The organism is Nodularia sp. UHCC 0506 (assembly GCF_034931045.1).
In the GTDB taxonomy this organism is placed as follows: domain Bacteria; phylum Cyanobacteriota; class Cyanobacteriia; order Cyanobacteriales; family Nostocaceae; genus Nodularia.
In genome coordinates, this window is record NZ_JAYGHH010000016.1 from 11,013 (window position 1) to 52,808 (window position 41,796).

Sequence of the window (41,796 nt, forward strand, 5' to 3'; positions counted from 1 at the left end):
CAGCACCACCCCAAGTTGATTCTCCTTCGGAAACATTGGCGGAGAATACAGCAGAACTGATCTGGGAATATTCAGTTGAACAAACTGCAATCACCGCATCATCCCTCGTCACGCCACCTGATGAAGATGTCATTAGCAATTTAAGCGAACTGTTATGGGATTTGGAATCACAAACATCTGAGGACATTCAATCAGAATCTGGTGCAGCAATCATATCTTCTCCTGAAAATGGGGAGCAGTCTTTGGGGAATATGGATACCTCTGATGAGTTAGTGAAATTGGATCAAAGGACTACTTTAGTGCAGCAGCTGGCCGCTAATCTGTCACTAACTAATCGGATACCAGCTATTACTGTTAATCAACCGAATGTTCAAGCGCAGGACTGGTTTTATCAAGGTCTTCAGCAAGCTAGAACAGGTGATTTGGTAGGAGCGATCGCTTCTTATAACCAAGCTATTGAAATGAACCCTCATTCCCATGAATATTGGTTTAACAGGGGTTTGACTTTATTTCATTTAAACTATTTTGCCGAAGCGATCGCCTCTTATGACGAAGCCATAGCCATTAAACCCAATCACTACAAATCTTGGTATAACCGGGGGGGAATTTTAGGCGAATTAGGACAATTTGAAGAAGCGATCGCCTCTTTAAATCAAGCCATAGAAATTCAGCCCCAAAATCCTGAAGCTTTTTCTCGGAAGGGTTTAGCACTATTAAAATTAGGTCAACTTGGCGAGGCAATTTCCAGTTATGACCAAGCCTTATATCTGGAACCACAAGACCCAGAAAACTGGTATTACCGAGGCATAGCCTTCGCTGTCAGTGAGCAATATACAGACGCGATCGCCTCTTATGACAAAGCCATTGAGATTCAACCAGATTTCCACGAAGTTTGGATTGACCGGGGTGTAGTCTTATTTAGCTTAGGAAATTGGCCAGAAGCGATCGCCTCCTGGGATCAGGCCTTGGCAACACAACCAGATTTATACTTAGCTTGGTATAACCGGGGGATAGCCTTAGATAACTTAGGACAAAAAGAAGAAGCGATCGCCTCTTACCACAACGCCATAGCTATTAAACCCGACTTTCACTTAGCTTGGTACAACCAAGCAGTAGCCCTGTTGAATTTAGGCAGATTTGCGGAAGCGATCGTGACCTACGACAACGCCTTACAAATTAAACTTGACTATTGGGAAGCTTGGATTGGTCGAGGCACAGCTGCTGGTCATTTAACTAACCAAACACCCTTAAATTCTTTAACTAGCACCACCACACAACAAAATCCTTCCTTACAACAGGGCGGCTATGAGGGTAAAATAGCCAGCCTAGAAGAAGGATTAAAACATATTCGTCCAGATACTCACCCAGAAGGTTGGGGAAGACTGCACATAGCAAAGGGTAATACTTATTACGACCAAGGTCGGAAATCTGCAACAGCTCGTAATTATTGGTGTCAAGCCATAGCAGCATACGATCAAGCCCTGTTAACCCTGTCAACCGGAGACTTTACCGAGTTGCATTTAGAAGTTTTACAATCTCTGATTAAAACACTTTTGGGTATAGGTCAAACAGCACAAGCACAAGAATTACAGCAATTAGCCGCAGATTTATTAGCTCAACTACTAACAGAATCAACTCGTTCTGATGACAGTAAAAAACAGCTGGCTCTCAAATTTGCCGGAATTGGTCAATTAGAAGTTGATTTAGCCGTAGAGTACGGCGACTTGGTTGAAGCCTGGGAAATGGCAGAACAAGGCAAAAATTCTTGCTTAACTTGGCTACTATCTGATTGGCATGAACAAATTTATTCACACTACTACAGTTCAGTTCAACAACTCCTCAATCCCCACACAGCAATTATTTACTGGCATATTAGCCCAGTCGCTTTACATACCTTCATTATTAAAGACCAGGCTCCATCACCCATTTTAGTTTTTACTCCCATACAAAATATAGGCACAATAGACTTACAAGAAAACGACCAGAATGTTCATGAATTTCCTCTACCAGAAGCTGTGAGGCGTTTAATTGACTTTGAAGATTGGCTGGAAAACTGGCAGCAGGAATACACAGAATATATTAGTCAAGCCCAAGACCAACACAGCAAAAATAACCATCCTTGGCGAGTGGATATGGCAGAAAAGCTATTGGAATTAAAAGACATCCTCCAAATTTCCACAATTACACAAGAACTGGAAGACATCACCCAACTGATTTTAATTCCTCACCGCGACTTACATTTATTGCCTCTCCACACTCTTTTTAATATTTCTTCGCCCTCCCAGTCAGAACCAGCAAATAATTTTACTATTAGCTATTTACCCAGTGTACAAAAAGGTTTATCTGTAAAAGCTGAAAGTGTATGGCAATTATCATACCAAATGTTACTGAGTATTGAGTACCCCAACAGCACAAATGCTTCGCCATTAAAATTTGCCAAATTGGAATCTGAAATTATTAGTCAGATGTTCACAAATCCCCAACGCATTCAGGGATCTAACGCTACCAAAAATCAAGTATTAAATGCCTTATTTGATCATAATAATATTTTTCATTTTGCTGGTCGAGTAATTAACAACTACAGTGAACCAAAAAAATCAGCCTTAATATTAGTAAATGAAGATAAAATAAACTTAGAACAAATCTGCAAACAGAATCTCAGTAGTTACAAATTGGTGACACTTTCGGCTTGTGAAACAGCCAGAAATAAAACCGAGAACATTACTACCGAATATATGGATTTCGCCCGTGGCTTTATCTCTGGGGGAGTACCCCATGTGGTAAGTACCCTATGGACTGTAGAATCATCTACCAATACTTTAGTAATGATTGAGTTTTATAGAAGATTACAGCTAAATAATTCGCCAGTTATGGCCTTAGCTGAAGCAACATTATGGCTGAAAGAATTAACTGCACTTGAACTAACAAAATGGTATGAAGACTTACTAAATAATTTAAACCCCGATGATTTCAAAAATAAAGCTTATTTAGCCACATATTTATATAGAAGTAGTAAGATGGTTCCTGATAAGAAACTTTATACTCATCCTTACTACTGGGCAGCATACACAATTATCGGGATATAGCAAAGTGCTGAGTGCTGAGTGCTGAGTGCTGAGTGCTGAGTTTTGAGTTCTGAGTTCTAAGTAGAAAACAATTAGGGGCGGGTATGGCTACGCCACGCAAGCTATGACAGATTTATCTTGCTTACGAGTTAAAAATACCCTCAAACGAGCGCCCATATCTCAATCACCTTGGTAGATGTTTTCTCCGTATTTACTTATTTTTACATAGTTTGGTTTTTTCACGCCGACTTACTTACCAATAATAATTTCAATCAACCCGCTCCTACATTAAGGCTTTCAGCAATCAAAAATGTCCTAACCTCTTTGGGCGTTGCTATAATTCCTGAAAGCTTTAGATCCCTGAATTCTTGCAGAAATCGGGGATCTTCTATTTTTAGCTATTTAAACTGAGAATAAATTTTTTCTGGCAAAGGCGCAGAGAACAAGAATTAAAGAAATGTTATTTTGGCATTTCAGATTCCAATTCAGTAACGCCTAATTTTTGAATATCCTGAAGCGGGGCAAATTATTACCCAAAAGCCAACCATAAATATTTAGGTGCAGATTTTAAGCGTTTTGAGTCTGACTATTATGCCGAACTTGGTACTTATGCCAAAGGATGGCTACAAAATTAGTCAACAAACAGCTGATGGCTAGAGACAACAATATATAAGTAGGCAACATGACCACGCCAATTATAAACCAAGTAAATACGTGCATTACCATCACTAAAGCGAAGATAGTAGCAAATCCTACAGACTTCCACACTTGATGTATTGGACGACCCATTACTGTGAGGATAATTGTCAACGATGTGGCAATTATGTTTGCTGGGACAAGAAATGCACAAATACCTGTGCAATTGGTACGGGAGAACTCAGCTAAGGCGTTGAAATCAAGCATCAATTTGGTATGATTAATGTCAATATCTTAAAAATAAGAAATAAACATATTTTCAGACATTTGAATTTACCTTAACACATTGCTAAAGTGATGACTCTACTTATGTAACATAATTTAAACTCGTAAAAAAAATCTCATCATGTTTATAGTAATCATCAGCAAATTTTCCATTGAGTTGGCAAAATTTCATCAAATGGGAGTATTTTTTATTTACCAATTATTAAATTATTGTGTAATAGCTTAAAATATTATTACAAAAAGTAAACTGTAGATAGGGAGTTCAGACATCGCTTTATGATCATTCTCAGAGAATCCTGTATATAAGAAATGTACGATTCCTTCGGACTACTCCGCGATCGCAAGTACGCCATCCTCGGAACTGGTGCATTAGGTGGGTTTTATGGCGCTAAATTGCAAAAATCTGGTTTAGATGTTCACTTTTTCCTCAAGAGTGATTACGAACACGTCAGTCAATCTGGTTTATTTGTCGAATCAAAAGATGGTAATTTCACCCTTCCGCAAGTTAATGCCTATAAAGATGTTAACCAGATGCCAAAATGTGATGTAGTCATCGTGGCACTGAAGACGACTCAAAATCATTTACTACCAAAATTATTACCACCCGTGGTTAAAAATAGTGGGATAGTCTTAGTATTACAAAATGGTTTGGGTATAGAAGAGGATATTGCCCGAATTGTCAGCAATATTCAAGTTATCGGTGGGTTATGTTTTCTGTGTTCCAATAAAGTGGGAGCAGGGCATATTCATCACTTAGATTATGGAAAAATTACCTTGGGTGAATATACCCATGAATATAGACCTCATCCAATTACAGCTAGGACGCAGCAAATTGCTGATGATTTTCAAAATGCTGGTATTCCCATCGAATTAGCCGCAGATTTATTGCTGGCGCGTTGGCAAAAACTGGTGTGGAATATACCCTACAATGGGCTGTCTGTAATTCTCAATGCGACAACAGACGAATTAATGGCTGATGCTGACACTCGGAAATTAGTTGAAAAATTGATGAACGAAGTAGCAGCTGGCGCGAAAACTTCCGGCCGAATTATTCCTGATAGCTTCATTCAAACCATGCTGAATTACACTCTCAAAATGAAACCTTACCGTACCAGCATGAAAATTGACTATGATGAACGCCGACCCTTAGAAGTAGAAGCAATTTTGGGAAATCCCTTAAAAAAAGCCCAAGCAACAGGTGTAAATTTACCGCAAATTAGCTGTATATATCATCAACTAAAATTTCTGAATAAAAGAAATATCCTGGCTTATAGCAAAGTGCTGAGTGCTGAGTGCTGAGTATAAAGCCAGTTACTTCAAGGCTTTGAGCTATCGACACTGTTCGCACTTTTATGAAAACCGCTATAATCTCATTGCTTAACTCTTTCTCTTTCTTTGCGCCTCTGCGTGAAACTACCATGTCCAATACACTCACCCCAGCAATTCAACCAAAAACCGAAGATAGTTTTGCCATCACCTTTGCACCATTATCCCTAGAAGAAATCTACGCCAAAGCCAACGACGCAGCCAATGGTGCGGTAGTCGTAATGAGTGGAATGGTTCGCAATCAAACTGATGGACAACCTGTAATTGCTTTAGAATATCAAGCTTATGAACCAATGGCATTAAGAGTTTTTTATCAAATTGCGGCTGATCTTCGTTCCACTTGGTCTGATGTGAAGCGGGTAGTAATTTATCATCGCGTCGGGCGTTTGCAAGTAGGAGAAATCAGCGTCTTAGTAGCAGTTGGTTGTCCGCATCGTAGCGAAGCCTTTGAAGCTTGTCGTTATGCTATTGATACTCTTAAACATAATGCACCTATTTGGAAAAAAGAACATTGGGCTGATGGTTCTAGCACCTGGGTAAGTATTGCTGCTTGTGAGCATTAGTGATATTTATTAGGTGAATTCAATCTTAGCTAACTACGTGAAAACTCATCCTGTTTTCAATTACTGTTTCTCCTATTTAGGAGAATCTCAATATGAAAATTCAATCCCTACAACTAAAATATTTTAAGAAATTCCGGTCTTCTCCAATATTCGATTTCACAGATCAAGAAACTGGGTTGGCGCAAGATATTATTGTTCTCATTGGTATGAACGGTGCTGGAAAAACAAGTCTTTTACAAGCGATCGCTTCTACTCTCGGCACAGCAACTGGACGCTTAAAAGCACCTTCCGATTTAGAATGGGCAGGATTTAACTATGAACTGCTTGGAAGTAACTGGAGAGGATTTGAGCCAGAGGTAAATGTACAAGTGCAATTCTCATCTGGTGAACTCCAAGCTGTGCAAGAATTTCAACAGAAATTACAAGATATGGGTCGTGATTATTTGCAGCTTCCTGCTGACAAGCATATTGTTACCCTAAAATGGCGAGATGGACGTGTTCAAGCAGATAGTGCTGCTGAATTATTTCAATTTAAAGGAAGAGAATACGCTAAACAATTACTGCGTGCTGAAGGATTTTCAGTATTTGAACGAGTGGGTACAATTCTTTGGTACACAGAACAGAGAACTTCAACTAGCCTGACTACAGAAGATCCAGATCGTAAAGTTGAAATCACAGAAGACCTTTTGCGCGATCGCCTTTCTAAATGGCGACAATTCCATCAAGATGTAGAAACGCGTAAAATTCGCAATCTACGTCCAGGACAAAAGGATTTATACGCCCAAATTGAACGCACTTACAAAGCAGTCTTTCCAGAACGAAGTTTTGAAGGACCAGTTCCGCGAGAGAATGTGGACGATATCTTCAGTGAACTCTGGTTTTATTTATATGACGGTAAAAACCAGTATGAAATTTCTGAAATGTCCGGGGGTGAACGTGCTATTTTTCCAATGCTAGTGGACTTTGCTAGTTGGAATATTCATAACTCTATCATTCTTATTGATGAGATTGAGTTGCATCTACATCCACCAATGCAACAGGCATTGCTGAGAGCTTTACCCAAGTTAGGCACAAATAATCAGTTTATCATTACAACCCACTCTGATTACATAGAGCAATTAGTGCCTGAAGCATATATTAAAAGGTTAGAGGTGTAATTGTGAGTGTTGTTAGAGGCAAAATTATTTTCTGTGAGGGCAAGCAAACTAGCTTAGATTTTAGACTCCTGAATAGAGTTGTCGAAAACGTTTTAACAAATAAGCCTACAATTGTTCCCTCTGGTAGTAAGTTTACATTTTCGGTTTTTGTTCAGGGTTATTTTTCTAAAGAGGGAGCGACAAATCAACAATATATCATTTTTCGCGATCGTGATTTTGACGCTAAACCTACTTGTAATACTGCATTAATACCACTCAATTCCATGATGCTTACCCATCGTGCTTGTATCGAAAATTATTTATTAAACGCCGATTTAATTCATAACTATTGGCACACAAAATATATAGAAAAACGAGACAATCCCACTTCCAAATGGGGACATGGAGATTCACCAGGATTGGAAGGAATTTCAGCTTGGATGGAAGAAGCTGCAATCAGCTTGCAAGATTATCAAACAGTAAGATGGGCATTAGCTGATTTATTACAATCAAGTACAACTCGACATCAACTCAAAACAACATGGACAGGTGGAAGTGGTAAACTCCCTTCCTCACTTGCTCTTCAAGACTGTCAACGTCAAGCTGTAGAATTAATTAACCGCTTTCAAAAGGCTGTTGGAACTGTCACTCCAGATAGATTTGAACAAAGCCTTGCTGTATATCAGCAGCAGTTTTGCCAAGAGGAATTTTGGACACAGAAGCAGTATTTGATCTGGTTTCATGGTAAGGATATTCAAAAAGCGATGCAGCGACAAAAATCTCAATATATTGCTCTAGACAAGTTTTTTGATTGGGCTTTGAATCAAATTGATGTTAATCAATATCCCGATTTGATTGAGTTACAAGACCGAATTAGCTCTCTTCAATAAAACTAAACTTTAACGGGCGTAGACTTGCTTTACAAAAGTATTTAATTTAAATTAAAAATTATTGAAATTAGTGAACTTAATTTAACTCAAACTTTCGTTGCATTACTTAAACTTAATTCCAGTGATCTATTGCAGTTTGTAAATATATTTTGGGTATCGTGAGAATATTCCTTTAGACTGAATCTCAACGGGAAAGTATTGGATCAACGCAAATGCATTCAATGAATTTAATGTGCCACGAATTTGTAGTTGCTGTATCCTTTGTTGCTTGTATTGCTGGTCTGCTATTACTTTGGGATCGCAAACAGCCAAAAGATAATCTAGAAGAAACAGAGAAAATTCTCTTTAGAATGAGCTTCTCTTACTGGCTGGTTTACTGTTGTGCTTTTGGGCTAGAAAAATTGATTTTGCCGGACTGGGAAACTTTGCTCATGTCTGTAAAAATGACTATCGCTTTGTCATATTTCTTAACTTTTTCTTGTGTCCTCAGTTTGCCATTACACAAATTTTCAGTGCGCCAAGTGGAAGAATAGCCAATAGTCAACAATCGATGCACAATGGACAATGGACTATGAGGCTGATTTAATTCTCATGGCGATCGCGATCGTATCTTTAAATTTATCCTGATCTAAAGTGGTCAGGATAAAAACCTCTTGTACAGTCTTACCCTGACGCGCTATAACTTTATACCCACCTCGAATCGGTACAGATACACGCAGTTGCATTTTTGGACAATGGCCTTTAGCCCGCCCTAAAACACCTGGGGTGACAGTTTGAATACCATCCTGCTGACAGAGACGTTCTAAAATTGGGATCAGGCCAGAAAGATGAGTTGAGTGATTCCAGACTAATCTGCCATCTTTGCCAGAAGCGTCTTTTGCGGGTTTGCCCATGATAAATAATTAAGCCGCTTCTAAAGGAGCCATTGTTAAACCAGCTCGACGCAGCTGTTGATGATACAGTTCCGCCATTTCTTGGGGGCCAACCCAGACAATAGCTTGCCCTTCATAATGTATCTGATTGGTCAAATCCCAAGCCAGATCACCAGTCATCCCCGGAATATACTTCATCAAACACTCAGACACGTGTTGAAAAGTATTGAAGTCATCGTTTAAAACAATCACCTTGTAATTTGGATAAGTCTTGCGGACAACTTGAGTAGTCTTTCCAGGAGCTACAGTTGGTGCTGTACCCGCTCCATATACAGCTGCTGAAAGTCTTGTAACCATAAAACAGTGAGCCAACAGAATTTTACAAAACTACACTATAAATAACTAGTCTAGTCTATTGTCTGGAGAGTAGGGAATGGGGAGCATGAGCAATTACTAGCCCTGGCGATTAGAAATCACGGCTATACAAACTAAGTTCGCCTGCGCGGACTAGGAATCAAAATATTTTAACCCACGTAGGCGGCCTTTCATCTGGGAAGACGCTATTTTCAATCCCTTGGTGCTGTAACAATTTTGCTAACCCTAACGCCAATTCTCCCAGTCTTCGTTAAAAATCGAAGTATCAGGGAAAGCGGTCGGGTTGCCATTTTGCTGCAACAGACGTTTGAGAGCTTGTAATTGTGCTGCTGGTCTTGGTAAATTCTCTACCAGTTGATAAGGTGCAACTTGATTTTTTAAAGAGAAAGCCGCAGTAGTTCCCGCCGCAGCACCAGCAGACCATTCAAATGAGTGTACCCGATAGGCTGCCGCCGCAATATGACTGGTAGCAATACTTTTACCCCCCACAATCAAATTATCGATTTTCTGGGGAATCATGGCTCTGAGGGCAATTTGGAAGGGATAAGCTTGACCAGCACCGCGCCTTTCTCCAGGACGCTCTCTGTTACCAGCCGCTTCTGGAGGGCTTTTTTCCATGCAAGGATGGAAGTCTATGGCATAGTGACCAATACCGACAGCATCGGGGAAAATAGTCGAACGAGTCCGCCGCATTACTTGTTCAGGTGGCTTTTTACCTATAATTACGGATACTGCTTCTAAGCCTGCAAGGGTTCCTTGTAATCGCCGGTACATATCGGCTGGAAGTGTCTGGCGATAATATTCATCGTTGTAGTCGCGGCGAGAAATATCAGTTTCCCAAATCGTAAACCCTCCTGGTTGTCCCCAACTGGGACGGCCAATAATCCGCCGTCCTTCGCGCATATAGGGATATTTCGATAAGCCGTGCGCTGTTCCCATAGGGGAATTTAAGCCGGAGATAAAACGATGATTTGGGTGTTGCTGCTTTACACCTTTTCCTAGTTGAGAATCTGTAGTCCCAGCTACTAGCCAGTAATAATACGAAAGTGAAATTTCCTCACCTTTGCGGAGGCTTTCTGTCCGCAGTCCTCCCATCCAGCCACCTGGCTGCAACTGTTGAGTAGCTTGTAACTGTTGGCGCGTGTAAACTAGGTTATCTTGGGCAGTTCCTGGGCGATAGTCGTTACCCCAAGTCCAGTTTTGCATAGAAATGTCCCCTGGTGTGGGTGTTGAAAATCTTACACCTCCAAATGTTGCTGGTTCTCCCTGTTGCGGACTCCAAATGCGGCGATAGGTGAAAACTAAGTCAAAGTTTGCCAGTCGCTGTAATTCATAACTAAAATATGGAGAATACTGTAAATAAAATGGTGGCATTTTCTGGGGTTGCGGTTCCTTGGTAGCCTCCATTGCAAAAGTGTAAGTAAAGCCTTGGGTACAATAAGGATCATTTTGGACGCTGGAAGAAGAAGGTTCCAAATGAGAACGAGGGTCAATACCCAAGCGGTAGGGAACATCAGCAAGGGCGATGATTTCCCCTGTTTCGCTGGCATCAACAACGTACCATTTTGGGGCGTTTCCTTGGCTTTTTGGGGGAACTAAGCGAATAATATTTTTTGTGAACCTAGATGAGTTTTGGTAGCTATAAGCATCTTCTATAGTTTGAGATAAAGTGAAGGTGTTATGAGGTGGTGCGCCTTTTGCTGGTTGATGTTGAATTGCAATAGCATTACTAATTAATTGTCCACCACCCTCAACTGTAGAAGATGTAATTTCTAAATCCTTAATTACCGTATTTGGGAACCATTCTAACTTGCCTCTACCCTTTTTCTGTGCATCTTTGAGCATCTGAGTCATGATGGTATGAGCATCACGAGGCAAAAAGCAAGAGTCACTTACCCAGCAGTCCCCAGGATTAAGTTTACCGTATTTGCGTTCAATGCGATTTCGCAATTCCAAGTAGCCACGAGAATAAAATTGGCGACTGCGCTGGGTGGGGCGTTCATCTAATGCAGATGTCCCTTGGGAAGAAATTTGTCCTCCTAACCAATCGGTAATTTCTGTGAGGCAAACTTTGCGCCCCGCTAGTAAACCTTCGTAAGCTGTAGCGACACCAGAAAGTCCACCACCCACAACTAATATCTCACAAATTACGGTTTTGTCTGGGTTTCTGGGTGGTGCGGCAACAATGGTAGAATCAGGTGCCATCAATTGAGATATTAAGCTGACACTGATTAGTGATGTCAGGCTGTATGCTAATTTATGTCTACGCTTCATAGTGAGAGAAAGTCCTTAACTCCTATCATTGATGTGTAGACGGTAGCATCTGACAAATGTTAATCACAAGTTCACCCCATAGTTACGCAAAAAAAGCCAGATTTAAAACCTGACTTTTTTACACGTTAAGGAAATTCCCACTAACAAAATAACTAGCTTGTAGGCTCAGATATTGCACCGGGCGACGGTCAGTCGCGACTACACAGGCAAAACCCTGAGACTCAATGCCGTAAAACACCCTAATGGCATGACAAGCTTAAAGTATTGCATTATGTTTCTCTTGTGGAACAGGAATCTTGCCTGTTTTGGGCAGACTAGAGAGCTTACCCCACAATATTTATGGTTATGCACAACATTAGCTGTGTCAGTCCACTACAAATACTGGCTAATTGATATTTAGTAATTCCCTAAATGAATTTTTTAGTTATGAAGTTTAGTAGCGGTTACGACCACCACCTCCACCACCATATCCTCCTCCTCTGTTACCACCACCAAAGGAACCTCTGTCTTCCTTGGGTTTAGCCTTATTCACTTTTAGTCCGCGACCCATCCATTCAGCACCATCTAGGGCTTCAATGGCAGCTGTTTCTTCTGCTTCACTTTCCATTTCCACAAAAGCAAAACCACGCATCCGGCCTGTTTCACGGTCAGTAGGTACTTGAACCCGCTTAACAGTGCCATATTCAGCGAATACTCCACTGAGATCCGCTTCTGTAACCTCGTAAGAAAGGTTGCCTACGTAAATCGACATCGGATTGTCTCCAAAATTATTACTGTGTATAGATTTAAATTTCGGAGAATTAAATTTGTAGATACCAAAAGGGAATACCTGTCAATACTCAAAACAAATACTGTCACCGAATAAATCCTAATATTCTTAAGATTACACACAAGCTAACTATCTGTATATAGTAGATAGTTAAAATATGATTAACTTCTTAAGTTGTGTCTGCCTTTGGTACTTCGCATAAGCGTTATGTTACTTAGCAGTTCACTTTTCACAAGTTCTCACCAAACCAATGTAATATACAGATAAGTTTATAAAAATTAACAATGGTAGAACGCCCAATCAAGAAATCGGAACGTCAATCCCAAGCAATTACAGACAACAGTTCCGAAAATTCCGATTCTATGGTTCCTGTAGAATCTCAGTCTAAAAGCTTGAAACCAGTTGTTAATCGCTCGTCTAACACGGGTAAAAAATCATCTTTAAAAGATGATACTAGGCAAAAAGTTAATCCTGCCTTGGCACGTGGTCCAAAACCCGTTAAACCGCCAGTTAGTGTCAAAACCGAACCTGAAAGCGAATCTGAATCCATCTCTGATGAGTCTGTTGAGTCCTGATTGCTGATTCTGGAATATAAACCTAGTTATTTCAAGGTTGTAAGTTGGAGCCTTTATTTCTTCTGGGAAATTCCTAAACTACCCCTACAGATATGGCAAGTGAATCATCTGCTTCCTGGCTGACTCGAACCAAGCAACAGCATTTGATTTCACTTGCGCCTTCTCCGATTGACTACTTTTTCTTTATACAAGCTGCGACCAATAAGGATTTTGGTGATTTAACCTCGTTCCTTATGTACAGCTTTTGTTTTCTGTAGTTAAAAGATATCCCTGAAAGCTTATTTTAAGCAGGAACGACTTGAACAATCAGTGAGCGTTTATCCAGTGACTGGACTTTACCTACTTCACTCAAAGCAGCGACAATGCGGTCTAGCATTTCTCCAGCTTGCTCGCGATGTTGATGTTCTCGACCTCGCAAACGTATAGCAAACTTGACGGAATCGCCTTTACTCAACCATTGCGTCGCTTGCTCAATACGTAAATTATAGTCAGCTATACCCACGTTTGGACGGAATCGAACTTCCTTGACTGTGGGTCTAGCACTCTGGGTTTGACGTTTTTTCTTTTGATACTGAAGCTTACCATAGTTGATAATCTTCGCAACTGGTGTGTCTTTGCTTTCGGAGACTACAACCAGGTCAAGGTCTACACTTTCTGCTAGCTGTAGAGCTTCGGAAGTGTCAACCAGACCACGGTTATTATTCTCATGATCAATCAAGTAGACTTGATTTGACTTGATTTGCGAGTTGATTAGTTGTTTTTTGACTACGATAATGATTGCCTCTTAATTTACTAGTTTTCTGTGCCAGCAATACTATACTAAGGTAACACAATCATCACTGTCCTTCTTCTGTCATTTGCTATGAAATATTAAGTTTTTTGGGGCTGAAATGCCGAAAGACAAAAATCTGCTAGGGTGCGTTTCTATATTTTTGCAGACTTGCACGCCATAAAGTATTCGGACAGAATTAAATTCTGGTATAGATTGGAGATAGGCAAGCCACTTCAAAAACTGACCCAAGAATCAGGATGGTTCTTATGAAGCGCAAAAATCAAGTTGTCCTCTCTTTAGTATTGAAAAGCGCTATTGTCTTTTCGCCCTTGCTACTGTCTGCTGGTATTGCTAGTGGAGAAACTAGGCCATCCGTTTCCACTGAACTAAATACTACTCAGATATTATTTCATCAGCAGCCGGGAAGATTGGCTCAGTTGCAAGCACAACAGCCGACTCAAGAGCAAGTCCCACCGGTTGGGGCGCAACCTTTGAATAGTACGATTGTTTTATTCAATGTGTGGTTGGTGATATTGAGTCTGTTTCCTGTGGCGGTAATTGCTTTATTCTGGTTGTTGCGAAAAGTGGCAATTCGTGAAATTGTTCATCGAGCCATGAAGCAACTACAGGGAGTGGAAAATTTACAAAACCAGCTAACTATTGTGAAGCAAGATGCTGAAAATCTAATTCAAGAATCGAAAAAGGTAAATCGGGAATTAGAAAAAGAAGTTGCGACTTTGCAAGCAAATATTAAAAAAGAACAAGACAATTTAGCTAATTTGACTTCTGAATTGTTGGAGTCTAGAGATAATATTTTGGCAGGATTGAAAACAGAAATTCAAAATATTCAAGAAAATTTAGAGTCCGAATTTGTTATAAAATTATCTCAATTAGAATTGTCAGCACAACAAACAAGAGATAAAACAATAGAAACTTTAGAAAAGTTAAACTCTGATTTTAACCATAAACTAGATGAATTGCTGTTTGAAGCTGCACAACAAAAGAATATAACTCTGGAAGATTTAGAAAAATCTAGGCTTGAATTTATTGCCCAGCTTTCTAGCTTACAGTCTGAAACTCAGCAAAATCAGGATAAGACTGGGGAAATGTTCAAAAATTTACAGGTGGATGCTCAACAAGAAAAGAATGAGATTATAGAAAATGTCAGAGCATTAGAGAATTTATTTAAATCAGAAATATCAGAATTAGAATCGGAAACTCAGCAACACAAAGATAGTATTTTCGAGAGTTTAGGAAGTTTGCGGGGAGATGCACAAGAGGAGAAAGATAAAACCTTGGCAACTTTAGGAGAATTAGAGAATTTATTTAAATGTAAAGTAGCGGAATTACAGTCTGAGATTCAGCAAGAAAAAGATATTATTTTGGAAAATTTAACAAAATTACAGTTAGATTTTGCTTCTCAATTATCGGAATTACAGGTTGATGCTCAAAAACATAAAGAGCTTATTATTGCCAATTTAGAAGCATCAGGTTCTGAGTTTACTGACCAATTTTCGGAATTACAATTAAATGCTCAAGAACAAAAGTTGTTAATTCTGGAAAAGTTAGAAAAATTAGAGACGGATTTTGTGGCTCAACTTTCTGAGTTGCAGTTAGATGCTCAAGAACGCAAGAATATAATTTTGCAGGAGTTGATGAATGCTGAACTGTCATCTGTTGCAGAAAAGGTAGAAATTCCAGAACAGTTGGTAAATACTCAGTCGCTATCTATTGTGGAAAAGGCCGAAATTCCAGAAATTCAGCCACCACCGTCAGAGTTAGTTAATGATTATCTCCAAGAGGGAGACGAGTTATTTGCTCAAAGAAAATATGAAGAGGCGATCGCACTCTATGATAAGTTAGTAGAAGCTGAACCTGATAATCATGTTGCTTGGTTAAAACACGGTTTAACTCTAGGAAGACTGCAACGCTACAAAGATGCGATCGCTGACTATGAAAAGGCTATTGAAATTCAACCAGATTATCATCAGGCTTGGTGCGATCGCGGTGTGGCTTTTGGTAAACTAGGACAACAGCAAAAAGCTTTCGATTCTTTTGATAAAGCTACCCAAGTGAAACCTGATGATCCGGTGGCTTGGTTGAATCGTGGTCTGGCTTTGATAGAATTAGAAAGATATGAGGATGCGATCGCTAGTTTTGATCAAGCTATAGACATTAATCCCAACTCTGCCAAAGTCTGGGATAAACGCGGTTATGCTCTGGTAAGATTAGGAGAAGATGATGAGGCGATCGCTAGTTTTGACAAAGCATTAGAAATTAATCCCAACTATGCAAGTGCGTATTATGATAAAGCCGCTTGTTACGCACTGCAAAGACAACTTAAATTAGCCTTGGCAAATCTGCAACAAGCAATTGAACTGAATCCCAGATATCAAGAAGATGCAGCATTTGATATTGATTTTGATGAAATTGCTGATGATAAAAGTTTTAAGGAACTGATATCGAAATAGAATATAGAACCTCACCCCCCAGTCCCTCTTCTTCTCCTCAAGGGAGACGCTACGCGAAGATAAGGAGAGGGGAGTAGAGGCGAAACCGAAATTCCAGCTTTCCCCTTAGTTTTGGACGGTTAACTTTTTCTATCCACTTTCCTCCAAAACTTAATCTTAAGGGTTTTCAAGCTGCCTTCATATAATCAATACTATATTTATTCAGCAATTAAACTGCCTTTAAACTCTAACCTAATTTGGTAAACACCTTTAAGGTCTATTCCGGCGTTTTTTGCTTGGGGTAATGAAATTATCCAGGTAGTAAAGGGAGTTGGCTGATAATAGTCATGCTTATTTTCTTCAGCATCTTCACCGTCAATCATTATATTATTTGTGCTTGTGTATTTGAACTGGCGTTGGAGTGGTGTCGCCATAAATTCGTATTTTTGACCTTTATAACGGTCATAAAAAATACCAGAAGTCGAAAGTGAGACAGTAATGGGAGCAAATTTTGAGGGAGCTAATGCTTGAGAAATTGCACCATCAATCCAGGCTCTTACTGTCCTAATGCGAACACGATTACAGCCTTCAAATTCCGGTTGAGCTAGTGAGATATTCCAAGTTATTTTTCCAGTTTTTTTAAATATCTCTAGCATTTCCGGGTCTGATAGCACGCAGGTTATTTCCTCCATGTCCTGGGGTCGGGGATCGAAACGCTTTAATGCTGATACTAAATCATTCTGAATAGTTGCCAAATCTTTTTTAAGTTCGGAAACTCTCTTCATAATTGATGGGACGAAACTTGGCTGCCGTAAAGCCCAGTATTTGTAAGCAGCGTTATGATTTTCGATTGCCACAAACAGCCATCTTTTAACATTCAAATATCTTTGATACAACAACTGCATCATTTCCTCATTTGGCTGCTTGCCTGCCTCCAATTCTTTGACATAACTTTGAATGCGGCTAACTTGCTTTTCACTAACTTCTTTTTCTAATTTTAGCCGCACAAGTTGTTGCGTTAATTCTATAAATGTGCGTTGACTTGTGTTGATTGCTTTACCATAAATTGCTAAAACGTGGAGTTCTTTGAGATACTCAATAGCACCGTTAACTTTTTCGTCTACAGGCATTTTTAGTGCTACTTTGACTTCTTGCTCAAAGACAGACCAAGAGATATCATCAGACTTTTCTAAATTCGGGTTTGATAAATCTGTGAGTTGGTCAATCTGCTTGAGTAAATCACTTTTATCAATGGCTTTCTCAATAGTTTCTACTACTTCGAGAATTTTGGCTATCGCTTCGATAGCTTTATCCAAAACTTCAACAACTTTTATAATTATTTCTAGTGCTTTTGCTACTTTGGCGATCGCACTTGCACCTTGAGCTGCCTTTGCAACAGTTACACCAATAGCAGCTATACTTCCGGTTGCACCTGCAACTCCCGCAGCCGCAACGGGAACACCTGCACCACCAGCTGCTACTCCTACAACACCAACTACTACTATTGTGACACTACCTACTAATCCAATCACCGCAGCAGCAATTTCGACGGATGCTTTAATACTCTCAAAAGTAACTTCCCGTTGTTTTTTAGCTTTCCATTCTTCTAACCCTTTTTCAAACACCTTTTTGGACTTTTCCAGCTTGTCTTTTTGGACAGATATCCGGTTAATATTGGCACTAAAACTCTGCTTGGCATTAACTAAATTATCGTGAGCCTGGTCTATCAACTTTTGAGAGAAATTTTCTGTATCTGTAAAGTAGCCAAGCATCAAAGATGCTGATTTATGACGCTGGATAAGATCCAAGTTGGCATTGCGAAAGTTATCATATTCCAGTTCAAAACTTTCTGCGGCATCAGTAAAAGCTTTACTCAATTCCTGATACTGAGAACGACTGAGGTAAGGAACAAAAGGTACATTACCAGATGCAGCTTTTAAATCTAATAACAGAGCCGAACTTTGCAAGAATATTTCTTGCATTTCTAGCCAGGTCGAGGTGCTTTTTTTTATCCATGCGAGGATAGCACAAGCAATATCCTTTTTGGATTCAGCTAAGATTGTCGCATATTGAAAACTTATAATCAGCTGCTTGTATAATTCAGATTGAATTGTCCGCATATTGGCAGGAAAAGAATTTAGATCCGTTTTAGAAACTTTTCCTTCTCGATATGCAACTCTAAATCCCAGAGAAGTAACTTGATTAATTTCCTCAGTCCATAACGGATTAGTTTCTTGGTTGAGTAATGCCCTGATTTTGAGAGAACCACCCACTTCATTCGTGTAAATAACTAATGATGCTGCTTGTTTATCTGGAAATTTTAAAACAATTTCGGCTTTGTCAATTACTTCTATGCGTCTGGCAATAATGATGATGGAATTTCCTTCTAGTTGCAAACGGTAGTCTTGGGGAATTTTGACAACATCGGCATAAATAGTCAGTACCTTCCAATCAATATTTTTTGCCTTAATGTCAACAATCGCTTGGGGAAGATTCACAAACATTTGACGCATAACAGGCTGTGGCTCTGTTATGATCTCAGTAATTCCAGGAATATGAAAGTGATCCTCTAAATCCTGATAGAGCGATGCCCATTGTGTGACTACATTTCCTGGTAAAGATGATAATTCTGACATGGGTTTTTCTACTTCTATTTAACTTATTTTTGGCATGGAAATTATTAACTATATCAGTAATGATCTGATATAGCAAAAAATATGAGATTGGCATATATGTAGCAATCAATCCCACATTTATCACTTGGTTTTATTTATGCAGTTTTTGGCAAGAAGTTTGCGTAAGCTTTCATGCGATAAGTATCAGCTTTCTCTGCTAAATTCTTCCATTTAAGAATAGCGTCATCAATATAAATGTCAGCAACAATCAAATTATTATGATGGGCTATGACATCTGCTACCAATACTTTCAATTTTGTTAAATCAGCTGCGATCGCACTCCAGGCAGATTGAATTTTACCAAGAGCTTCTAATGCAGTTTCTAGCTGTTTATCAATATCGTGTACACCTTTTTTAGCTTTTTCTATCTCAGAAACCACCCTTACTTCATCACTGAGTTTTTGAATTAAATCAACAATCTGTCTAGCAGCATCTTCAGCATCGTTTTTAGCTTTGACAGCTCTATCTATATAAATTCCTAACACTACACCACCAGCAATCCAGCCAACTAAAGGGATCCACATATAAGTAGGTGTTGTTGCCGCAACTACAACATAATGATGATAATCAGCATTAGCTTTTGCTAATCTGTCTTCTTGTACTTTCTTTTGATTCTGTAGCTCTTTTATTTTTTGATTATTGCCAATAAATTTAGCTTCATACACTACATATAATTTGTCTAAATTTCTATCATGATCGTGACAATAATTACTAAATCTTGTGACATCATCGGAAACCTTAATCGCTCTTTGTTCATAATCTGTAGCTTTAGCTATCAAATTATCCACCAGCCTGTAAAATTTTTTCACTTCTGGAGAACTTAGTGACATATCATCACTTTCTGATATTTGAGTTGCCAGTTTTCCAATTGCACCATATATAGTTTGAGCAGAAGTACCGTAGTCATAAATATCAGTTGCTAAACTGACAATACTTGGGTAAATATCGCTTTGCCATTCGCTACAATGCTTGTGAATTAAACTGTAAGCTTCACGAATGTCATCAAATTGCATTTTGTCTTTGGTAATGGGTAATTCCAAGGCATTCGCAACAAATAACTGCACTTGAAACAACTGTTCACTGTCAATTACAAACCCTTCTGGTGCCGATGTAGTATTTTCTGCTAGTTGCTTTGGTCCAATATCTACTGTTGTAACGGTCATTGTTTTTACCTTCAACGTCAATTTGATTTAATTGTATAAAATAAGACTACATGATGAATCTACATACTTTCCCGAAAATATTGAATTTTGTCATATAACTTGACATACTTTCCCCGCTACTATGTACACACAAGTTGGTAAATTCGGTTCTTGCGTCTCTTTTCTGGAGAATTAATAGTAAAGTGCCATTTTAATAAACAGTACCACTGGTAGTTTTGCCATCAAAATAACCGACTATTTCCCCAAACCATCTAATCATTGTCCCGATAGTCTTGGTTTCCAAAAGAACCGGAAATTCTTTTTTGTCTCCTAAAACCCCACCCCTAACCCTGGAAGCGACAGACGGCTAAACTAATAATTAGCCTAAATAGCAATAATAGTATGACTGCTGCTACGACTGTAAAAACTGAGTACGAAGCGATTATTGGTCTAGAAACTCATTGTCAACTGAGTACCAATACCAAGATTTTCTCTAATAGCTCTACGGCTTTCGGTGCTGACCCTAATACTAATATCGACCCTGTGTGTATGGGTTTACCTGGGGTTTTACCTGTACTGAATGAAAAAGTCCTGGAATATGCTGTAAAAACCGGCTTGGCTTTGAATTGCCAAATCGCTAAATATAGCAAATTTGACCGTAAACAGTATTTTTATCCTGACCTGCCTAAAAATTACCAAATTTCTCAATATGACCTCCCCATTGCTGAACATGGTTGGTTAGAAATTGAAATGGTAGATGCTGAGGGGAACCCGATTCGTAAACGCATTGGTGTAACTCGTCTGCACATGGAGGAAGATGCAGGAAAACTTGTACACGCGGGCAGTGACCGCCTATCTGGTTCTAGCTATTCTCTGGTAGACTACAATCGCGCAGGTGTGCCATTAGTGGAAATTGTCTCGGAACCTGACTTGCGTTCTGGTGAAGAAGCTGCTGAATACGCTCAAGAAATCCGCAGAATTGTGCGTTATCTCGGTGTCAGTGATGGCAATATGCAAGAAGGTTCTCTACGCTGTGATGTCAATATCTCGGTGCGTCCAGTGGGGCGAAAAGAGTTTGGCGTGAAGGTAGAAATTAAAAATATGAACTCGTTCAACGCCATTCAACGGGCGATTGATTACGAAATTGAACGCCAAATTGCGGCTATAGAAGCGGGTGAACCGATTATCCAAGAAACTCGGTTGTGGGAAGAAGGCGCTCAACGTACAAGTAGTATGCGGGTGAAGGAAGGTTCCAGCGATTACCGCTACTTCCCAGAACCAGATTTATCACCTATTGAGGTATCTAACACGCAATTAGAAGCATGGCGCGGCGAACTTCCCGAACTACCCGCCTACAAACGTCATCATTATGAAAGTGATTTGGGGCTTTCGGTTTATGATGCACGAGTGTTGACAGAAGACCGCACCGTGGCTGATTATTTTGAAACTGCGATCGCCTCTGGTGCAAACCCTAAAGCTGCTGCTAACTGGATTACTCAAGATATCGCCGCCTACTTGAACAAGCAAAAACTCAGTATTACTGAGATTGCTTTAACTCCGGCTAATTTAGCTGAAGTAATTACACTGATTGAATCAGGGAAAATCAGCAACGCCCAAGCTAAACAAAAGCTACCCGATTTACTTGTTGGTGTTTCCCCGGAGAAAGCCTTTGCAGGTCAAGAATTAATCACTGATCCTAGTGTACTAGAACCGATCATTGATGAAGCGATCGCCGCTAACCCCAAGGAACTAGAAAAGTATCGCAACGGCAATACAAAGCTCAAAGGCTTCTTTGTGGGGCAAGTTTTGAAGAAAACCGACAAGCGAGCCGACCCTCAGTTAACTAATGAATTAGTGGAGAAAAAACTGAATACGTAAGTATTCATCATTTCTTTACAGAATTTATTCATCATATCTTTACAAAGATGACAGAAAAAGAGGTTACACCCCTCACACCTAAAGAGGTATTCTGTGTGAAGTAGATGAACCCTAATGATCTGGAGAGCCGCATCAGTAGCTCTCCTGATTTTTTGCTATAGCGAAGTGCTGTTAGCGGTAGCGGGGCGTTTAGCCCGTGCTGAGTAGGGCTTGCTGAATAAAGCCAAAAGCTAGAGAAATCAAAGATTTGAGGCTGATAAACCCGAACTCAGGTTATTTTTAATTCCTGGTCATCAATCCCCTAGATTGCTCCACTAAACGCAGAAACTCACCCCGATAGCCCTCTTCATCTTCGCCTCTAGCTTGAGTTGCCAATTTCATCACTAAATCCAAATCTGCATTCCCCTTGTATTCAGAGTCACGCAGTACCATGCCAAAACTCGCCACCGCAGCAGCAAATCTCAGATTAGTGGAGGGTATTTGGTTAGCTTTAAAATCACTATCTAGGATAGTTTGGGTAATCAATTGACTGGTGTTGTCCTGGGGTAATTTATAGCGGAGTTTTACCAACATCATTTCATTATCGGCAATATCTGGGGTCGTGACACCAGAACGCTGATACCGCAACGGATCTATCTCCGGCAGTTTCACATCACTGGCCGCGCCGGTGGGAATGATCTCGTATAGTGCTGTGAGAGAATGGCCAGCCCCGATTTCCCCAGCATCTTTTCGATCATCATTGAAATCTTGGTTTTGCAACAGGCGATTTTCGTAGCCAATCAAGCGGTATGCTTGAACTTTGGCAGGATTAAACTCTACTTGAATTTTGACATCCTTGGCAATCGTAAACAGAGTTCCCCGAATGTCATTAACTAGAACTTTTTTCGCTTCCAATAAGGTATCAATGTAGGCGTAGTTACCGTTACCTTTATTAGCTAGTTGCTCCATTTTTCCGTCTTTATAGTTGCCAGTCCCAAATCCCAGAACTGTGAGAAAAATTCCCTGATCTCGCTTTTGTTCAATTAATCGGGTCAATTCAGCATCACTAGAAACCCCGACATTAAAATCTCCATCAGTAGCTAAAATTACTCTATTGTTACCAGACTTGAGAAAATTTTGTTTAGCTATGTTGTAAGCCAATTCAATCCCCTGACCACCAGCCGTAGAGCCTCCAGCCTCTAAGCGGTCAATGGCCGCCAGAATTTCTGCTTTCTCACTACCAGGGGTAGCAGGTAATACTAATCCAGCATTTCCTGAATAAACTACCAAACTTACCCGGTCTTGAGGGCGCAGTTCATTCACCAGCAATTTCAGGGACTGTTGCACCAACGGTAATTTGTCCGGTTGATTCATCGAACCAGAAACGTCAATCAGAAATACTAGATTGCTGGGTGGTAAACTTTCACTTTCTAAGCGTTTACCTTGCAAACCCACCTTTACTAGCTTGTGTTGAGGATTCCAGGGAGCAGCAGTAACTTCAGTATTGACAGAAAAAGGGCGATCGCCTTTTGGTTGAGGATAATTATAAGTAAAATAGTTAATCAATTCCTCTATCCGCACAGCATCTTTAGGTGGTAATTGCCCTTGAGTAATAAATCGGCGCATATTACTGTAAGATGCCGTATCTACATCTATGGAAAAGGTGGAAAGAGGCTGATTACTAACACGATGAAAGGGATTATCATCAATCCGATTGTAGTTCTCTGTGTTGAATTGACCACCTGTTTGGGGTTCAGGGGCGATCATTCCCTCAATATTCCTCCCACCTGGAAATCTAGGACTACTCTGACGGTAAACACCTGGACCTAGCACAGATGGCAACGGCATACTCAGAGGTGGGGCGATCTTTGCAGAGGTGGATCGAGGATTTGGGATAGACTGAGTTTCGTTCGTTTGTCTAGTAGCTTCTGTGGGACGGATGCTACTAACTTCTAACTCACCTATGGCATTGTCTAAAGCTACTAAATCTGCGGCAAATTCTTTTTGTAAGCGTTGCAGGGATTGGAGGTCTGTTTGAGCAACTGTTGTAGAGTCGGTTGCTATTAGCACATTAATTCGCTCTATACAAGTATTCAAAACTGTAGCAAATTCTGTGCGGGTTACAGCAGAAGTACCAAAATTTTGGACAGAGACGACACAACTATAATTTTTTACTAATGCCTGGAGTGCTTGGTAGTCTGGGTGACTGGGTAGAATAGAGTTGGTTGGAGTAGTTTTATTGACTGGAATGGCAATTGTCCAAGACGGATGTAAAACGGCAATTCCTACTGATGGTATTAAAAACATTAGTGTTAAAATACTCACTCGCTGCCACATTTTGGACGGAATCGGGTAAGACATTGCTAAATCCTCACACTCAATTTATTTGGTGATGTTTGCTCTGTTGTGCTTACCTAGAATAGTCCTGACTAGCCTGAGATTTCATCACTGTTACAGTTTTAGTAACTGTAGCTTTTTTAACTTCCATCAAAAGTAGCCCTCTTCTGAGCAAGGCTACCGTGTATACCCAATTAAATTGTAGGACTTACGCATAAGTTACAAAAGAATGCACTACGAAGGAATCAGGATTTGAGAGAGTTTTTGCGTAAGTCCTGATTTGATTAAATTGCACTTTGGAAAAATTACTCACCCACAATTTCTTGTTGCAATAATCTAATTTTTTGGCTTAATTCTTGGCGAGTTTCAGATTTAGTAAAATAACGCAAACTAAACCAAGTAAAATAACCAATACCAATCAACTCAAAGGTTGGTGATAGTAGCGGAATATCATTGATTGCTCCTAAGATGGCAATGACTACCTTCATAGTCATAATTGCTGTTAAAATTAAAGTAAGATTGACCAAAGGGCGCTGATTTTTTTGAAAAAAGCTACTTACATATTCAGGAAGTTGTTCTAAAAAGTGAGTTATGCTTCTAGCAACTCGTCGCCATTGAGCTTCTGGTTCATAAGCTGGGGGTAGCTGAGATAAATGTGCCATATCTCCCCCGCTTGGTGGTAAAATTCCAGTAGGTGCGATCGCCTCTGGCGCAGCTTTGCCGATCCCATCGACTGTTTCTAGTTGCTTTTGCTCGGTTTCCATAATTTTTTATTTTGGTAGCTACATAATTTATTCTAAAATACTAGCTATCTATAAAGATAACAATTAGGTTGTCATCTGAATTAAAATTTTTGAGCAAATTGGGTAAATCTAAAATTATTTGGATCTAGTCGTAATGAGGGAATCTATCCCTCACTACGCTGTAATTAACTAATTTAACCTTGTGGTGGAGCAACAACTGCGTTAACAATCACATCATTAACGCCATTAATCTCTTGTGCTAATGGTTCAATCTTGGATAACTCATCCTGATTATTTACAGTGCCTGATACAGTGACTGTACCTTCTTCTGTCGCATCAACTGTTAATACACCATCAGGGATGTTAGCCTCTAACTTAGAACGCACTTCACTTGCTAAGTCTTCCGCAGTTCTATCAGTGATATCGCCACCAGCAGCCAAATTTCTCTCTTCACGAGCGCGAATATCAGCATCTAGTTGTTCTCTACGTACTGCGCTCTGAGCATCTTCTCTAGCAGCTTCTCTTTCTGGCGCGGCCGGTACTTCTCCCACTTCACCAGGCGCAGGCGCAGTCCGGGTTGTTCTAGCAGTATCATCACAAGCAGCAGCACCAAACAATAAAACGCAACCAATTAAGAAAGGAGTTAGTTTTTTCATGTTTGTAAGTCTTCCTCACAAATTAAAATTCTGATTTAGGAGTAGCAAGGCTCAAGTTTTTCATGCTTTTCCACTCCTAATAAAATGAAGGTTTTGTTAAGTGATAACCAAATTGAATTAAACTTTTTCATCACGATGATCAATAATTACTACCGTCGGCTCATCGCTGGTGGCTGAGTAATTGGTACGACCTGTTTCTGCAATTGGTGTAGTCTCACGTCTAATTGAATCATGCTCTGGGTGATGTTCTATTGGTTCATTTGGGTAATCATAAACACCAAATTCTTCAATACCATAGCGGTGGAAAATTGCTTCGGCTTGGGCAATTTCTGCGTCTGTACCATCTACTATGACTAAATAATGTCCTTGTTCAACTCGCTGGTGATAAACTCTGGCTCGCTCTTCGGGAATTCCTAAGCCGATTAATGCACCAATTAACCCCCCTGCAACTGCACCAATACCAGCACCAGCTAGAGTTGTAGCCAAAGTTGTTGCTGTTGCACCTGCTAACATAATTGGCCCTATTCCGGGAATTGCTAAAGTTCCCAGACCAACTAATAAGCCAGTTATACCGCCCAAAGCACCTCCAGAAAGCGCTCCGGTTGCTGCACCTTCATCGGCTTTATTACCTACTCGTTCTCTGGTTTGGGTTCCGGCTATATCACCTCTTTGCTCTGCATCTTTGGCGATAACAGAAACTCTATCCATTGAAAAGCCAGAATTTTTCAATTCATGCAGTGCTTGTTCAATGTCTCTACGATTAGAAAAAGTACCTACAGCTCGTCTACGCACGTTAGCAACCATTTTAAATCTCCTATGTCAATTTTCTGTAAATTTGCACTTTAATTTACTAGCAGTAACAAGCACCGCCAAGTAAACTAAATTAATTATTCAAGTGCATTCTTATAGAACAATCTGATCAACATCTCTATTCACACATTTTTAGAAATATTTTCCATCAATCCCTTGACATAATTGCACTCTCTATCATTAGACATAAGTATGTTTATATATAAATAAATTTAGTCTAGGGAAATTTCATCTAATTTGTAAATATCGCTAGATTTAAATCCCCGATTTTTTGTAGACATCCGAAAGGTAGCTGATTGAAGGTAGAAATTAGTGCGCTTTATGTTTGTAGCTGAGAGGCAATTAATCATGTCTCTATAGATGGAAATAATATGCTAACTACAGATAAATCTATGACTTGTGGATAAGGTTTTTATTTCTTAAGAAAGTGTAGGTCTAGATAAGTGACAATTTAAACTGTTAAGTAAGCCTTTTTAGCAAGAAATGGCTACTAAATTGAGCGCTATTAGGAAAATACTATTATGTTTCAAGGTGTAGAACCCATTTTGAATGGTGTTTGGCTGTCTATGGAAATAGCACCCATGAATGGAACGTCAGAAATTTTAACTCCTGAACAAGTATCATTAATGTTTTCTGGCCCCAAGTTGATAGTTTCGCTATTAGCTGGAACTTTAATGGCCTTGGCTTTCCAATTTTTATTGACAAACTTTTCCTTGGCTGTAGGAATTTTATCTTTAGGAACTGATTCTGCTCCTTGGTTTGAGTCGAGGACTTGGGGTGGTACAATTCGCAAAATTGAAAAAAAAAGTTGGATTTTGGGCATTAATAACTGCCAGTCTTGCATTATTTATCGCTTGTTTTCTCGCAGTAAAATTGAGCTTAATTGAAAGTATACTCTTAGGCGCAATTATGGGTGTAGTTATCTGGTCTAGCTATTTTGCATTAGTAGTTTGGCTAGGTTCATCAACTCTGGGTTCTTTAGTTGGTTCTTTTATCAATACGACAAATGCAGGATTACAGGCTATATTGGGAACTGCAACTGCGACAATTGGCGCAAATACGGCGAAAAAACAGGCGGTTGCAACTGCTGAAGAAATTACAGATGCAGTCCGGCGGGAATTAACTTCGGGTTTAGATACTGAAGGGATTAAAAATACTCTCCAAAGTTCTTTAAAATCCCTGCAATTACCACAACTGAATTTAGGAGAAATTCGCCAACAATTTGATAAGATTTTGAGTGATGTAGATTTATCATCTATTGCTGATCGTGATTTACTAGAAAACATCAATCGCCAAACGTTTATTGATTTGATTAGCAATCAAACAAATTTATCAAAACAACAGATTAATCAAATTGCTGATCAATTAGAAGATGCTTGGAAACAAGTTGTGGCTAGTCAAAGTCCCACTGAGCAAGTGATTAATTTACTTAAATCTGCTACACCCGAAGAATTGAAGTCAGAAAAATTAGGTGAACGACTTCAGGAATTGGTGGGAGTTAAACAAAATGGCAATGGTCGCAATGCTTTGATTAAAAAAGGGATGCAATATGGTTTAAATGCTGCTTTACCAGCAGTATTAGATCGGGTAGATTTTTCTGATATCGATATCGAAAAAATTACAACTCAAATCCAAAAGCTGAGGGACAAGGTTCAAGATATAGATGTGGATAAAATCACACATCAGTTAGAAGATATTAGAGATAAAACAACTGGACAAATAGCTACAAGATTACCAAAGCCACCCTATAATACTATCAAGGCGGATGTAGAAGATTATATTTTGAATTCTTTACCTTGGCATTTAAACCGCACTAAAATTAGAGAGGAATTTCAAGAAGTTATTTATGACCCACAAGCAAATCCGACAACGACGCGCCGGGAATTAGGGGAAATTAATCAAGAAGATTTTAGAAATTTGTTGCAGCAGCGAGGTGATATCAGCGAGGCGAGAGTAACAGAAATTACTCACCAAATGGAAAAGGTTCGTGAGGAAGTTTTAGAAATTGTTCAACAGGCGGAAGTACGGGAAAAAGGCGAAGGATTGCGCTTGCGAATAGAAAATTATCTGCGTTCTACAAGTAAATCTGAATTGAATTCAGATGCTATTGAGGGAGATTTCACCAGTTTATTGCAAGATTTTACTGATTTAGAAATTCGCTTACAAGCCTTTGAAAATGATGCTTTTGTTCAGTTACTTTTGCATCGTCAAGACTTGAGTGAGGAAGAAGCTAATAATATTGTGAGTCAATTGGAAAGTATTTGCGATCGCGTATTGAATCAAGAACGAAAACGCCAAGCACAAGCCAATCAATTATGGCAAAGAATTGAAGATTATTTGCGGAATACTAACAAAGAGGAATTAAATCCTGAAGGTATTAAACGTGAATTTGGTACTTTACTAGAACAGCCAGAAGTCGGAATTTATTTAATCCGCGATCGCCTCTCTCATTTTAACCGTGATACAGTGGTAAAATTGCTCAGTCAAAGGCAAGATTTGAGCGAAGAAGAGGTAAACCAAATCTTTGATCAAATTCAAACAGTACGCGATCGCATTTTACAATTACCTCAAACCACAGTCGATAAATTAGCTGAATATCTCCGCAATACTAACTTAGAAGAACTTAACCCAGAAGGTATTAGAGGAGATTTGGAAACATTATTAGCTGACCCGCGAGAGGGTGCTTTAGCATTTCGCCATCGCTTATCCCAAATTGACCGTGATACATTGGTAAAACTCCTCAGTCAAAGTCAAGATTTAAGCGAAGAGCAAGTAAATCAGAGAATTGATCAGGTACAAAAGGCGATTAACAGTATTCTCAAAGCCCCAAGACGTTACGCTAGTCGTGCTGCTGAAAGAGTGACGGATTTTGAAACTCATCTGGAAAACTATCTGCGTCACACAGATAAAGAAGAACTCAACCCCGAAAGCATCAAACGTGATATCCAATTGTTGCTGCGAGATCCGCAAGTGGGAGTGGGTAATTTAGGCGAACGCCTGGCTAAATTTGACCGTTCCACAATTGTGGCTTTACTATCACAAAGGGAAGATATTTCGGAAGAAGAAGCCAACCGGATTGTGGATCAAATTGAGTCGGTGCGTGATTCAGTTGTTAGTCAAATCCAGCAGGTTCAGGAACGGGTGCAATCGGTAATTGATGGCATTTTTGCCCAAATCCGCGATTACCTCAACTCCTTGGAGCGTCCAGAACTGAATTATGAGGGAATTCAGCAAGACTTTGCCAAATTATTTGATGACCCCCAAGCGGGATTTGAGGCTTTGCGCGATCGCCTGAGTCAATTTGATCGTGATACCCTAGTTGCTATCCTCAGTTCTCGTGAAGATATTACCCCAGAGGATGCTAACCGAATTATCAACCAAATCGAAGCGGCGCGGGATAGTGTATTGCAAAGAAGTGAACGCATCCAACAAGAAGTCCAAAAACGCCTAAAAGCAGTTCAAGAACAAGCCAAAATCCAAGCTGAGGAAACTAAAAGAATTGTGGCGAATGCAGCTTGGTGGCTATTTGGGACAGCTGTAACTTCTTTATTTGCAAGTGCGATCGCGGGAGCTTTAGCGACTCAACTGCGGTATATGATATACATTCCCCCAATGTAGAGAGCAATGAGAGTGATTCCATCCCAAGTTACATAAATTTGGGTGCGACTAAAAGCATGATATATCAATCCTGCGATCGCCACTGAAGTCATAATCATGGCAATAATCGTAGTAAACAGATGCACCTCACTAATTTGCAACCACAAATTACCTTTGAGGTATACCACATCGTAAATTCCCAGAATCGCTAAATTCCAGAGATTTGAGCCAAAAAGATTCGACACAGCCATTTCTACTGCATTCATGCGAATTGCTTCCACAGATACCACCACTTCCGGTAATGATGTCGCCCCAGCTAATAGCAGCGCCCCCACAAAGCTTTGTCCCAGTCCCGTGACTGCGGAAACTTGGTCGCCCAAAAACGCCAGCCACACACCCAGAAGTACAGTAGCTAAAGAAAGCAAAGCGAAATTCACATAAGCTTTTCCGGGCTTAATGTGTTGGTATTGCAAAGCTTCCGGTTCAGCTTCTAAAATAGCGGCGGCGCGTCGTCTGATTTCAAACTGCGTCATCATTTTGGCGCTGACGATATAAAGCAAAATCAATAACAAACTGGGAACACCAACCCATCCCAGAGTTAGAGAAATTCCCTGCTGAGTGAAAAGCATTCCCGCAGCAGTTACGCCTAACATCGCACAACCCAGACTAGCAGATAATCCCAGACCTACTGGCGCGCGTTTGAGTAATGGTTCACGTCCACTGAAAATATCCAGCAGTCCCAGAATCATTAAATTGAATAAACAACTACCTAAAATTGCTCCTGCTGCTAAATCTGGGGCGTTTAATACAACTACCGCACTGACACCTGTAGCCAATTCTGGTAAAGAGGTGACACCAGATAATAGTAGCCCACCAACCCAGGTACGCCCCAGCCCAGTTTTTTCTGCGACAACATCAGCACTTTGGGAAAGCTTCATTCCCACAGCAATTACGCCGAGGAAACATACTATAACTTGAATAAAAAGGAACATAGGAACTGAGGAATAGGGAGATTGGATGCACTATTAAAATACAACAATTACGAATTACGTTCGCGCAGCGTTTCCGCAGGAAATATTACGAACTACGAATTACGAATTACGAATTACGAACTACTTTTAAAGTTTTCAGACTTGTATCTGCACAACCAGAAATAAAACCACCCATTGATTGAATTTGTTGTAAATATTCTAAAGCCCCTTGAATAATTACTTCCCCAGGCATTAAAACGGGGATTCCTGGAGGATAAGGACAGACAATTTCAGTACAGATGCGATCGCTTGTTTGAGTCAACGGTAAAATTTCACTAACAGCAAAAAAAGCTTCACGGGGAGAAATACTTCCTAAATTATCCCATAAAACGAACCCCGTCTGACTTGGGGGAGTACAAATTGGGTGCATCTGCGCCAAAGAAGTAAAACCTTGTACTAATTGCTCAATATCAGATAAAGTATTGCCCAAACTAATAATAAACGTCAGATGTTGCAATGATGCCAACTCAGCCGTCACACCCAGCTTTTCATCTAAAATTTCTTCGGCTGCAAATCCGGTTAAACCTAAGCCAGAAACAGTCACAGTTAACCGTGTTTTATCTAAATTTGGCATCTGCAAAACCGATAATCCCGGAATTTCGCTAATTTTCCTGATTGCTACCTCTGCAAGTTCTAAAGTGCGAGACATCAGCGCTTTTCCATATAATGCCATTTGCTGACGTGCTGCATCAAGGGAAGCTAAAAGTATATAACTCGGACTAGTAGACTGGACAAGTTGCAAAGCTTTATTTACACGGTCAATATCTATTCTATCCCCTTGGACGTGTAACATTGATGCCTGTGTCATTGCACCCAGTACCTTATGCGTAGACTGTACAGTTAAATCTGCACCTGCGGCTAAAGCTGAGGGAGGTAAATCAGGATGAAAAGCAAAGTGTGCGCCGTGTGCCTCATCTACAAGTAAGGGGATATGATATTGGTGCGTAATTTGAGCGATCGCTTGTAAATCGCCACAAACACCGTAATATGTAGGATAAACTACCAGCACTGCCTTAGTATCAGGATGCTTTTCTAGAGCCGTTTGCACAGCTTCAGGCGTGATACTGTGAGCAATATCTAAAACTGAGTCATATTCAGGATTAACAAAAATCGGGATAGCACCAGAAAGAATTAACCCAGAAATTACAGATGAATGCACATTTCGGGGCATAATAATTTTATCCCCAGTACCACAGGTAGCGAGAATAGCCGCTTCAATTCCACAGGTAGAACCATTCACCAGAAACCAAGTTTGTGCAGCCCCAAAAGCCTCTGCTGCTAATTCTTGCGCTGCTAGAATCACCCCTTGGGGTGCAAACAAATTATCTAAATTTGCCAGTTCTGTTAAATCAGCCCGAAACACTTTTTTCCCCAGTAAATCAGCCAAGGGTTGAGAAATGCCCTCTCCTCGCTTATGTCCTGGCGTGTAAAAAGGTGCGTGAGCATGATTTGTACAAGCTTTTAAGGCATCTAATAAAGGTGTTTGGTTTTGATTTCGCATTTTGGGGTAAAACTGATTATTCAGGAATACATACTAAAATAATCTCTAGATAAATTAGAGGTTTCTTCTGCTAGTCCCATGCCAAAACACAAAACCCAAGAGGAATTTATCAAAGAAGCTCAGGCTAAACATGGAGATTTTTATAACTATAGTAAAGCACTTTACATAAGCTCCAACACCAAAGTCATTCTAATTTGCCCTCAGCATGGGGAGTTTAAAATCACTCCCAGTCATCACCTTCAAGGTGTAGGTTGTCGTAAATGCTTTGATGAAAGAATGCGGAATGATCAAAATAATATCATTGCAAAATTTCGCCAGACTCATGGCGAATACTATAATTACGATCAGGTAATTTATAAACGAATTGACCTAAAAGTTACGATTAAATGTCCCCTTCATGGTGACTTTGAACAAGTATCGGCTGCTCACATAGCTGGATCAGGTTGTCCTAAATGTGCAGTTGAAGGACAAACCTTATCAAATGAAGAATTTATTAGAAAATCGCAAATTAAACATGAATCTAAATATGACTATAGTCAAGTTATCTATATTAATAACTCTACCAAAGTAGCTATCATTTGCCCACAGCACGGACTTTTTCACCAACTGCCAAGTAATCATCTTCGAGGAAGTCAATGTCCTCAATGTTCTCAAGAAAATAGGACAGCCACAAAACATGGCTTTAAATATAAGAATGTTGCTTATTCTAGCATTAAATCTGCTTGCAAAATTTTGGGTAAAGATTACTGGATTGTTATCAAAAGATTAGATGCTGGTTGGACTTTAGAACAAGCTTTTGATGACGAACCTCATAATCCTCGACATCCTTTTGAATTTGATGGAATTGTCTATAACGGTATAGAAGATGCTGTTCGTAAACTCAATGCTCCTGTTAGTTCTACCACTGTCAGAAGAAGGCTTGCAGAAGGAATGGATAAAGAGCAAGCTTTATTTACTCCTCCTAAGTTTGGATACGATAATGGAGTAATTTATATAATCACTAACTGCATGAATGGTAAGCAATATGTAGGATTGACAACAACATCTATAGAAGAACGATGGGAGAGGCACTTAGAGCAAGTCTCTAGAAAAGAGGCTTCTCTCATTCACAAAGCAATTGCTGAATTTGGAGAGGAGAATTTCACGCTTGAAGTCATCGCGCAAGCCTCTAATATTGAAGAACTAAGAACTAAGGAGCGTGAATGGATTAAGAAACTCAATACCCTTACCCCTGAAGGTTACAATGTAACTTTAGGTGGAGAACTTGGTGGTGCGCCAGGTAAACCTACAAGACTTCCTGGAGACCCTATACTGTATCAATCTCTTCAAGCAGCAGCTAAAGCTTTAGCTGAACGAGAGGGAATTAACCAAGAAGCTGCTGAGAAAAGAATTTATACAGGTCGGGTTGATGCTAATAAACCTCATTTTATGACTAAGACCCGAATTTACAAGTATTGGGACAGATTAGTTCACCAATCAGCTAACCCCAAATCTAAAGAGTACAATGGTTACATTATCTGTGAACATTGGCAGAATTTTCGTAAATTTTTTGAGGAAATGAATGAGGGATATCAAGAAGGTTTATGTCTTAAATTGATTGATCATTCTCTTCCTTATTCTAAAGAAAACTGCGTTTGGGTTACTAAGAATGAATTGCATCGAACTCATGGGATGGTAGGAACTAGGCTTTATGGATTATGGACTAATCTAGTTCGCAATATTACTAATCCTGAATCAGATGCTTATAGAGGAACGCCAATAAATGATCGTTGGCGAAACTTTATTTTGTTTTATGAGGATATGGGCAATGAATATGAAGAGGGAAAAATTCTCCAACCAAAGAACTCAAGCCAGCCATACTCTAAAGATAATTGCGAATGGGCATGGCAATATGGTAAACAACAGGCTCATCCATTATTTGGAACCCACTTATACAAACTTTGGAGACGAATTGTAAACGAATCTTGCAATCCACAGTCTAAAAATTACAACGGTTCTGAAATTTGTGAACGCTGGTGTGATTTTGCCTTGTTTTGTGAAGATATGGCTCAAACATACAACAAGGGGCTGAAACTAATTAAGCTCAACTCCAAGATGCCATATTCACCAGATAATTGCGAGTGGAGAAACAATCGAGAAGCAGCCCAAACTCATGGAATGGTGAGAACAAAGTTCTACCAAATTTGGGCAAGACTAAAGCATCATCGTACAAATCCAACTGCCAAAGATTATGAAGGAACATCTCTGTGTAAGAGTTGGCAGATGTTTGAAAACTTCAAAGCTGATATGTATGATTCGTATCAAGAAGGAATGGGTTTGAAGCTAATTGATCCAAGCAAGCCTTACTCTAAGGAAAATTGCTGTTGGATGACCAGATGTGATTTGCTTAAAAAACATCCCATGTCTGACTCAAAAATCTATAATATATGGCGACGCTTAGTTAATGAGCAAGCTAATCCCAAGTCTAAAGGTTACTTAGGTATTAAAGTATGCGATAACTGGCAGAACTTCGACAATTTTTATGCGGATATGTCTATCGGATACGTTGAAAATCTTTATATAGCTGCTGTTGACCCCAATCTGCCCTATTCTTCAAATAACTGTGAATGGGTTACGAAAAATGAAGCAATCCGTCGAGGTCGCTTACGTAAACATAAGAAGTATGACAACCCATAGTATCAACATTTTGGTAGCATGAAAATTAGTGCCAATTGTTGCTAACACTGGATTATGGCGCATCTCGCAGTGCGATCGCTATTACTGCCATACAATAAATTCAGACTCAAAAACATATCCCCATGATTGAAATTGTATTTCTTGTTGAAGATGATTCAGATGGTGGCTATCACGTTTGATCACTACATTTCTGAAATGACAAAAATAAAATTTTTGGATACTATTGCGACACTCAAGCCTATTCCAATTGAGAGATTACAACTAGTAGAAGAAGATTATACTTCTATTGAAAGCTTACCCAGTGGGCAAGTTGGAACAATTGTAGAAGTGTATGAGCAAGAAGAAGAATATCATTATTTAGTCGAGTTTGCTGATACCCAAGGCTGTGAATATGCAATGGCTACTTTGAGAGCCGATGAAGTCTTAGTTTTACATTATGATTTGGTAATTGCCTAAATTTTTACATCTGCGGTAGGTGTTTCAATATCTCCCATGAAATAACGGGTAAAGAATTATTTATTTCGGCAGGATGTCATGATCAAATAGTTAGATTTAACACAATCTTAATCCCTACTTGATTTGAGGTTGGTAGGTTGCTGTGACTTGCTTAAGCAATTGAAAAACCAATCACAATCAACATCTCAGTAGGGGTGAACATGGAACTTGAGGATTACAATCGTCTGTTAGCAAATCAATGCAAGCGGCGGAGTTTTTTACTGGGTGCAGGATTTTTAACAGGGTTAACAGTTACCAGCCAATGGCAACCTGTATTGGCTAACCACAGATTTTCCAGTTATCCTTTTAGTCTTGGTGTTGCTTCTGGTGATCCTTTGCCGGATGCTGTGGTTATCTGGACTAGACTGGCTCCAAATCCCTTGAATGGAGGTGGAATGCCACTCAGAAACGTGCCTGTACGGTGGAAAGTTGCCCTTGATGAGAAAATGAGAAGGGTTGTGCGTCGAGGAGCAACACTGGCGACACCAGAATTAGGACACTCAGTACACGTTGATGTGCGTGGGCTAGACCCTGACCGTTGGTATTGGTATCAATTTCAAGTAGGTCGAGAATTTAGCCCCATTGGAAGAACTCGCACAGCACCAGCATTTTATAGCTCTATTCAAGAACTAAACTTTGCTTTTGTCTCTTGTCAAGACTGGCAAAATGGCTTTTATACAGCTTTTCGGCATTTGGCTGAAGAAAACCTGGATTTGGTGGTGCATTTAGGTGATTACATATACGAATACGGGCCGGAAGCGGGTGCGCCACGTCAGCATAATGGCCCAGAAATCGTCACCCTTGAAGACTACCGCAATCGCCACGCTCTTTACAAAACTGACCCCTATCTGCAAGCGGCTCATGCTGCGTGTCCCTGGCTTGTAACTTGGGATGACCATGAAGTTGATAACAATTACGCCAATTTAATTCCCGAAGACAACCAAAGCCTAGAGGCGTTTACTCAACGACGAGTTAATGCGTACCAGGCTTATTACGAACATATGCCTCTACGTCGGTCTTCATTGCCCAATGGCGCGGATATGTTGCTTTATCGACGGTTCACTTTCGGTAATTTAGCTGAGTTCAACGTACTAGATACCAGACAGTACCGCACTGACCAACCTTGTGATGATGGACTGAAACCTCGTTGTGCGGATGCTTTGGACTCCAATGCGACCATGAACGGTTCAGAACAAGAGCAATGGCTACTCACAGGATTAGACCAATCGCGATCGCGCTGGAATATAATTGCTCAACAGACCATGTTTGCTCAATACAACTTTAATACTAATCCAGAGCCAGGAGTCTTCAATTTGGATCAATGGGACGGTTACGTGGCTGAACGCGATCGCATCCTCAATTTCTTGCATCAGCGTCAACCCTCCAACCCAGTAGTAATTACCGGAGACATTCATTCTAGTTGGGTACACGACCTAAAACTTGATTTTGATAATCCAAACTCACCAACAGTCGGTACAGAATTCATAGGAACTTCAATTTCCTCTGATTTTCCCGCCCAATTTATCGCACCTGTGCAAGCTTCCTTAACCAACAATCCCCACACTAAATTTTTTGACGGTGCTTTTCGGGGGTACGTTCGTTGTAAACTAACACCAGGACTCTGGCAAACTGATTACCGCGCTGTCTCCAGCATCCTCGACTTAAACGCCTCCGTCAAAACCCTAGCTTCCTTTGTCGTCCAAGACGGACAACCCGGCGCACTTGTAAATTAACAAAATTAAAATTGACGCAAAAACTCTCTCAAACTCTTATTCCTTTGCGCCCTTTGCGTCCTTTGCGGTTCGTTCTAATAAAACTCACCCCCTAGATCATAATTTAGGGGGTTTCAACATATAAACACAATTGATGGCAAAAGCGATAAATTATGAGAGGAATGGTTATTTGGGAAGATGTCATCAGTTGTAATTGTCATCTACCTTGGGAAAGTCGAATCATAAAATTAGACCTATCGTGACTTATCCCACAGCTATTTCTGTACCAGAACCAGTACCCGCACCCACTCCCCAACCAGCACCAGAACCAGTACCAGCCCCCATTCCTCAAACAGTTCCAGGGACAATACCAGAACCAGTACCAGCCCCCATTCCCCAAACAGTTCCAGGGACAATACCCCAAACCATACCTGAACCTGTTTAAATTGACTTTGTACTAACAAAATCTCAAATCGAAAATGCTAAGAGCCGGAATTGTCGGACTTCCCAACGTCGGAAAATCTACTTTATTTAATGCTGTAGTGGCGAACGCCAAAGCCGAAGCAGCTAACTTTCCCTTCTGCACGATTGAACCGAATGTCGGCATTGTCTCAGTACCGGATGAGCGCTTAAATGTTCTGGCTAATATTGCTAGTTCCGTACAAACCATACCAGCGCGAGTTGAGTTTGTCGATATCGCCGGCTTGGTTAAAGGTGCTAGTCAAGGAGAAGGACTAGGAAATCAATTTTTGTCCCACATCCGTGAAGTTGATGCAATTATCCATGTGGTGCGTTGTTTTGAAAATGAAGATATTATCCATGTAGCCGGTTCGATTGACCCAGCGCGAGATATTGAAATCATTAATTTAGAATTGGGTTTATCTGATTTAGCGCAAATTGAACGCCGAATTGACCGTACTCGTAAACAAGCCCGTACCAGCAAAGATGCACAGTTTGAAATTACTGTTTTAGAAAAATTAGCTGCTGCTTTAAATGAAGGTAAGTCGGTTCGTCAAGTAAGTTTGGCTGAAGAAGAAGCAGAGATTATTAAGGGACTTGATCTACTGACCAATAAACCAATTATCTACGCTGCTAATGTTTCTGAAGAAGAATTAGCCACTGGTAATGATTTTGTGGAAAAAGTGCGGCAAGTTGCAGCTACAGAAGATGCTCAAGTTGTGATTGTTTCGGCACAAGTAGAAGCGGAATTAGTCGAATTACCAGAAGAAGATAAAGCTGATTTTCTGGAATCTTTAGGCGTAAAAGAAGGCGGTTTAAAATCTTTAATTCGGGCTACTTACACCCTTTTAGGTTTGCGGACATATTTCACCTGTGGCCCCAAAGAAACCCGTGCTTGGACTATTAACGCGGGAATGTCTGCACCCCAAGCGGCTGGAGTAATTCACACTGATTTTGAACGGGGATTTATTCGCGCTGAAACCGTTGCTTATGACGCTTTAGTTACACACGGTTCTATGAGTGCGGCGAAAGAGAAAGGCTTAGTTCGCAGTGAAGGAAAAGAATATATTGTCCAAGAAGGAGATGTCATGTTGTTCCGGTTTAATGTGTAGTTATTCAGTTATCAGTTGAGAAATATAATTGGGTTGAATTACCTCCAATATATCGGCATTAACTGACGATTAAAAACTCATATATGAGATACAAGAACCCCACCCCCAACTCCCTCCCCGCAAGCGAGGAGGGGACTATGATGTAATTCATGCAAGTGCATACCACTATCACTCAAAACTGATTAATGATAGGCGTTGGTGGTGGGTCTAAATCTCCCATCCCATGCTTTGATAACTGATAACTGTTAACTGATTTAATTTCTTCCCATCATGTACACATAGGAACCCAAGTTTTCATCATCTGTACCCAAAATTACACCACCATTTGCACCAGGAACAAGTTCTATTCCTTCAATTTTGTGATAAAGTGAACGGTGCAGAGGTGTAAATTGTGCATTTTGTTGCCAGACGATGTTTTTACTATTAAATCCTAGAGAACCGGCGATATATACAGCCGATTGAAAGGGTCCATCATTTCCAGCATCACTGGCGGAGGTGATATAAACTACTCCTGTGGGGTCTATTTTTATATCGGAAATATGACGTACATTCTCCGAGGGAAATGGTACTTGTAAAGCGCTGGAACCTGCAAGGGTGATTTGATATTTGGCTAAATCAAATATTCCCCAATAAATAATTGCAGGCTTTTCTCCTTCGCCTCGATGCGCCCACATAGCTACTAATTTATTATCTATATTTTGTAAGCTAAATCCTTCTAGGTTACTTCCCTGGGGTATTCCTGGTAAGTTAAATTCTTTGCTAACTACCACAGTTTTTTTGGCTGCATCTAATTGAATATAATAAGCTTTGCCAAAACTGGTTAAAGCGATGAAATCAGTGTTATTTTTTCCTGGCACGGATGTGATGGCTTCTAGGTCACTGGGTAATGCTTTATCACTAGACCAGTCTATGGGGAAATATTCCGGTTGCTTTTGACCCTGAATACTAACTATGGCTAGACGACCTTGTTGTTTTTGTTTGTTGTCATGAACAATTAAAAATTTCAGGGTATCATTTTGCTGTTGTACTAAAGCTATGCCACTAATACCAAATAAAAGACCACCGCGAACGGGTCGCCAATCTCCCGCCCAAGTTGGTTGGGATACAAGTAAAAATGCACTGAAGACAACTATAGTGATGATTAACTGGAATAATCGTGGCATTTTGTCAAAAATGTTTGAGATGCTCGATCATATCAAATTCAGGCGATCGCTTTGAAGTGTTTCGCATTTAGTCTTAGATTATACCTGTGCTAGTAGATTGAGATGGGGAGGAGGGCTGAAGCCCTCACTACGATCTGTTATAGTTGACCTGTGAATACTTTTTGGGCTGGGCCTGTCATGTAAATTCTTTGGTCGATTTCTGACCATTCAATTTGCAAGGGACCACCTGGTAATTCTACTGTGGCGATGCGATCGCAATTTCCGGTCAATACACCAGCGACTAAGGCAGCACAAGCACCTGTACCACAGGCTAAGGTTATACCTGCACCTCGTTCCCATACCCGCATTTTTACATAGTCTCGACTGACTACTTGAATAAATTCAGTGTTGATGCGTTGGGGAAAAGCTGGGTGATGTTCAAATTTAGGGCCGATAGTTTCTAAAGAAATGGCGGCGACATCTTCGACAAAGGTTATACAGTGGGGATTTCCCATACTGACACAGGTGACTTCCCAAGTTTTACCCCCTACTTCTATGGGTTGATTAATTACTTTTGTTTCAGCCGTATCCAGGGTTGTGGGAATTTCTCCGGCTAGTAATTTTGGTAAACCCATATCCACCTTAACTTGACCATCAGCCATCAGTTGAGGTGTGATCATACCCGCTAAGGTATGAATGCGATATGAGTCTTGATTTCGGGATTCACCTTCTAAATCGGCGATAAATCTGCCTAAACAGCGAATACCATTACCACACATTTCTGGTTCTGAACCATCAGAATTAAAAATCCGCATGGTGTAGTCTGCACCGTTTTCTCCAGGGAGGGCAAAAATTACACCATCAGCACCGATACCAAAGTGGCGATCGCATAATTTGATTGCTTGTTCTGGAGTTAATACTGGCAAGGATGAGGCGCGATTGTCAACTAAAATAAAATCGTTCCCCAAACCGTGATACTTAGTAAATTCGATTGCCATTTTTCTGATGATGAATTATGAATGATTAGGGATTGAGTATGTCACGAAAACTCTTTCCCAGTTTCTCAATTATTCCATCATTACTAAAAATGCCTACAACTGAATTTGATACTTCATTACCTAGCATTCGCCAACTACAAGAACTAATTAAAGAAAAAGCGGTGATTGAATTGAAACTGGTAACGGGTGATCTGCTAATTGGTAAGGTTTGCTGGCAAGATCAAAACTGTGTTTGTCTTGTGGATGATCATAATCGGCAAATTACTATTTGGAAACAGGCGATCGCTTACTACCAATCTAAGTAATCCTTAATCCTTCCCCCTTGCCCCCTGCTCCCTGCTCCCCTGCCTCTTTTGGTGTTGTGCTGCTAACAAACAATTGTTGCAGTTGATTTAAACTGGATAAATTACCACATAACAGCACTTGATCACCAACGCGAAAATCTGTTTTTTGATCAGGACTGCGGATAAATTTACCATCTCGCCGCATCGCTTGCACTTGAACTGCTGATTGTGGAGTCAGATCCAAATCTGCAATAGTCATACTCAAAACGGGAGAATCAGCATAAACTTTAATCCATTGACAAGCTTTATTTTCCCCAGGAATAGCCACCTTTCCCTGAGCAAATTCTTCTAAAGCGGCTAATTCCTCAGATGCGCCTACTAGCAGCAAGCGATCGCCTACGTTCAATTTAGTTTGAGCATTAGGATAATCAATTTCTTCTCCGTTAGTACGGCGAATAGCCATCAGACTTGCTCCTGTAAGGTAGCGGATATCCGCTTCGCCTAAAGTCATATCAATCAGGGGTGAAGCTGATGGGAGAGTATACCAACGGCGATTTAAATCACGGGTGGCTTGCTGCAAA

Annotated in this window: 32 protein-coding genes and 1 pseudogene; 16 read left to right on the top strand and 17 right to left on the bottom strand. The window is 40.2% G+C overall.

Going from position 1 to position 41,796, the window contains the following annotated elements; genetic code table 11:
- Positions 1-3,086, top strand: a 3,086-nt coding sequence (locus tag VB654_RS11735) for a CHAT domain-containing protein (RefSeq protein WP_323213943.1), incomplete at its 5' end; no start/stop codon positions are given.
- Between the two features lie 546 nt (positions 3,087-3,632).
- On the opposite strand, the gene VB654_RS11740 is transcribed toward VB654_RS11735, so the two are convergent.
- Entirely contained in the window at positions 3,633-3,968 is a 336-nt protein-coding gene (locus tag VB654_RS11740) for a hypothetical protein (protein ID WP_323213944.1), read from the bottom strand.
- A 327-nt stretch (positions 3,969-4,295) separates the two neighbouring features.
- Between VB654_RS11740 and VB654_RS11745 the strand changes: the two genes are divergently transcribed.
- The 5 genes from VB654_RS11745 (at position 4,296) to VB654_RS11765 (ending at position 8,434) form a co-directional block, all read left to right on the top strand.
- On the top strand, positions 4,296-5,285 hold the full coding sequence (locus VB654_RS11745; RefSeq protein ID WP_323213945.1) for a putative 2-dehydropantoate 2-reductase: 990 nt from the start codon (positions 4,296-4,298) through the stop codon (positions 5,283-5,285).
- 119 nt (positions 5,286-5,404) lie between these two features.
- Positions 5,405-5,875, top strand: a complete 471-nt coding sequence (locus tag VB654_RS11750) for a molybdenum cofactor biosynthesis protein MoaE (protein WP_323213946.1) — start codon at positions 5,405-5,407, stop codon at positions 5,873-5,875.
- Positions 5,876-5,967: 92 nt separating this feature from the next.
- Positions 5,968-7,032: an AAA family ATPase gene (locus tag VB654_RS11755; RefSeq protein ID WP_323213947.1), complete on the top strand. Its 1,065-nt coding sequence runs from the start codon at positions 5,968-5,970 to the stop codon at positions 7,030-7,032.
- A 2-nt stretch (positions 7,033-7,034) separates the two neighbouring features.
- Positions 7,035-7,901, top strand: a complete 867-nt coding sequence (locus VB654_RS11760) for a hypothetical protein (RefSeq protein WP_323213948.1) — start codon at positions 7,035-7,037, stop codon at positions 7,899-7,901.
- Positions 7,902-8,122: 221 nt separating this feature from the next.
- Entirely contained in the window at positions 8,123-8,434 is a 312-nt protein-coding gene (locus VB654_RS11765) for a hypothetical protein (RefSeq protein ID WP_416235682.1), read from the top strand.
- Positions 8,435-8,470: 36 nt separating this feature from the next.
- Here VB654_RS11765 and VB654_RS11770 read toward each other — a convergent pair whose 3' ends face one another.
- From VB654_RS11770 to VB654_RS11785, 4 genes are all read right to left on the bottom strand, one after another.
- The gene (locus tag VB654_RS11770) at positions 8,471-8,794 is read right to left on the bottom strand and encodes a DUF2103 domain-containing protein (protein WP_323213950.1); all 324 of its coding nucleotides are present in this window, start codon (positions 8,792-8,794) and stop codon (positions 8,471-8,473) included.
- Between the two features lie 9 nt (positions 8,795-8,803).
- A complete protein-coding gene (gene clpS, locus VB654_RS11775) occupies positions 8,804-9,130 on the bottom strand; it encodes an ATP-dependent Clp protease adapter ClpS (RefSeq protein ID WP_323213951.1) in 327 nt (108 codons plus the stop codon).
- A 243-nt stretch (positions 9,131-9,373) separates the two neighbouring features.
- Positions 9,374-11,422 (bottom strand): FAD-dependent oxidoreductase, encoded by a 2,049-nt coding sequence (locus VB654_RS11780; RefSeq protein ID WP_323213952.1) that lies wholly within the window; start codon positions 11,420-11,422, stop codon positions 9,374-9,376.
- A 433-nt stretch (positions 11,423-11,855) separates the two neighbouring features.
- Positions 11,856-12,173: an RNA-binding protein gene (locus VB654_RS11785; RefSeq protein WP_323213953.1), complete on the bottom strand. Its 318-nt coding sequence runs from the start codon at positions 12,171-12,173 to the stop codon at positions 11,856-11,858.
- 302 nt (positions 12,174-12,475) lie between these two features.
- Here VB654_RS11785 and VB654_RS11790 point away from each other — a divergent pair, with 302 nt between their 5' ends.
- Positions 12,476-12,766, top strand: a complete 291-nt coding sequence (locus VB654_RS11790) for a hypothetical protein (protein ID WP_323213954.1) — start codon at positions 12,476-12,478, stop codon at positions 12,764-12,766.
- Between the two features lie 283 nt (positions 12,767-13,049).
- On the opposite strand, the gene infC is transcribed toward VB654_RS11790, so the two are convergent.
- Positions 13,050-13,544 carry a translation initiation factor IF-3 gene (infC, locus tag VB654_RS11795; protein WP_323213999.1) on the bottom strand — a complete coding sequence of 165 codons (495 nt, stop codon included), beginning with the start codon at positions 13,542-13,544 and terminating at the stop codon, positions 13,050-13,052.
- Between the two features lie 260 nt (positions 13,545-13,804).
- On the opposite strand from infC, the gene VB654_RS11800 reads away from it, so the two are divergent.
- Positions 13,805-16,009, top strand: a complete 2,205-nt coding sequence (locus tag VB654_RS11800) for a tetratricopeptide repeat protein (RefSeq protein WP_323213955.1) — start codon at positions 13,805-13,807, stop codon at positions 16,007-16,009.
- Positions 16,010-16,206: 197 nt separating this feature from the next.
- Here VB654_RS11800 and VB654_RS11805 read toward each other — a convergent pair whose 3' ends face one another.
- Both VB654_RS11805 and VB654_RS11810 read right to left on the bottom strand, forming a co-directional pair.
- On the bottom strand, positions 16,207-18,624 hold the full coding sequence (locus tag VB654_RS11805) for a hypothetical protein (RefSeq protein ID WP_323213956.1): 2,418 nt from the start codon (positions 18,622-18,624) through the stop codon (positions 16,207-16,209).
- A gap of 134 nt (positions 18,625-18,758) precedes the next feature.
- Positions 18,759-19,826, bottom strand: a complete 1,068-nt coding sequence (locus VB654_RS11810; RefSeq protein WP_323213957.1) for an alpha-xenorhabdolysin family binary toxin subunit A — start codon at positions 19,824-19,826, stop codon at positions 18,759-18,761.
- Between the two features lie 381 nt (positions 19,827-20,207).
- Here VB654_RS11810 and gatB point away from each other — a divergent pair, with 381 nt between their 5' ends.
- Positions 20,208-21,683: an Asp-tRNA(Asn)/Glu-tRNA(Gln) amidotransferase subunit GatB gene (gatB, locus tag VB654_RS11815; RefSeq protein ID WP_323213958.1), complete on the top strand. Its 1,476-nt coding sequence runs from the start codon at positions 20,208-20,210 to the stop codon at positions 21,681-21,683.
- Between the two features lie 279 nt (positions 21,684-21,962).
- On the opposite strand, the gene VB654_RS11820 is transcribed toward gatB, so the two are convergent.
- From VB654_RS11820 to VB654_RS11835, 4 genes are all read right to left on the bottom strand, one after another.
- Positions 21,963-24,023 carry a vWA domain-containing protein gene (locus VB654_RS11820; protein ID WP_323213959.1) on the bottom strand — a complete coding sequence of 687 codons (2,061 nt, stop codon included), beginning with the start codon at positions 24,021-24,023 and terminating at the stop codon, positions 21,963-21,965.
- 281 nt (positions 24,024-24,304) lie between these two features.
- Positions 24,305-24,763, bottom strand: coding sequence for a CAAD domain-containing protein (locus tag VB654_RS11825; RefSeq protein WP_323213960.1), 459 nt, complete (start codon positions 24,761-24,763; stop codon positions 24,305-24,307).
- A gap of 173 nt (positions 24,764-24,936) precedes the next feature.
- Complete coding sequence (locus tag VB654_RS11830) at positions 24,937-25,398, bottom strand: BON domain-containing protein (protein ID WP_323213961.1); 462 nt, start codon at positions 25,396-25,398, stop codon at positions 24,937-24,939.
- Between the two features lie 117 nt (positions 25,399-25,515).
- Positions 25,516-26,202, bottom strand: coding sequence for a general stress protein (locus VB654_RS11835; RefSeq protein WP_323213962.1), 687 nt, complete (start codon positions 26,200-26,202; stop codon positions 25,516-25,518).
- Positions 26,203-26,729: 527 nt separating this feature from the next.
- On the opposite strand from VB654_RS11835, the pseudogene VB654_RS11840 reads away from it, so the two are divergent.
- A pseudogene (locus VB654_RS11840) lies at positions 26,730-29,826 on the top strand (MFS transporter).
- Here VB654_RS11840 and VB654_RS11845 read toward each other — a convergent pair.
- Together VB654_RS11845 and VB654_RS11850 are read right to left on the bottom strand one after the other, a co-directional pair.
- A complete protein-coding gene (locus VB654_RS11845) occupies positions 29,790-30,797 on the bottom strand; it encodes a sodium:calcium antiporter (RefSeq protein ID WP_323213963.1) in 1,008 nt (335 codons plus the stop codon). The pseudogene VB654_RS11840 and the gene VB654_RS11845 overlap by 37 nt on opposite strands.
- Before the next feature lie 106 nt (positions 30,798-30,903).
- The gene (locus VB654_RS11850) at positions 30,904-32,337 is read right to left on the bottom strand and encodes an aminotransferase class I/II-fold pyridoxal phosphate-dependent enzyme (protein WP_323213964.1); all 1,434 of its coding nucleotides are present in this window, start codon (positions 32,335-32,337) and stop codon (positions 30,904-30,906) included.
- A 78-nt stretch (positions 32,338-32,415) separates the two neighbouring features.
- Here VB654_RS11850 and VB654_RS11855 point away from each other — a divergent pair, with 78 nt between their 5' ends.
- From VB654_RS11855 to ychF, 5 genes are all read left to right on the top strand, one after another.
- The gene (locus VB654_RS11855; protein ID WP_323213965.1) at positions 32,416-35,013 is read left to right on the top strand and encodes a GIY-YIG nuclease family protein; all 2,598 of its coding nucleotides are present in this window, start codon (positions 32,416-32,418) and stop codon (positions 35,011-35,013) included.
- A 195-nt stretch (positions 35,014-35,208) separates the two neighbouring features.
- Positions 35,209-35,469 carry a DUF4926 domain-containing protein gene (locus VB654_RS11860; protein ID WP_323213966.1) on the top strand — a complete coding sequence of 87 codons (261 nt, stop codon included), beginning with the start codon at positions 35,209-35,211 and terminating at the stop codon, positions 35,467-35,469.
- A 200-nt stretch (positions 35,470-35,669) separates the two neighbouring features.
- Positions 35,670-37,241 (top strand): alkaline phosphatase, encoded by a 1,572-nt coding sequence (locus VB654_RS11865; protein ID WP_323213967.1) that lies wholly within the window; start codon positions 35,670-35,672, stop codon positions 37,239-37,241.
- Between the two features lie 238 nt (positions 37,242-37,479).
- The gene (locus VB654_RS11870; protein ID WP_323213968.1) at positions 37,480-37,665 is read left to right on the top strand and encodes a hypothetical protein; all 186 of its coding nucleotides are present in this window, start codon (positions 37,480-37,482) and stop codon (positions 37,663-37,665) included.
- Between the two features lie 34 nt (positions 37,666-37,699).
- Positions 37,700-38,791 carry a redox-regulated ATPase YchF gene (ychF, locus tag VB654_RS11875; protein ID WP_323213969.1) on the top strand — a complete coding sequence of 364 codons (1,092 nt, stop codon included), beginning with the start codon at positions 37,700-37,702 and terminating at the stop codon, positions 38,789-38,791.
- A 254-nt stretch (positions 38,792-39,045) separates the two neighbouring features.
- Here ychF and VB654_RS11880 read toward each other — a convergent pair whose 3' ends face one another.
- Both VB654_RS11880 and dapF read right to left on the bottom strand, forming a co-directional pair.
- Positions 39,046-39,954: a hypothetical protein gene (locus VB654_RS11880; RefSeq protein WP_323213970.1), complete on the bottom strand. Its 909-nt coding sequence runs from the start codon at positions 39,952-39,954 to the stop codon at positions 39,046-39,048.
- A gap of 137 nt (positions 39,955-40,091) precedes the next feature.
- Positions 40,092-40,931: a diaminopimelate epimerase gene (gene dapF, locus VB654_RS11885; protein ID WP_323213971.1), complete on the bottom strand. Its 840-nt coding sequence runs from the start codon at positions 40,929-40,931 to the stop codon at positions 40,092-40,094.
- Between the two features lie 89 nt (positions 40,932-41,020).
- On the opposite strand from dapF, the gene VB654_RS11890 reads away from it, so the two are divergent.
- The gene (locus tag VB654_RS11890; protein ID WP_323213972.1) at positions 41,021-41,236 is read left to right on the top strand and encodes an Hfq-related RNA-binding protein; all 216 of its coding nucleotides are present in this window, start codon (positions 41,021-41,023) and stop codon (positions 41,234-41,236) included.
- Here the strand turns inward: VB654_RS11890 and VB654_RS11895 are convergent.
- Positions 41,229-41,796 (bottom strand): TrkA C-terminal domain-containing protein (locus tag VB654_RS11895; protein WP_323213973.1); only part of this gene is annotated, 568 nt, incomplete at its 5' end. The two genes, VB654_RS11890 and VB654_RS11895, sit on opposite strands and share 8 nt — an antisense overlap.

Bases quoted from the DNA above. Each gene is read 5' to 3' on its own strand.
- VB654_RS11810 (WP_323213957.1), bottom strand. From the start codon at position 19,826: ATGACCGTTACAACAGTAGATATTGGACCAAAGCAACTAGCAGAAAAT.
- VB654_RS11800 (WP_323213955.1), top strand. From the start codon at position 13,805: ATGAAGCGCAAAAATCAAGTTGTCCTCTCTTTAGTATTGAAAAGCGCT.
- VB654_RS11865 (WP_323213967.1), top strand. From the start codon at position 35,670: ATGGAACTTGAGGATTACAATCGTCTGTTAGCAAATCAATGCAAGCGG.
- VB654_RS11805 (WP_323213956.1), bottom strand. From the start codon at position 18,624: ATGTCAGAATTATCATCTTTACCAGGAAATGTAGTCACACAATGGGCA.
- VB654_RS11835 (WP_323213962.1), bottom strand. From the start codon at position 26,202: ATGGTTGCTAACGTGCGTAGACGAGCTGTAGGTACTTTTTCTAATCGT.
- VB654_RS11740 (WP_323213944.1), bottom strand. From the start codon at position 3,968: ATGCTTGATTTCAACGCCTTAGCTGAGTTCTCCCGTACCAATTGCACA.
- VB654_RS11780 (WP_323213952.1), bottom strand. From the start codon at position 11,422: ATGAAGCGTAGACATAAATTAGCATACAGCCTGACATCACTAATCAGT.
- VB654_RS11845 (WP_323213963.1), bottom strand. From the start codon at position 30,797: ATGTTCCTTTTTATTCAAGTTATAGTATGTTTCCTCGGCGTAATTGCT.
- VB654_RS11765 (WP_416235682.1), top strand. From the start codon at position 8,123: ATGAATTTAATGTGCCACGAATTTGTAGTTGCTGTATCCTTTGTTGCT.
- VB654_RS11750 (WP_323213946.1), top strand. From the start codon at position 5,405: ATGTCCAATACACTCACCCCAGCAATTCAACCAAAAACCGAAGATAGT.
- VB654_RS11850 (WP_323213964.1), bottom strand. From the start codon at position 32,337: ATGCGAAATCAAAACCAAACACCTTTATTAGATGCCTTAAAAGCTTGT.
- dapF (WP_323213971.1), bottom strand. From the start codon at position 40,931: ATGGCAATCGAATTTACTAAGTATCACGGTTTGGGGAACGATTTTATT.
- VB654_RS11755 (WP_323213947.1), top strand. From the start codon at position 5,968: ATGAAAATTCAATCCCTACAACTAAAATATTTTAAGAAATTCCGGTCT.
- ychF (WP_323213969.1), top strand. From the start codon at position 37,700: ATGCTAAGAGCCGGAATTGTCGGACTTCCCAACGTCGGAAAATCTACT.
- VB654_RS11770 (WP_323213950.1), bottom strand. From the start codon at position 8,794: ATGGGCAAACCCGCAAAAGACGCTTCTGGCAAAGATGGCAGATTAGTC.
- VB654_RS11820 (WP_323213959.1), bottom strand. From the start codon at position 24,023: ATGTCTTACCCGATTCCGTCCAAAATGTGGCAGCGAGTGAGTATTTTA.
- VB654_RS11880 (WP_323213970.1), bottom strand. From the start codon at position 39,954: ATGCCACGATTATTCCAGTTAATCATCACTATAGTTGTCTTCAGTGCA.
- gatB (WP_323213958.1), top strand. From the start codon at position 20,208: ATGACTGCTGCTACGACTGTAAAAACTGAGTACGAAGCGATTATTGGT.
- VB654_RS11825 (WP_323213960.1), bottom strand. From the start codon at position 24,763: ATGGAAACCGAGCAAAAGCAACTAGAAACAGTCGATGGGATCGGCAAA.
- VB654_RS11830 (WP_323213961.1), bottom strand. From the start codon at position 25,398: ATGAAAAAACTAACTCCTTTCTTAATTGGTTGCGTTTTATTGTTTGGT.
- clpS (WP_323213951.1), bottom strand. From the start codon at position 9,130: ATGGTTACAAGACTTTCAGCAGCTGTATATGGAGCGGGTACAGCACCA.
- VB654_RS11745 (WP_323213945.1), top strand. From the start codon at position 4,296: ATGTACGATTCCTTCGGACTACTCCGCGATCGCAAGTACGCCATCCTC.
- VB654_RS11860 (WP_323213966.1), top strand. From the start codon at position 35,209: ATGACAAAAATAAAATTTTTGGATACTATTGCGACACTCAAGCCTATT.
- VB654_RS11890 (WP_323213972.1), top strand. From the start codon at position 41,021: ATGCCTACAACTGAATTTGATACTTCATTACCTAGCATTCGCCAACTA.
- VB654_RS11855 (WP_323213965.1), top strand. From the start codon at position 32,416: ATGCCAAAACACAAAACCCAAGAGGAATTTATCAAAGAAGCTCAGGCT.
- VB654_RS11785 (WP_323213953.1), bottom strand. From the start codon at position 12,173: ATGTCGATTTACGTAGGCAACCTTTCTTACGAGGTTACAGAAGCGGAT.
- VB654_RS11790 (WP_323213954.1), top strand. From the start codon at position 12,476: ATGGTAGAACGCCCAATCAAGAAATCGGAACGTCAATCCCAAGCAATT.